General features: G+C 72.4%; 27 protein-coding genes and 2 pseudogenes. 17 read left to right on the top strand and 12 right to left on the bottom strand.

Going from position 1 to position 49,781, the window contains the following annotated elements:
- Positions 1 to 140 precede the first annotated feature (140 nt).
- A complete protein-coding gene (locus ACFCZF_RS14035; protein WP_376671882.1) occupies positions 141 to 1,601 on the bottom strand; it encodes an NDP-hexose 2,3-dehydratase family protein in 1,461 nt (486 codons plus the stop codon).
- Positions 1,602 to 2,421: 820 nt separating this feature from the next.
- On the opposite strand from ACFCZF_RS14035, the gene ACFCZF_RS14040 reads away from it, so the two are divergent.
- Positions 2,422 to 4,389: a BTAD domain-containing putative transcriptional regulator gene (locus ACFCZF_RS14040; RefSeq protein WP_376671852.1), complete on the top strand. Its 1,968-nt coding sequence runs from the start codon at positions 2,422 to 2,424 to the stop codon at positions 4,387 to 4,389.
- A gap of 40 nt (positions 4,390 to 4,429) precedes the next feature.
- Here ACFCZF_RS14040 and ACFCZF_RS14045 read toward each other — a convergent pair whose 3' ends face one another.
- The 3 genes from ACFCZF_RS14045 to glgX all read right to left on the bottom strand — a co-directional run bounded on the left by ACFCZF_RS14045 (position 4,430) and on the right by glgX (position 10,528).
- The gene (locus ACFCZF_RS14045; protein WP_376671853.1) at positions 4,430 to 6,310 is read right to left on the bottom strand and encodes an ABC transporter ATP-binding protein; all 1,881 of its coding nucleotides are present in this window, start codon (positions 6,308 to 6,310) and stop codon (positions 4,430 to 4,432) included.
- Positions 6,307 to 8,139, bottom strand: a complete 1,833-nt coding sequence (locus ACFCZF_RS14050) for an ABC transporter ATP-binding protein (protein WP_376671854.1) — start codon at positions 8,137 to 8,139, stop codon at positions 6,307 to 6,309. The genes ACFCZF_RS14045 and ACFCZF_RS14050 overlap by 4 nt, the downstream gene beginning before the upstream one ends.
- 121 nt (positions 8,140 to 8,260) lie before the next feature.
- Positions 8,261 to 10,528, bottom strand: coding sequence for a glycogen debranching protein GlgX (gene glgX / locus ACFCZF_RS14055; RefSeq protein WP_376671855.1), 2,268 nt, complete (start codon positions 10,526 to 10,528; stop codon positions 8,261 to 8,263).
- 170 nt (positions 10,529 to 10,698) lie between these two features.
- On the opposite strand from glgX, the gene ACFCZF_RS14060 reads away from it, so the two are divergent.
- The 5 genes from ACFCZF_RS14060 (at position 10,699) to ACFCZF_RS14080 (ending at position 15,711) form a co-directional block, all read left to right on the top strand.
- Positions 10,699 to 11,940, top strand: a complete 1,242-nt coding sequence (locus ACFCZF_RS14060) for an Ig-like domain-containing protein (protein WP_376671856.1) — start codon at positions 10,699 to 10,701, stop codon at positions 11,938 to 11,940.
- Between the two features lie 152 nt (positions 11,941 to 12,092).
- A complete protein-coding gene (locus ACFCZF_RS14065) occupies positions 12,093 to 13,358 on the top strand; it encodes an Ig-like domain-containing protein (protein WP_376671857.1) in 1,266 nt (421 codons plus the stop codon).
- 98 nt (positions 13,359 to 13,456) lie between these two features.
- Complete coding sequence (locus ACFCZF_RS14070; protein ID WP_376671858.1) at positions 13,457 to 14,224, top strand: enoyl-CoA hydratase/isomerase family protein; 768 nt, start codon at positions 13,457 to 13,459, stop codon at positions 14,222 to 14,224.
- A gap of 274 nt (positions 14,225 to 14,498) precedes the next feature.
- Positions 14,499 to 15,002, top strand: coding sequence for an ATP-binding protein (locus ACFCZF_RS14075; protein WP_376671859.1), 504 nt, complete (start codon positions 14,499 to 14,501; stop codon positions 15,000 to 15,002).
- A gap of 97 nt (positions 15,003 to 15,099) precedes the next feature.
- On the top strand, positions 15,100 to 15,711 hold the full coding sequence (locus ACFCZF_RS14080; RefSeq protein ID WP_376671860.1) for an ADP-ribosyltransferase: 612 nt from the start codon (positions 15,100 to 15,102) through the stop codon (positions 15,709 to 15,711).
- Between the two features lie 43 nt (positions 15,712 to 15,754).
- Here the strand turns inward: ACFCZF_RS14080 and ACFCZF_RS14085 are convergent, their stop codons facing one another.
- Positions 15,755 to 16,393, bottom strand: a complete 639-nt coding sequence (locus ACFCZF_RS14085; RefSeq protein ID WP_376671861.1) for a GNAT family N-acetyltransferase — start codon at positions 16,391 to 16,393, stop codon at positions 15,755 to 15,757.
- 48 nt (positions 16,394 to 16,441) lie between these two features.
- On the opposite strand from ACFCZF_RS14085, the gene ACFCZF_RS14090 reads away from it, so the two are divergent.
- The 3 genes and pseudogenes from ACFCZF_RS14090 to ACFCZF_RS14100 form a co-directional block, all read left to right on the top strand.
- Positions 16,442 to 17,356: a MerR family transcriptional regulator gene (locus ACFCZF_RS14090; protein WP_376671862.1), complete on the top strand. Its 915-nt coding sequence runs from the start codon at positions 16,442 to 16,444 to the stop codon at positions 17,354 to 17,356.
- Between the two features lie 55 nt (positions 17,357 to 17,411).
- Complete coding sequence (locus ACFCZF_RS14095; RefSeq protein WP_376671883.1) at positions 17,412 to 17,624, top strand: EF-hand domain-containing protein; 213 nt, start codon at positions 17,412 to 17,414, stop codon at positions 17,622 to 17,624.
- A gap of 122 nt (positions 17,625 to 17,746) precedes the next feature.
- Positions 17,747 to 18,433, top strand: a pseudogene (locus ACFCZF_RS14100) (NADPH-dependent F420 reductase); the annotation flags it as partial.
- Positions 18,434 to 18,455: 22 nt separating this feature from the next.
- Here ACFCZF_RS14100 and ACFCZF_RS14105 read toward each other — a convergent pair.
- Positions 18,456 to 19,013: a glycoside hydrolase family 25 protein gene (locus ACFCZF_RS14105; RefSeq protein ID WP_376671863.1), complete on the bottom strand. Its 558-nt coding sequence runs from the start codon at positions 19,011 to 19,013 to the stop codon at positions 18,456 to 18,458.
- A gap of 260 nt (positions 19,014 to 19,273) precedes the next feature.
- On the opposite strand from ACFCZF_RS14105, the gene ACFCZF_RS14110 reads away from it, so the two are divergent.
- Genes ACFCZF_RS14110 through ACFCZF_RS14120 form a run of 3 tightly spaced genes read left to right on the top strand, consistent with a single transcriptional unit; the run spans position 19,274 to position 22,956 of the window.
- Positions 19,274 to 19,888 (top strand): NADPH-dependent FMN reductase, encoded by a 615-nt coding sequence (locus ACFCZF_RS14110; protein ID WP_376671864.1) that lies wholly within the window; start codon positions 19,274 to 19,276, stop codon positions 19,886 to 19,888.
- 52 nt (positions 19,889 to 19,940) lie between these two features.
- Entirely contained in the window at positions 19,941 to 20,846 is a 906-nt protein-coding gene (locus ACFCZF_RS14115) for a thioesterase II family protein (protein WP_376671865.1), read from the top strand.
- Positions 20,773 to 22,956, top strand: coding sequence for a BTAD domain-containing putative transcriptional regulator (locus tag ACFCZF_RS14120; protein ID WP_376671866.1), 2,184 nt, complete (start codon positions 20,773 to 20,775; stop codon positions 22,954 to 22,956). The genes ACFCZF_RS14115 and ACFCZF_RS14120 overlap by 74 nt, the downstream gene beginning before the upstream one ends.
- A 398-nt stretch (positions 22,957 to 23,354) precedes the next feature.
- Here ACFCZF_RS14120 and ACFCZF_RS14125 read toward each other — a convergent pair whose 3' ends face one another.
- Complete coding sequence (locus ACFCZF_RS14125) at positions 23,355 to 25,568, bottom strand: BTAD domain-containing putative transcriptional regulator (RefSeq protein WP_376671867.1); 2,214 nt, start codon at positions 25,566 to 25,568, stop codon at positions 23,355 to 23,357.
- Between the two features lie 159 nt (positions 25,569 to 25,727).
- Positions 25,728 to 27,332 carry an aspartate aminotransferase family protein gene (locus ACFCZF_RS14130; protein WP_376671868.1) on the bottom strand — a complete coding sequence of 535 codons (1,605 nt, stop codon included), beginning with the start codon at positions 27,330 to 27,332 and terminating at the stop codon, positions 25,728 to 25,730.
- A 253-nt stretch (positions 27,333 to 27,585) separates the two neighbouring features.
- Here ACFCZF_RS14130 and ACFCZF_RS14135 point away from each other — a divergent pair, with 253 nt between their 5' ends.
- Both ACFCZF_RS14135 and ACFCZF_RS14140 read left to right on the top strand, forming a co-directional pair.
- Positions 27,586 to 28,134, top strand: coding sequence for a flavin reductase family protein (locus ACFCZF_RS14135; RefSeq protein ID WP_376671869.1), 549 nt, complete (start codon positions 27,586 to 27,588; stop codon positions 28,132 to 28,134).
- Between the two features lie 186 nt (positions 28,135 to 28,320).
- On the top strand, positions 28,321 to 29,211 hold the full coding sequence (locus ACFCZF_RS14140; RefSeq protein WP_376671870.1) for an NAD(P)-dependent oxidoreductase: 891 nt from the start codon (positions 28,321 to 28,323) through the stop codon (positions 29,209 to 29,211).
- 195 nt (positions 29,212 to 29,406) lie between these two features.
- Here the strand turns inward: ACFCZF_RS14140 and ACFCZF_RS14145 are convergent, their stop codons facing one another.
- A complete protein-coding gene (locus tag ACFCZF_RS14145; RefSeq protein ID WP_376671871.1) occupies positions 29,407 to 30,582 on the bottom strand; it encodes an acyl-CoA dehydrogenase family protein in 1,176 nt (391 codons plus the stop codon).
- 225 nt (positions 30,583 to 30,807) lie between these two features.
- Here ACFCZF_RS14145 and ACFCZF_RS14150 point away from each other — a divergent pair, with 225 nt between their 5' ends.
- On the top strand, positions 30,808 to 31,386 hold the full coding sequence (locus ACFCZF_RS14150; RefSeq protein WP_376671872.1) for a hypothetical protein: 579 nt from the start codon (positions 30,808 to 30,810) through the stop codon (positions 31,384 to 31,386).
- An 84-nt stretch (positions 31,387 to 31,470) separates the two neighbouring features.
- On the opposite strand, the gene ACFCZF_RS14155 is transcribed toward ACFCZF_RS14150, so the two are convergent.
- From ACFCZF_RS14155 to ACFCZF_RS14165, 3 genes are all read right to left on the bottom strand, one after another.
- On the bottom strand, positions 31,471 to 31,899 hold the full coding sequence (locus tag ACFCZF_RS14155) for a YybH family protein (RefSeq protein WP_376671873.1): 429 nt from the start codon (positions 31,897 to 31,899) through the stop codon (positions 31,471 to 31,473).
- A gap of 93 nt (positions 31,900 to 31,992) precedes the next feature.
- On the bottom strand, positions 31,993 to 33,435 hold the full coding sequence (locus tag ACFCZF_RS14160) for a flavin monoamine oxidase family protein (RefSeq protein ID WP_376671874.1): 1,443 nt from the start codon (positions 33,433 to 33,435) through the stop codon (positions 31,993 to 31,995).
- A 101-nt stretch (positions 33,436 to 33,536) separates the two neighbouring features.
- Entirely contained in the window at positions 33,537 to 33,911 is a 375-nt protein-coding gene (locus tag ACFCZF_RS14165) for a YybH family protein (protein ID WP_376671875.1), read from the bottom strand.
- Positions 33,912 to 34,201: 290 nt separating this feature from the next.
- On the opposite strand from ACFCZF_RS14165, the gene ACFCZF_RS14170 reads away from it, so the two are divergent.
- Both ACFCZF_RS14170 and ACFCZF_RS14175 read left to right on the top strand, forming a co-directional pair.
- A complete protein-coding gene (locus ACFCZF_RS14170) occupies positions 34,202 to 47,974 on the top strand; it encodes an SDR family NAD(P)-dependent oxidoreductase (protein ID WP_376671876.1) in 13,773 nt (4,590 codons plus the stop codon).
- Positions 47,975 to 48,089: 115 nt separating this feature from the next.
- Positions 48,090 to 49,781 (top strand): annotated as a pseudogene (locus ACFCZF_RS14175) (type I polyketide synthase); the annotation flags it as partial.

Genomic DNA, 49,781 nt, shown 5'->3' on the forward strand with positions numbered 1-49,781 from the left:
TTTGGGTTCGGTCTGACCCCTGGTGGTCCTCCGACCCCCTGGGGTCCCCCCAGCCCTCGGGGGGCAAGGGGGGGGGGGGGTGGCCAATGGGGGGCCGGGGGACCCCCCACCACTCGTCTGAAGCCGGCCGCCCCACGGGCTCATCCGGGCCGCGGGGCCAGCAGGCTGTGCAGACAGGTGACCAGGCTGCGGGCCTGGACGTTGAGGTAGTGGCTGTGTCGGAGCAGGGTGCTGAGCTGGTGCAGCGTCACCCAGCGGTACTCCGGTTCCTCCAGGAGGCCGGCCTCGCCGTCGGCCTCGACGACGAGGTAGCGGTTGAGGGCGTGGTGGAAACGACCGCCCTCTTCGGACAACAGGCTGGTGAACCTGATCCGTTCCGGCCGGGCCGACAGCACATGGTCCAGGAAGCGGGGCCGGGCCGGGCCGGGCAGCACCTCGTAGCTCTCCGGGACGCACTGGACGGTGGGGGAGAGCTCGACTCCGTCCACGTAACCGGGCTCGACGCCGGCTCGCATCAGGACGTGGAGCGCGCCGTCGATCTCCTTCACCAGGACGGCGATCAGACCGGTCCCGTGCGGCTCGATCATGGGCTGGGACCAACCGGCGACCTCGCGCGTGCCGGCCGAGACCTCCACCCCGATCACCGAGAAGAAACGGCCGCTGGCGTGGGAGATCCGCTCCGGCGAACTGTCCCACCCGCTCATTTCTCCCAGTGGCACTGGGCGGGTGGTGAGGGCGCCCTGGGCGCGGTGCTCGGTGATCCAGCTCAGGAGCTCGGTCATGCTGTGCGCAGTGCCCGAATCCCCGGCGCACGAGCGGACGAGGGCGTCCCGGAAGCCGTCGCTGGTGTTCAGGGCACCTTCGAGAGTGCCGCCGGCCAGAGGGAGGCAGGACAGCGCCGTGCGGGTGTCCATGTTGACGATGTCCTCGACCGCCAGCAGACGGTGGATCTGACCGAGCGTCATCCAGCGGAAGCCCTCCTCGACGACGATCTCGTCGGTGACTTCGAGGACGGTGTTCCGGTTGCGCTTGCGGAAGAACCAGGCGCCTTGTTCCGACTGGAGCACATCGGCAATGACCTTGTGCCGGGCCCTCTCCTGGAAGTATTTCAGATAGGGGACCGCGCGCCCTTTGTGCAGCCGCAGGTAGTTGCTGCGCGTGGCCTGCACAGTGGGGGAGAGCTGCAGATGGTTCCTGTTCCCCGGTTCGACCTTGGCCTGCATGAGGAAGTGCAGCACCCCGCCGAACTCCTTGGCCAGCAGACCGAGAACACCGACCTCGGGTTGATGGATGATCGGCTGCTGCCAGTGGGGCACCGGACCGGAGGGAAAGCGGACGTCCAGTCCGTCGACGGAGAAGAAGCCGCCGCTGCGATGCCGCAGCGCTCCCGTGCGCGGGTCCCGTCCCCAGTCCCGCAGGCCGTCGAGCTCCACACGGTCGACGCGGAGACCGGATCGCTCGCGGGCGGCGGCGAACCACGAGGTGAACGAGTCCGGCTGATGGACCCTGCTTTCCTCGGTGAGGGCAGACCTCAGGAGCCGGTCCGTAAGTCGCCGGGAATCGGGTGGTGACGGGGGTGACGGGGCAAATCGATTCACCAGAGTTCCTTTGCGCCGGAAGGACAAAACCGTGCCGGGTACTCAGCGGTCTTCCGCGTCAGCGGTGTCGAGAAGGGCGGACGCGCCGGTGACCTCGTGCGTTCCGGTGGAGGCGGGCCGTCGACCGCGCGCACGGCCCCAGTACAGTGCGGGCAGGCAGCAACGACCTCGAATTTTCCTGAATCGCACGCGCTGGAGCGGCCCTGAGGCCCGCTAGGCGGAATGCATGCGTCCAGATGGAGTCTGGAGACGGGTTCGACCATTCCTCGAGGACGAGCTCGGATGGTACGTGCATGACGACCCCCATGCGATGGTGTCCCGTCGGGCGCAGTCGCCGTCATACGACAGCGGAGCGTGAAGCGATGGGACGGCACAGTTGGTCCGCCCGGGGTGACCGCCCGGAGAGTGCACTTTCCGCCACGTCGAACCGCTCACCCTCACCAGCCGGCTCCGCGGCGGCGTCGGGCGCCGCCCGGCCGAGACGTGCGCCCGCGAAGTCACATCCGCCCGCACGTCGCCCGACACCGCCTGTGTCCGTGCCCGGCTACGAGCTCCGGTCGCGCTGAACATCAGCGGAAGATTTCCGTGAGTGGTTGATTCAAAATCGTAGCTCTACGCCTTGCACGATTATCCAGGGGCGGCGACCGTCTCCAACGTGTGACCCCCTGACCAGGGGCCGCGGAACATGGCGTGAAATGTACATCGGACGAGGATGAGTGAACCTTGTCCTGTCGAAGTGGAAGGGTTAATCTAGACTAAAGGGAGAGGCAAACTCTTGCAAAGGCGCTACGTCATTGACGGGGGACATGAAATGGACTTCCGTATGCTTGGGCCATTAGAAATACTCGATGGTCAGCACAATGTTGTACCCACCGCACCCAAGCCGCGTCAGGTAATTGCCCTTCTGCTGATGCGGAGAAATACCCTGGTACAGACGTCGGAACTCATTGATGAGCTGTGGGAGAGCGCCCCTCCCACGAGTGCGATGACGACACTCCAGACGTACATCTACAAGCTCCGCAAAATCCTGACGGCGCGTAATTCGGAGGAAATCCTCTTCACTCGGCCCGGGGGATACACGCTGGCCATCCCCGACGTCTGTACCGACCTCCACCGATTCGAAGTGGAAGCCGAAGAAGGCAAGTTGTTGCTGCGGAACGGGGACCCTGCGGGAGCGGCCGAGGTGCTCCAGCGGTCCCTGGCGCTCTGGCGGGGCTCCGCGCTGGTCGATGTCGTGCCCGGTGGCCTGCTGTCCTCCTACGTGACGCGGCTGGAAGAGCTCCGGGAACGCACCCTCGACCTGCGGATCGAGGCCGATCTCCAGCTGGGGCGCCATCAGGAACTGATCAGCGAGCTGAAGTCGCTCGTGCTCAGCCGCCCCCTGCACGAGAACGTGCACGCCTCGCTGATGATCGCGCTCCACCGCTCCGGCCGGCGACACGAGGCGCTGGAGGTCTACCAGGTGCTGCGGCGCAGCATGATCGACAACCTCGGTCTCGAGCCGGGGCAGGAGCTCCGGACCCTCCACCAGGCACTGCTGTCGGAGGCCACCGTCGGGGCACCGTACGAGCAACGCCGACGGCCCGTCCTGATCGAGCCCCACCGGAGCGCCGCCGCACGTTCCGTGACCGAGGAGACGGCCGCGACCGCGGGGACCGCCGCGGCCCCGGTGCCCCGCCCCGCCGCCCCGCACGCCCCCGTCCCCGCACAACTCCCCGCCGACCTCACCGACTTCACCGGACGCGAGTCGTTCGTCCAGCAGGCCCTCACCGTCATGGCCCGGAACGAGCAGAGCGCCCACCCCCGCACCGCGACCGCCGTCGCGGTCATCAGCGGTATGCCCGGAGTGGGGAAGACCGCGCTCGCGGTCCACATGTCCCACACCGTCCGACCGCTCTTCGAGGACGGACAGCTCTACGCGGATCTGTGCGCTTCCATGGGTACGGGCCGGGACCCCGCGGAAGTGCTCCATGGATTCCTGCGCGTTCTGGGGATCGCGGAATCCGAGATCCCCACCGACCTGGAGGAACGATCGAAGCTGTTCCGATCCACCACGGTCGGCCGGCGGCTGCTGATACTGCTGGACGACGCGTCGTCGCTGGCCGACGTGCGCCCGCTGCTCCCCGGCGATCCGCACTGCGCCGTCGTCATCACCAGCCGCAGGCGCTTGCACGGTCTGGGCGGTGCCTGGAACATCAACCTCGACGCCATGGACAGCACGGAGGGCAGCGAATTGCTCTCCCGCATCATAGGAACCGCCCGGGTCGAGCGGGAGATTCACGCCGCCCGTCAACTGGTCGCGACCGTCGGTGGTCTCCCCCTGGCAGTGCGATGCCTCGGGGGCCGCCTCAGCGGCAGCCCGGGACTCACCCTGTCGAGCCTGGTCCAGCAACTGGCCTGTTCCGAGAAGCTGCTGGACGAGCTGCGCCTGGGAGAACTCGACGTACGGTCCCGGTACGACTTCAGCTATGAGGGGCTCGGCCGTGTGGAGCGGAGCGTCTTCCGGCTGCTGAGCATCCTCCCGCGGGAGCAGTTCACCGCGGAGTCAGTCGTCGAACTCCTCGGCAGCGACAGCCGTACCGTGGAGCGCCTGCTCCAGAGCTTCGTCGACAGTCACCTGATCGACATCGTGCGGTGGGAGAATGACTCGGCCCACTACGCGTTGCCCGGACTGACCCGGGTGTATGCCCGTGAGCGGCTGCTGGACACCCTCTCGCGTGACGAACTGTGGCACGAGAGGGGAGGAGCGCCGGTGGGGGAACCGGTGGGTGTCACGCCTCCGGGAAGGTGAGAGCCTCGCCGCGAGCTTCGCGGTTCCGCAAGCCCCGTCCTCACGCCAGACTGTCCCGCCAGGCCCGGTGCAGATCCGCGAACCGGCCCGTGCCGGCGATCAGTTCGGCCGGCGTGCCGTCCTCCACGATCCCGCCGTGCTCCATCACCAGCACCCGGTCGGCGATCTCCACGGTCGAGAGCCGGTGCGCGATCACGACCGCCGTACGGCCCTTCAGGACCGTCGCCATCGCCCGCTGCACCGCCCGCTCACCGGGGATGTCCAGCGAGCTGGTCGCCTCGTCCAGGATCAGCACCGCCGGGTCGGCGAGCAACGCGCGCGCGAACGCCACGAGCTGCCGTTGCCCGGCGGAGATGCGGCCGCCCCGCTTGCGGACGTCGGTGTCGTAGCCGTCGGGCAGCGCGGCGATGAAGTCGTGGGCGCCGATCGCCTTCGCGGCCCCCTCGATCTCCTCCCGGGTCGCCTCCGGACGGCCGATGGCGATGTTCTCGGCGACCGTGCCGGAGAACAGGAACGCCTCCTGCGTCACCATCACCACCCCGCGCCGCAGTTCGGGTACGGCGAGATCGCGCAGGTCGGTGCCGTCCAGCAGGACCCGGCCGTCGGAGGGGTCGTAGAACCGGGCGAGCAGCTTGGCCAGCGTCGACTTGCCCGCGCCGGTCGAGCCCACGACGGCGACCGTCTGCCCGGCCGGGATCGTCAGGTCGAAGCGGGGCAGCACCTCGCCGCCGGTGCGGTAGCCGAAGCGGACCCCGTCGAAGACGACCTCGCGGCCGGGGTGCTCCGACTCCAGGGGCGGCAGCTCCTTCGGCGCGGTCGGCTCGGGCACGGACGGCGTCTGGGCCAGCAGTCCGGCGATCTTCTCCAGCGAGGCCGCCGCCGACTGGTAGGAGTTCAGGAACATGCCGAGCCGGTCGATCGGGTCGTACAGCCGCCGCAGGTACAGCACCGCCGCCGCCAGCACACCGAGGGCCAGCGTGCCGTCCGCGACACGGTAGGCGCCCCACAGCACGATCCCCGCGACGGCCGTGTTGGCGACCAGCCGCGAACCGACGACATAGCGGGCCATCTCCAGCAGCGCGTTGCCGTTGGTCCGCTCGTGGCGCCGGTTCAGTTCGGCGAAGTCGGCGTCGTTGGCGTCCTCGCGGCGGAAGGCGCGCACCGGCCGGATGCCGTTCATCGTCTCCACGAACTTCACGATCACCGCCGCGATCGCCGTGGACCGCTCCCGGTACACCCGCCCCGCGCGCCGCTGGTACACCCGCACCAGCCCGTACAGCGGCACGAACGACGCCACCGCGACCGCGCCCAGGCCGAGGTCCAGCCAGAGCAGCAGCGCCGCGATGTAGACGAAGGAGAGGACGACCGTCACCAGCTCCTGCAGACCCTCGTCGAGCAGTTCGCGCAGCGACTCCACGTCCGTGGTCGAGCGGGAGATGAGCCGGCCCGAGGTGTAGCGCTCGTGGAAGTCGACGCTCAGCGCCTGCGCGTGCCGGAAGATCCGGCCCCGCAGGTCCAGCAGCACGTCCTGGCTGACGCGGGCCGCGGCGGCGACGAACGCGTACTGCAGCGCGCCCGCGGCCAGCGAGCAGAGCAGATAGCCGGCGCCCACCGCGAGCAGCGGACCGTGGTCGTCGTCCCGGAGCGCCGGCACGGCACGGTCGATGGCGTACGCCACCAGCAGCGGGCCCGCCTGCACCGCCGCCTGCTGGAGCAGCAGAAGGAAGGTGGTGAGGGCGACGCGGGCCTTCATGGGCGCCAGCAGGGAACGCAGCAGGACGGCGGTCGCGCCCGGCGGACTGGGCAGGACGTCCCGGTCGAACAGGTCGTCGGCCGCGCGGGTCCCCGCCTCGGCCGGGCCCCTGCCGTCCCCGTCCTCCGGTTGCTCCCTGTCCGGCGCGGTGGCCGTGGGCGCGGTCATCGGCGGTCCCCTTTCCGGGATCCGTCGGGATCCTCGTGCCCGTCGAGCCCGGACATCAGATGGGCGTACTCGGCGCTCGTGCGCAGCAGCTCCTGGTGGGTGCCGACGGCGGAGATACGGCCGCCGGAGAGCAGCGCCACGCGGTCGGCGAGCAGCACCGTGGACGGGCGGTGCGCCACGATCAGGGCGGTGGTGTCCGCGAGGACCTGCCGCAGTGCGGCCTCCACGGCGGCCTCCGTGTGCACGTCCAGCGCGGACAGCGGGTCGTCCAGGACGAGGAACCTCGGTGTGCCGACCACCGCCCGGGCGAGCGCGAGGCGCTGCCGCTGGCCGCCGGACAGGCTGAGGCCCTGCTCGCCGACCTGGGTGCCGGTGCCCTGGGGCAGGGCGTGCGCGAAGTCGGCCTGCGCGACGGCGAGCGCCCGCCCCAGCTCCTCGTCACCGGCGGCGTCACTGGCTCCCATCAGCACGTTCTCGCCGACGGTCGCCGAGAACAGCGTGGGCTCCTCGAAGGCCACGGCGACCATGGAGCGCAGCTCCTCGCGGGGCAGGGCGGCGATGTCCTCGCCGTCCAGGGTGATCCGTCCGGAGGTCACCTCGTGCAGGCGGGGGACGAGCGCGGTCAGCGTCGTCTTGCCACTGCCGGTGGCCCCGACCAGGGCCATGGACTCGCCGGGGCGGATGTGCAGGTCCACGTCGTCGAGGAGGGGTGGGGAGTCGTGGGGTGCGTCGGGGTAACGGAACCGGACGTTCTCGAACCGCAGACCTCCGCCTGCCGCCGCTGCGGGCAGTCGTGCCGCGGGCCCGTGCGAACCCCCTGCTTCCTCAACCTCCGCGTCCATCACCTCGAAGTACCGGTCCGTAGCCGTCGCCGCCTCCTGACTCATCGCCAGCAGGAAGCCGATCGACTCGACGGGCCACCGCAGGGCCAGCGCCGTGGACAGGAACGCCACCAGCGTCCCCGCCGACAGCGACCCGTCCGCCACCTGCACCGTGCCCACCACCAGCGCGGCCCCGATCGCCACCTCCGGCAGCGTCACGATGACCGCCCAGATGGCCGCCAGCAGCCGCGCCTTGCGCAGCTCGGTCCCCCGCAGCGTGTGCGACAGCTCGTGGAAGGCCCGTGCCTGGCTGCGGTGCCGGCCGAACCCCTTGATGATCCGGATGCCGAGGACGCTCTCCTCGACGACGGTCGTCAGGTCCCCGACCTGGTCCTGCGCGCGCCGCGCCACCGCGGAGTACTTCTTCTCGAAGACCGCACAGGTGATCATCACGGGGATGGCGGGCCCGAGGATCACCAGCCCCAGCGTCCAGTCCTGCACCAGCATGATGCCCACGCCGACAAGGATCGTCACGCCGTTGACCAGCAGGAACGTCAGCGGGAAGGCGAGGAACATGCGCAGCAGCATCAAATCCGTCGTCCCGCGCGACAGCAGCTGCCCCGAGGCCCACCGGTCGTGGAAGGCCACCGGCAGCCGTTGCAGATGCCGGTACAGATCCGCCCGCATCCCCGCCTCGACCCCCGCCAGCGGCCGGGCCACCAGCCACCGCCGCAGCCCGAACAGCAGCGCCTCCGCCAGCCCGAGGAGGAGCAGGTACAGCGCCCCGAGCCACACGCCCGCCGGGTCCCGGTCGGCGACCGGTCCGTCCACCATCCACTTCAGGACGAGCGGGATCACCAGCCCCACACAGGAGGCGACGATCGCCACGCCCGCGGCGGTCGCCAACCGCGCCCGCACGGGCCGGACATAGGGCCACAGCCGCAGCAGGGCGCGCACGGTGGACCGGTCCTCGGTGGGGGCCTCGGCGGAGTCGGGTGTAGTGGGCATCAGCAGCGAGCCTACGGTTCACCATTGACACTGCCCACCGGGTTTTCGAGCTCACGGGGGGTCGTACGGGGGCATCGTGCGGCATCCCCGGCTGAACCGGCCCGCCGCCGTAGTCCGGGGCTCACCCCACCTTCAGCAGCAGCACCGCCGGAGCCGGCACCGTGATCTCCGCCCCCGCCGGATGCGTCCCGCCCGGTGCGTCCGCCTGGTGTTCCCGGCTGGTGTCGACGACCACCTCGTACCGCTCCGCCCACGGCGGCCCCGGCAGCGCGAAGGAGACCGGCCGGTCGCCCGCGTGCAGGACGGCCAGGAAGCTGTCGTCGACGATCGGGGCGCCGCGCTCGTCGCGGCCCGGGATGTCCCGTCCGGAGAGGTACATGCCGAGCGTGGCGGCGGGGGCATACCAGTCCCGTTCCGTCATCTCCGTGCCCCGGGCGGTGAACCAGGCCAGGTCGCGCAGGCCGTCCGCGGAGTGCGCCCGGCCGGAGAAGAACGCCCGGCGGCGCAGTACCGGGTGCTGGTGGCGCAGCGCGATCAGCCGGGAGGTCAGCTCGAACAGGGGGCGCCACTGAGGGTCGTCCAGCAGGCTCCAGTCGACCCAGCTGATCTCGTTGTCCTGGCAGTAGGCGTTGTTGCCGCCGCGCTGGGTGCGGCCCAGCTCGTCGCCCGCGACCAGCATCGGCACGCCGGTCGACAGCAGGAGGGTGGTCAGCAGGTTGCGGAGCTGGCGGCGCCTGAGCGCCCGTACGTCCTCGTCGTCGGTCTCTCCCTCCGCGCCGCAGTTCCAGGACCGGTTGTCGTCGGTGCCGTCGCGGTTGCCCTCGCCGTTGGCCTCGTTGTGCTTGCGCTCGTAACTCACCACGTCCCGGAGCGTGAAGCCGTCGTGGGCGGTGACGAAGTTGACCGAGGCGTACGGCCGCCGCCCGCCCCACGCGTACAGGTCGCTGGAGCCCGACAGGCGGTAGCCCATCTCCCGGACGTCCGGGAGGGCGTGCCGCCAGAAGTCCCGTACGGCGTTGCGGTAGCGGTCGTTCCACTCGGTCCACAGGGGCGGGAACGCGCCCACCTGGTAGCCGCCCGAGCCGACGTCCCACGGCTCGGCGATCAGCTTCACCCGCCGCAGCACCGGGTCCTGCGCGATCACCGCGAGGAACGGGGAGAGCATGTCGACGTCGTGCATCGAGCGGGCCAGCGCCGCCGCCAGGTCGAAGCGGAAGCCGTCCACGCCCATCTCCGTCACCCAGTAGCGCAGCGAGTCGGTGATCAGGCGCAGGACGTGCGGCTGGACGACGTGCAGGGTGTTGCCGCAGCCGGTGTAGTCGGCGTACCGGCGGGCGTCGGCCTGGAGGCGGTAGTAGCCGCGGTTGTCGATGCCCTTCAGGGAGAGCATCGGGCCCAGCTCGCCCGCCTCCGCCGTGTGGTTGTAGACCACGTCGAGGATGACCTCGATGCCCGCCTCGTGCAGCGCGCGCACCATCCGCTTGAACTCGCCGACCTGCTCACCGATGGTGCCGGAGGCCGCGTAGGCCGCGTGGGGGGCGAAGTAGCCGATCGAGTTGTAGCCCCAGTAGTTCTTCAGGCCGCGGTCGAGGAGGTGGCTCTCGTGCGCGAACTGGTGCACCGGCAGCAGCTCCACCGCCGTCACGCCCAGCCGCGTCAGGTGCTCGATCGCCGCCGGATGCGCCAGACCGGCGTACGTGCCGCGCAGCTCCTCGGGGATGCCGGGGTGCAGCTTGGTGAAGCCGCGCACGTGCAACTCGTAGATGACCGAGTCCGCCCACGGCGTCTTCGGCCGCCGGTCGTACGTCCATTCGTCGTCGGGGCCGCCGTCGTGGACGACGACGCCCTTCGGGACGTACGGCGCCGAGTCGCGGCCGTCGCGCACGGTGTCCGCCACATGCTGCTCGGGCCAGTCGCGGACGTGCCCGTACACCTCGGGCGGCAGGGAGAAGTCGCCGTCCACCGCGCGCGCGTACGGGTCGAGCAGCAGCTTCGCCGGATTCCAGCGGGCGCCGGTCCACGGGTCCCAGCGGCCGTGCACCCGGAAGCCGTAGCGCTGCCCGGGCCCCACGCCCGGCACGAAGCCGTGCCAGATCTCGTGCGTCAGCTCGGTCAGCCGCACCCGGCGCTCCCTGGCACCGGGGCCCGGCCCGTCGAACAGGCACAGCTCCACCGCCTCCGCCCCACCCGCCCACAGCGCGAAATTCGTCCCCGCCACCTGGTCCGGCCCGGTCCGGAACCGGGCGCCCAGCGGCACCGGTGTGCCCGGCCAGGCCGGCACGGCGGGCGGCGACGCGGCACGCCGCGCGCCGTTCACCACGCCGGCCGGGTGCCCGTCCTCGGCGGCCGGCTTCCCGGCCACCGCCTCCTGCTCGGCTGCGCTGGACACCTGTCAGCCTCCTGCGGCTCGTGGAACGACTGCCAGAGACGGGAAGACGGGAAAAGGGCGCGCGGTGTCCCGACCGCTGCTCCCCGTCGCGTCGTCCTTCCCCACTGTTCTGCCCACCGCATGGCTCGCACTCACGTTTCCCCAGCGCGGACCGGTCGTTACGGGTGGATGTGAGGCACGTACATGGGCGCGCACGGCGCGCGGCGACCGCTCTGGCCGCCGTACTGACATGGGCAGGACTGCTGGCCGGGGCCGCCGGATGCACCTCGGACGGCGGTGGCGTCGGCGGCGGCATCGGCGGGGTGTTCGGCAAACCCCCCGCAGCCGAGGACGTCATCCGCATCACCCCGGACGACGGCAGCAAGGCCGTCCGGCCCCAGGAGAAGAAGCTGTCGGTGCGGGTGCCCGACGGCCGGCTGGAGTCGGTGAAGGTCGTCAAGTCGCAGGACGCGCAGGAGACCCCGGTCTCCGGCCGGATCTCCGACGACGGCCTGCGCTGGGAACCCGACGACGACCGGCTGGCGCTCGCCGCGAAGTACACGGTCGACGCCGTCGCCCTGGACGGCCAGGGGCGCCGCTCGGCCCGGCACACCACCTTCACCACCTACGTCCCCGAGGAGCGCTTCATCGGGTACGTCGCTCCCGAGAACCGCTCGGTCGTCGGCACCGGCATGATCGTTTCGCTGGAGTTCAACCGGGAGATCACCGACCGCGCCGCCGTCGAACGCGCCGTCTCGGTGACCGCGAAGCCCGCCACCGAGATCCGCCCCCACTGGTTCGGCAAGGACCGCCTCGACTTCCGCCCCGAGCACTACTGGAAGCCCGGCACCAAGGTCACCGTGGACCTGCACCTGCGGGACGTCGAAGGCGCGCCCGGGGTGTACGGACTCCAGCACAAGACGTTCTCCTTCACCGTCGGCCGCAGCCAGGTCTCCCTCGTCGACGCGGCCAAACGGACCATGCAGGTGCGCCGGGACGGCACGCTGCTGACCACCGTGCCGATCACGGCGGGGGCGCCGAAGACCCCCACCTACAACGGCAAGATGGTGATCACCGAGATGCTCGACGTCACCCGCATGAACAGCCGCACGGTCGGCTTCGGCGGCGAGTACGACATCCCCGACGTCCCGCACGCCATCCGTTTGACCAGCTCCGGCACCTTCCTGCACGGCAACTACTGGGCACCGGAGGACACCTTCGGCCGGGCCAACGTCAGTCACGGCTGCGTGGGTCTGCGCGACGTCAAGGGCGGCGGTTCCGACACCCCGGCGGGCTGGTTCTTCGACCGCAGTCTGATCGGCGACGTCGTCGAGGTGGTCCACAGCAAGGACAAGAAGGTCGCTCCCGACAACGGGCTCGGTGGCTGGAACATGAACTGGAAGAAGTGGAAAGCGGGCAGTGCGGTGAAGTGACGCCGGGGTGCTTCCGGCGCCCGGCCGCCAACTCGGTACGGAACGGTGACAATTCCTCTGTCCCCTACGCCCCTGGCCTGCGGTTACGATGCGCCGGTGCGCGCGGGCGCACCGGGGCGCGGGCCGGACCAGGCCCGGCGAGGGGAGACAAGTTGAACGTGCGTCCGATATCGGGGGCGTCGCCGGTGGGCAGCCGGGGGCGGGGCGGCAAGGGACGCGGCAGGACGCTGCCGGCGCTGGCACTGGGCGTGCTGCTCACGCTGACCGCGTGCGGTGGGGGAGGGTCAGGGTCGGGAGCCGGCACCGGGGGCGACGGCGGCAAGAACGCCAAGGACTCCACCGCGGCACAGAGCAAGCAGTCCGAGGCCGTCGTCAGCATCGCCCCGAAGAACGGGGCCAAGGCCGTCGACACCAGCGGCGAACTCAAGGTCGCCGCCACGAAGGGCAAGCTCACGGAGGTCCTGGTCAAGGACGCCGAGGGCGCGAAGGTCGACGGGAAGATATCCGGGGACGGCGCCACCTGGACGCCGTCCACCCACCTGGCCGGCGCCACCACGTACACCGTGCACGCGGTCGCCAAGGACTCCGAGGGCCGCACGGCCGCCGAGGACTCCCGCTTCACCACCCTGACGCCGAAGAACACCTTCATCGGCACCTTCACGCCGGAGGACGGCTCGAAGGTCGGCGTCGGCATGCCGTTCTCGCTCCGCTTCACCCGGGGCATCACCAACCCCGAGGACGTCGAGAAGGCCATCCGCGTCAAGACCGAGCCGGCCGTCGAGGTCGAGGGCCACTGGTTCGGCAACGACCGCCTCGACTTCCGCCCGGAGAAGTACTGGAAGGCCGGCACCAAGGTCACCGTCGACCTCAACCTCGACGGCGTCGAGGGCCGCGACGGGGTCTACGGCGAGCAGGCCAAGACCGTCTCCTTCACCGTCGGCCGCAGCCAGGTCTCCGTCGTCGACGCCAAGAAGCTCACGATGAAGGTGGTGCGGGACGGCAAGACCGTCAAGACCATCCCCATCACCACCGGCGCTCCCGGCTACGAGACCTGGAACGGCCAGATGGTCATCACCGAGCGGCTCCCGGTGACCCGGATGAACGGCGAGACGGTCGGCTACGGCGGCGAGTACGACATCAAGGACGTCCCGCACGCCATGCGCCTGTCCACGTCCGGCACCTTCATCCACGGCAACTACTGGGGCGGCGACGCCTTCGGCAACCGCAACTCCAGCCACGGCTGCATAGGTCTGCGCGACGTGCGCGGCGGCTGGGACGAGAAGGCGCCGGGCGCCTGGTTCTTCGAGAACTCGCTCATCGGCGACGTGGTCGTGGTGAAGAACTCCAACGACGCGACCATCGCCCCGGACAACGGCCTGAACGGCTGGAACATGTCCTGGGAGAAGTGGAAGGCCTGAGCCCTCCGGTGAGAGTCCGGCTACGGCCCCGGTGTCCGTCCTCGATGTGAGGTACGGCACCGGGGCCGATGCCGTTAATAGTCGTTAACCTGCTGGGCATGACCGTACATCTGGAAGTCGCCGAAGGCATTGGCACGCTGCGCCTGGACCGCCCGCCCATGAACGCGCTGGACATCGCCACCCAGGACCGGCTCAAGGAACTCGCCGAGGAGGCCACGCGCCGCGACGACGTGCGCGCCGTGGTCATCTACGGCGGCGAGAAGGTGTTCGCGGCGGGCGCGGACATCAAGGAGATGCAGGTGATGGACCACGCGGCGATGATCGTGCGCGCCCGCGCCCTGCAGGACTCCTTCACGGCGGTGGCCCGCATCCCCAAGCCCGTGGTCGCGGCGGTCACCGGATACGCCCTCGGCGGCGGCTGCGAACTCGCGCTCTGCGCCGACTTCCGCATCGCCGGGGAGAACGCCAAGCTCGGCCAGCCCGAGATCCTGCTCGGCCTGATCCCCGGCGCGGGCGGCACTCAGCGGCTGTCCCGGCTGGTCGGCCCCTCCAAGGCCAAGGACCTCATTTTCACCGGCCGCCAGGTGAAGGCCGACGAGGCGCTCGCGATCGGCCTCGTGGACCGCGTGGTGCCGGCCGCCGAGGTGTACGAGCAGGCGCACGCCTGGGCGGCGCGGCTCGCGAAGGGCCCCGCCATCGCGCTGCGCGCGGCGAAGGAGGCGATCGACACGGGTCTGGAGACGGACATCGAGACCGGCCTCGCCGTCGAACGGAACTGGTTCGCGGGTCTGTTCGCCACCGAGGACCGCGAACGCGGGATGCGCAGCTTCGTAGAGGAGGGCCCCGGGAAGGCGAAGTTCCTCTGAAGGCGGTCGGGAGCGCGCGCAGTTGACGCGGTGTCTGATTCCGGGTCCCTCGATGGGGCGGTTTATGGCAGCCTTAACGCACCATTAAGCGCGTCTTGTCGAGGGAGTCCGCCGCTTGTCTCCGGCCGAGTCGTCCGCGCAGGTCAGTGGGGCTGTTTCCGGCTCCGAACTGCCCGCGGCATATGCCGATCGACCCCTGTCGAGCCAGGGCTCCGCACGGGCGTATTCCCCGGGAACGGCCACGGAGCCTCCCGGGGACGGCCATGATGGGGGCATGGCGGGGCTGGAGGGTACGGAACAGCCGCGGGGAGCCGGACGGGCGACCGCGGCGCGCTGGTCGCCGGCGGTCGAGGACGAACGCGCGCTCAAGGTGCTGGAGTTGTTCGGAAACCCGACGGAGCGCGAGGTTCCGTTACCGTCCCGCCCCGAGTCCGCCGCCACCGCCCGCCGGCTGGCCCAGGTCGTGGCCCTGCGCCAGTGGAAACTCGGCCCAAAGGTCACGGAGGACACCGTCCTGCTCGTCTCCGAGCTGGTGGGCAACGCCGTACGCCACACCGGTGCCCGTATCTTCGGCCTCCACATGCGCCGCCGCCCCGGCTGGATCCGCGTCGAGGTCCGCGACCCCTCCCGGGGACTGCCGTGTCTGATGCCGGTGCAGGAGACGGACATCAGCGGGCGCGGCCTCTTCCTCGTCGACAAGCTGTCCGACCGGTGGGGCGTCGATCTGCTGCCACGCGGCAAGACGACCTGGTTCGAGATGCGGGTCGTGGACCGCTGAGTCCCCATCTGCCCCTGAAAGCAACCCTGTTCGGCGGACACGCCACCTACGGGTGAAGATCCGCGGCCCGGCGCCGCGGAGCCGGGATCGTACCCGCATGATCACCACTCGTCTGCGGCGCCGGGCCGCTGCCGCCGTCCTGTCCCTCTCCGCCGTCCTCGTCACCTCGGCCGCCACCGTCCCCGGAGCGGCGGCCCCGACGACGGCTCCGGCCAAGGCCGCCCCCGCCTGCCCCCAGTTCGACGACAAGGTCAAGGCAGCCGCCGACCCTGACGTCGACGTCGACCGCATCACGCCCGAGCCGGTCTGGCGCACCACGTGCGGCACCCTCTACCGCAGCGACAGCCGGGGCCCCCAGGTCGTCTTCGAAGAGGGCTTCCACGCCAAGGACGTCAAGACCGGCCAGTACGACATCGAGAAGTACGTACTGGTCAACCAGCCCTCGCCGTACGTCTCGACGACCTACGACCACGACCTCTACAAGACCTGGTACAAGTCCGGATACAACTACTACATCGACGCCCCCGGCGGCATCGACGTCAACAAGACCATCGGCGACACCCACAAGTGGGCCGACCAGGTCGAGGTCGCCTTCCCCGGCGGCATCCAGCGGCAGTACGTCATCGGCGTCTGCCCGGTCGACCGGCAGACCAAGACCGAGATCATGAGCGAGTGCGAGAGCAACCCGCACTACAAGCCCTGGCACTGACGGCCCCGGCCCGGGGCAGGCCCTGACTCACGGCCCGAGGAACTCAGGGCCGGAGGAACAGCGACTCCGACCCCACCGCCCGGTAACCCGCCGCCTGGAACGCCCGCAGACTGCGGGCGTTCCCCGCCGACACCTGGGCCCACACCGGCTCGCCCCCGGCCAGCTGCCGCGCCGCCGTCACCAGGCGCCGCCCCAGCCCCCGGTGCCGTACCCCCTCCGCCACCTCCTCCGCGGCCTCCAGCCGCCCGGCGACCCCGCGGCCCAGCACGAGCACGCCGCCGTCCGCCGCCCACACCCGCACGTCATCGCGCCGCCGACGGGCCGAGACCACCCGGGGATGCCCGGGGTCGGCGACCTCCGTGAGCGCGAGCTCCGGCCGGCCCTGGAGCGGAGCACCGGTCAGCAGCACGTCGATCGTGTCGGTGGTCCGTCCCGTGCGCTCCATGAAGGCGGTCAGGAACCGCGTGTTCATCGTGGCGGCGAGGGGGTCGCAGCCGAGCCCGTCCAGCGTCTTGCGCACCCACCGCGGGTCCTCGTCCGTGAAGACGACCGAGTGCGCCGTGAACGCGATCACCCCCGCGTCCCGGGGACCGTGCTGCGGGACGACGGTCGTATCGCCGTCCGGCGCCGGGAAGACGCCCCGCGCCGCCGCGTCCAGAATGTCCCGCAGGCTCTCCGCCACACCGCGCTCCTTGAGTCTCCACCCACTGGAAGGCCCAGACTCACACACATGATCGACGACGGCACCGGACTCATGACCATCGGCGAACTGGCGCGGACCACCGGACTCACGGTGCGCACCATCCGCTACTGGTCCGACGAGGGCGCCCTGCCCCCGGTGACCCGCTCCGCGGGCGGCTACCGGCTCTACGACGCCGCCTCCGTCGCCCGCCTGGAGCTGATCCGCACCCTGCGCGAACTCGGCCTCGGCCTGGACGCCGTACGCCGCGTCCTGGCCGGCGAGACGACGGTCGCGCAGGTCGCGGCGGCGCACGTGAGCGCCCTGGACGCACAGATCCGGGCGCTCAGGGTGACCCGTGCGGTGCTGTCGACCGTGGCACGACGCGGCTCGACCGCAGAGGAGACGACCCTGATGAACAAACTGGCGCGACTGTCCGCCGCCGAACGACGGCGCATCATCGAGGACTTCATGACGGAGGTCTTCGCGGGCGTCGACACCGCCGATCCCGACATCCGCACCCGCCTGCGCTTCGCCGCGGCCGACCTGCCGGACGATCCCACCCCCGAGCAGGTGGACGCCTGGGTGGAGCTGGCCGAGCTGATCCAGGACCCGGAGTTCCGGGCGACGATGCGCCGGATGATCGAGTTCAACGCGGCCGACCGGGGACCGGACGTACCCGCCGGCTCCTCCATGTGGTTCGTGAGCCGCCTGGTGCAGGTCGCGGGCGACGCGCTGAAGGAGGGCGTCGCGCCGGACTCGCCGCGGGCCGCCGACATCCTGCGCGCGCTGATCGGCGACGCCGACCCGGCCGTCGTACGGGAGCGCCTCACGGCGGTGACGAACGTCCGCCTCGTCCGCTATCGGGAGCTCTCCGCGATCGTGAACGGCGTGGAGCCCCCGTCCGCCTACGAGGAGCAGTTCGGGTGGGTGGTCGCCGCACTGGGTGCCCGCACGGGCAGCTAATCTGACCTGCGTCAGAAGGTCGGAATGACCCATGCACGAGATGAGGGGCGGATCGGTGGCGGACATCGAGGAAGCACGCAAGCAGTTCGAGCGGATCGACACGGACGGGGACGGGTTCATTACCGCCGCCGAGTTCAAGACCGCGCTGGCCCAGGGCGGCGACTGGAACGTCACCGAGTCGGTGGCCGAGGCGATCATCGCCGGCCGTGACCTCGACAGGGACAAGCTGCTGTCGTTCGACGAGTTCTGGGCGCACCTCAACAAGTGACGACGCCGTGAGAGGCGCCCGTCCCGTCACTCCCGGAGGGCGCCTCCACGTGGAATAGCCCGTCACGGCCGGAGGTTGGAGCTGATCAGGCGCGAGCCGCCGGCTCCGCACGACACGACCTCCGAAAGGCCGGGCGAGTCAGCATCATGAAGATCGGCATCATCGGCGCGGGCAACATCGGCGGCAACCTCACCCGGCGGCTGACCGCCCTCGGGCACGACGTCTCGGTCGCGAACTCCCGCGGCCCGCACACGCTCACCGCACTGGCCGAGGAGACCGGCGCCACCCCGGTGCCGGTCGAGGAGGCGGCGCGCGGCGCCGGGATCGTGGTCGTCACCGTCCCGCTGAAGGCGGTCCCCGACCTGCCGTCCGGCGTCCTCGACGGGGCGGCCGACGACGTGGCGGTCATCGACACGAACAACTACTACCCGCGGGAGCGCGACGGGCGGATCGCCGCCATCGAGGACGAGGGCCTCACCGAGAGCCGCTGGATCGAACGCCACCTCGGCCACCAGGTGGTCAAGGCCTTCAACGGCACCTACGCCCAGGACATCCTGGAGCGCCCGCGCCCGGCCGGCGCCCCGGACCGCATGGCCCTCCCGATCGCCGGCGACGACGAGGCGGCCAAGGCCAAGGTCAGGTCCCTGATCGACGAACTCGGCTTCGACACCGTCGACACCGGCGGCATCGACGACTCCTGGCGCCAGCAGCCCGACACCCCGGTCTACGGCCTGCGCGCGGGCGTCGAGGACGTCACCAAGGCACTGACGGAGGCCACGCCGGAGCGTCCGGCGGGGTTCAAGGGCTAGGGCAGGTCCCGCCGGACACGACCTAGGCGCCGTCGGCCCACTTCTTCAGTGCCGCCTTGCTCGCGAAGTCCGCCACGTTGGTGTCGACCGGGTCGTCGGTGTACTGGTGGAAGCGCCAGTCGGCCTGGATGCGGGGCTTGCCGGCCGACACGTAGTCGGCGATCCACAGGCCCTCGCCCGCGTACGAGGTGGTGTCCACGTTCAGCCAGTAGTTCCTGTTCGCATAGAGGATCACCCGGTTGTCCGGCCGCAGCGCCTTCACCTTCCGGATGAAGCTGTCCTTCTCCGCGTTGCTCGCATGGGTGCCCTCGCCGGTCGTCTCCCAGTCGACGGCGAGGATGTCACCGGCCCGGTCGGGGGCCTTGGAGACGAAGTACTCGGCCTGGGCGGTGAGGTTGCCCGGCCACAGGAAGTGGTAGAAGCCGACGACGAGTCCGGCGTCGCGGGCTCGCTTCGTCTGGGCCGCGAGTTTCGGGTTGACGTACGAACGGCCTTCCGTCGCCTTCACGAAGACGAAGGAGAGGCCGTCCGTGTCGTAGGTGGAGGACTGGTACGCGCTGACATCGATGCCGCGCAGCATGGAGCCTCCCTGAGGGGCTGTGGGGGGACGGGAGTTGGTTATTCCCCACGATGGCACGGGTGATCCCCGCCGGAAGCGGAAACGGCGACTTCCGGCCTCAGGTTCCTGGCGACCGGTCTCCGCACCGGCCCGAAGCCCGACCGTAAGAAGACCCGAAGCCCTTCCGAAGGTCTGTGCCGCACAGTGGACGAGTGCTAGGGCAAGGGGCTCTGGGCAAGGGCTCGGACCAGCGGCGCGCACAGGGCGTGAGAGGGACACGGATGGACGAACAAGACGACCGGCTGCGGCTGGTGATCCTCGTCGGCGCGGCCAGGGACGACCGGTTCGGCCTCGCCGCGGCCGAGTGGCTCGGGGCTCGCGCCCGTTCGCGCCAGGACTTCGAGGTCGACGTCATAGATCTCGCCACGGCCTGGCTGCCGGACCTCATGGCCGCCGATCCCAGCGCTCCGCTGCCCTCCGCGGTCCGCGACCTCTCCCCGTGGCTGGCCGCCGCGGACGCCTTCGCCGTCGTGACGCAGGAGTACCGCTTCGGCTATCCGGCGTCGCTGAAGAACGCGATCGACTGGTACGACACGGAATGGCGGGCCAAGCCCGTCGGCTTCGTGTGCTACGGCGGCGCGTCCGGCGGGCTGTGCGCCGTCGGCCAGCTCCGCCAGGTGTTCGCCGAGTCCCACGCGGTGACGCTGCCGGAAACCGTCAGCTTCCACCACTACCAGGAGCGGTGGGGCGGCCATGGACAGTTCCTCGACACCGAGGACTGTCGGCGCGACGCCGTCGCCATGCTCGACCGGCTCGTCTGGTGGGCGCGCGCGCTGAGCCGGGCCCGTCGCAGCGAGCCGTACGACCATCCGAACCTCGCGTGTGCCGACGACTGACGTGAGGACACGGTGAGGACATCGTGAGGACGACGTGAGGAGTGACACGGACATGGACATCACCTGGTTCCGGCGGTTCGGCGAGCCGGTGCCGACGGCTCCCCGGCTGATCTGTCTCCCGCACGCGGGCGGTTCGGCAAGCAGCTACGCACCGCTGTCGCGGAAGCTGTCCGGGGCGCTGGACGTCCTGGCGGTGCAGTACCCGGCCCGGCAGGACCGGCGGGCCGAACCCGCGGCGGACGGCATCCTCGACCTCGCCGCCCGGATAGCGGACCGGCTCGCCGCCGTGGCCGACGACCGGCCCTACGCGCTCTTCGGCCACAGCATGGGCGCACTCGTCGCCTACGAGACCGCGCGGATCCTGCAGAGCAGTGGCACGCCGCTGCCCGCCCGCCTCTTCCTTTCCGGACGCGGTGCGCCCGGCCCGACTCCCGACCGAAACGACCGGCTCCAGGACGACGCGGAGATACTCGCCGCGGTCCGGAACCTGGGGGGCACCGACGCCGCCGTTCTGGACGATCCGGAACTGGTCGACATGGTGCTGCCCGCGCTGCGGGCGGACTACGGGGCCCTGGCCTCGTACCGCTGGCAGGACGGTCCCGTGCTCAACATCCCCCTCACCGTGCTCGTCGGTGACGCCGACCCGGTCGCACCGGTCGAGTCGACCGCGGGCTGGGCCGGGCAGACGGACCGGGACAACGAAGTCCTGGTCCTGTCCGGGGGGCACTTTTATCTGAGCGAGCGGCTGGACGAGGTGAGCACGGTCGTGCTCAGCCGCTTGACCGCAGTTACAGGGGGTAGCAGTGGAATTCCGGGTTCTGGGCCCATTGGAGGCATGGCAAGGGGAACGTCAACCGGCCCTGGGGGGCCACAAGCAGCGGGCCGTGCTGGGTCTGTTGCTCCTGCGGGCGAACCGGGTGGTGGCGACCAGCGAACTGCTGGGCGCGCTCTGGCCTGACGAGACACGGCCCGCCACCGCCCGCAAGATCGTGCAGAACGCGGTGTGGGCGCTGCGCGCCCTGTTCACCGAGGCCGTCGAGGACGGCCGCGGTTCCCATCCCGAACTCGTCACGCAGGCGCCCGGTTACCTGCTGCGGATCGATCCGGAAAGCGTCGACCTGCACCGTTTCAACCGCCGGGTGGCCGAGGGACGCGTAGCGCTGGCCACCGGCCGGCCGGGCGACGCCGCCCGGCTGCTCGGTGCGGCGCTGGAGGAATGGCACGGCCCGGCGCTCGCCGACCTCGCCGAGGCCGGGACCGACTGGCCGGAGCTGACCGCGCTGGCCCAGCTGCGGCTGGACGTCATGGAGGACCGCTTCGAGGCGGAGCTGCGCAGCGGCCATCACCACTCCGTCCTCTCCCAGCTCGTCTCCCTCGCCGAGGAGGAGCCGCTGCGGGAGCGCCTGTGCGGCCAGCTGATTCTGGCTCTGTACCGCTGCGGGCGGCAGGCGGAGGCGCTCGACGTCTTCAGCCGGGTGCGTCGCGCGCTGGTCGAGGAGCACGGCCTCGAACCGTCCCGCGAACTCCAGTCGCTCCAGCAGGACATCCTCGCCCATGCCCCGTCGCTGGCCGCGCCCCCGGTGTCCGAGGCCGAGGGCCCGGCGGCCCCCCCGTGGACTGGGCCGCCGGAGACGGTACCCGCGGTTTCGTACGCCGGTCCGGCGGCGCCCACGGACGGTCCGGCGAGGATCCCGCCGCCGGAGCCGGCGCGGGCGGCTCACCGGGTGCCGGCGGCGGTGCCCGCCGGGCCGCCGCTCGGCAGCCGTGCCCTGCGTTCCGAACACCGGCCGGTGGTCGTCCTGCTCCTCAGCGCCGGCAGCCCGGACGTTCCGGGTGCCTTCGCGGCCGACGACGGGACGCGTTCGTCCCAGGTGTTGTACGACGCCGTGACCGCCATCACCGAGTGCGTCGAGGAACTCGGCGGCGAAGTCGCCGGGTCGCTGGGCCGGATCTCGATGGCGGTGTTCGGCCTGCGCACGACGCGGGCGGACGCCTCGCGTGCCGCGGTGCGTGCCGCGGTGGCGCTGTGCGCCCGGCTGAGCCAGGTGCCCGGCCCGACCTGGCACGCCGTCGTGTCGGCCGGCGAGGCCCTGGTACGCCGTGACCCGGATGACGCCTCCAGCCCCGTCATGGTCGTGGGGCGCCTCGTCGACGAGGCGCGGGCCCTGCTGGCCCACGTGCCGCCCGGTGACATCCACCTGAGTGCCGAGGCGGCGGCCGACACCGCCGACCTGGTCCGGCTCACGCCGACCGGGCGCGCGGACGTGCGCGCGGTGGCCGGGCTCCGGTCGGCACGCGGCGTGGACGTGCTGCCCGACCCGTCCGGCGGCTTCGAGGCCGAACTGGGCATCCTGCGCAGCCTGCTGGAGCGGGCCCGGCGCCAGGACGCTCCGCACCTGGTGACCATCCTGGGCGACCCTGGTGTGGGCAAGACCCGGTTCCTGGCCGACTTCGTCCGGGACATCCAGGGCGAGGCGGTACGGGTGGTGCGGGTACGCGGCGGTGACGCGGCCGGGTGGACGGTGTGCGACGTGCTCCGCGCGTGCTGCGGGCTCGCTGTCTCCGACACTATGGACAGCCGGCTCGACGAGGTCGTACGGCGGGTCGCGGGGCGCGGCGAGACCGCGGAACGGCTCTTGAGGCGGCTCGGTCCGGGCCACGAGCACACGGGTTCCGACCCGCATGGTGCGGGCGGCGCCGGCCAGGCGTCGGGCGCCAAGGCGCTCGAAGCCTGGTGCGATCTCCTGGTGCTGCTCGCCCGGGAACAGCCGCTGGTGCTGTGCGTGGACGACCTGCATGCTGCCGATCAGGAGGTCCTGGGCCTGGTCGAACGCCTCGCTTCGCTGCCGCAGGACGTGCCGCTGTTCATCCTGGCGAGCGCGCGGCCCGGCGGACTGCGCGACCGGCGGCCCTTCTGGGGCAGCGGTCTGCGGCACAGCGGGACGCTCACTCTGGAGCGGCTGCCCGGCACGGGTCCCGAACACCCGCTGGGCCCGGGCCGGGCACGCGAGCCGGCCGCTCGCGAGGTGACCGGCGGGCGTTGGGGCGACATGCCGCGGGCCCGCTGAGACGGGCCCGCTGAGACGGGGCACCGGCGCGCAGGCGTTCCCGGTACGCCGGTCGGGGCCGGGTGCGTCGGCCGGCCGAGGACGAGCGCGTGCCTGTACGCCGGTCGGGGCCGGCTGCGTCGGCCGGCCGAGGACGAGCGCGTGCCGGTACGCCGGTCGGGGCCGGCTGCGTCGGCCGGCCGAGGACGAGCGCGTGCCGGTACGCCGGTCGGGCCCGGGTGCGTCGGCCGGCCGAGGGCGAGCGCGTGCCGGTACGCCGGTCGGGGCCGGTACCGGGGCGCGGGTGCGCGCGGGGAGCACCGGACAGGGACTTCCCGCGGGCCCGTGGTTCCCGCCGGGCACCTGTGCCCCGGTCCCGGGCCGGCGGGCGGCCTGGGCCGGTGCACCGTGGCAGGCGGTCAGGCCGCGCTGCTGTCCGGCATGAAGACCGAGCGCAGCAGGCGGTCAAGAGGGTCGTCGGCCTGTGAGGCCAGCCGCAGGGTCATCGCGTGCTGCACGCCGCGCGGCCAGACGGGGCGGCGGCTGAGCAGCTCGTTGCGGGCACCGACCACGGCGAGGAGCGGAGCGTCCGGACACTCGGCGCACAGCTGCTCCACCGTGTCGAGCAGCGTGTCGTCGGCCTGGTGCAGGCTGTCCCAGACCAGTACCAGAGGCATCCTGCGGGCCGCCTCGGCCATGAAACGGCGCCAGGCACGCAGCACCAGCCACGGCTCCGCGCCACCCCGGACCGGGGCGACCAGCGGCCGCAGGAGCGGAAGCAGCTCCGCCGCGCAGTCGGGGTCGGTCACTTCACGAACCGCCGTGGTCAGCTTGAGCCGGGCGGGCCCGGGGCCGTCCTGGCAGGTGATGCCGCAGTAGTCGGCGAGCATCCCGGCCGGGACGGACAGCACGTCGTCGGCTTTCGGGACGTTGCCGGTCAGCACGCGCACCGGGTCCGGCCCGGAGCCCACGACGCGGCGGTGGAACTCCTTCAGCAGCCGGATGCGGCCGGCGTCGGAGTGATCGAGGACGGTGATCAGATGCGGGGCGGAGTGCTGCCGGACCCGGCCCAGGAACCCGGTCATCAAGCCCAGTTCCGGCTCACGGTCCAGGCACGGGCCGTCACCGTCCGCCGCCGGTTCCGCCGCGCGCACCTGCCACGCCGGGTCGCTGGCCGACCGACGGTGGTAGCCGATGGCGTCCTCGGTCCGGCGGCGCGTCTCGTCGCACACGTGGACCTCGCCGGGCGGGGTGCGATCCAGCATCGCCTGGCACATGTCGATCAGGCCGCCGGCGATCCATGGTCGGCCGTTGCCCGCCGCGGAGGGCCATTGGCACACGTACGCCGTTCCCGTCGTCACGGCCGCGCACACCGACAGACCCCTGATGACCGGGGTCGGCGAGGCGGGGAGGTTGAGGCAGTCGCGGATCGCGATGCCGGCCCGTACGGCCCGTTCCGCGCAGTCGCCGCTGTCCGGGCCGTCCTCGAACACTCCGAGCAGCACGGACCCGACCGACGTCGTCGCGCAGCCGCCCGACTTCTCGATCTCCTCGCGGGCCAGCTCGCACACGGTGTCCAGCACGCGGTCGATGTCCCCGCCCTGCAGGTCGTCGAACTCCGCGCCCAGCCCGAAGCGGAGCATGAGCACGCCGGCGGGGCCGTAGGCGCCGTGGCCGTGACCGGAACGGGGGACGCCGCTGTCCGGCCCCGGGCGATGGCCGGGGCCGCCGGGTATTCGCGGGCCGTGCGGCACGAGAGCGGCGTCTTCGCGCCCGGGTGCGGCTCCGGCGCCGGACGCGGAACCCGGCGCGGAGCCGGGTGTGGCCCGGTGCGGCGGTGCGGGGGTGGCCCGGTGCGGCGGTGCGGGTGGGTCGAGCCGGCTGTCCTGGGCGAGGATGTCCTGCTGGAGCTGCTGGATCTCGCGGCCCGGCTCCAGACCGAGGCCCTCGACCAGGGCGCTGCGGATGCGGGCGTAGGCGTCCAGCGCGTCGGCCTGGCGGCCGCACCGGTACAGGGCGAGCATCAGCTGGTGGGAGGCACGCTCTCGTAGCGGCTCCGCCTGGACGAACGCGTCCAGGTCGCTCAGTACGGACAGGTGCTCACCGCACAGGAGTTCGCCTTCGAAGCGGTCTTCCATGACGTCGAGCCGCTGCTGCTCCAGAGCGGTCAGCTCCGGCCACGCCGTGCCCTCCTCGACGAGGTCGGAGAGGGCGGGGCCGTGCCACAGGGCCAGCGCGTCGCGCAGTGCCTCGCGGGCACGTGCCGCGTCGCCGCTCAGCAGCGCCGTCCGGCCCTGCCGCGCCAGCCGCTCGAAGCGCATGAGATCGACCCGCTCGGGTGGCACCCGCACCATGTATCCGGGCGCCTGGGTGAGCAGTTCGGGCGCTTCCTGCTCGCCCGGCGACGCGGCCAGGGTGCGCCTCAGCCGCCAGATCGCGTTTTGAAGGATCTTGCGGGCCGTGCCCGGCACCCGGCCCGTGGGCCACACCGCGGACAGCAGGCGCCGGGTGGGAACGACCTCGTTGGCGTGCAGTAGCAGATAGGCCAGGGCGGCCCGTTGTCTGGTGCCGCCGAGCGGCACCAGGCCTGTCTCGCTCTCCATTTCCAGCGGTCCCAGAAGCCGGAACTCCATGATGTCTCCCCCCGTTTCCCGGCCCCGTCGCCCCCGACCCCAGTCGGCGGATTCGCGAGCCGGTCTCTGTCTCAAAGGACGGTATCGCCGGTGCCGTTCTGACGGACGCGAATATGTCGGTGGCCGAGCCGCGGGCCGGAGCCGCTCCGGCACGGCGGATCAGGGTGCCGCGGCTCCCGCCAGACGCTCGCCGTCCCCGTCGCGCAGGAGCCGGCAGACATCCCGCAATCCGGTTCCGAGGCGGTCGATGTGCTCGTCCGGCAACTCGACCGACGGCTCGAAGCGCAGGGTGTTGACCGCACTGGCGGTCGGGAACGTACGTACCCGGTGCTCCCGCAGCAGACGGCCGGCCAGGAAGTAGCCGAACAGGCCGCTGTCCGCGAGCGCACGCACCGACGCCGACGCGGATCCCGACTGGTCGTGGAACTCCAGGCCGAGCAGCAGCCCCCGTCCGCGGACTTCCTTGACCTGCTCGGGGAAGTCGGCGTGGACCGACTCCAGCATCGCGCGCAGTGCCGCACCGCGCTCGGTGGCCCGCCGGTACCTGGCGCCGTCGTCCGCCTCCAGCAGTTCCAGCACCTTCAGGGCGATCCCGCAGGAGAAGCTGTCCTTGGCGAAGGTCGAGCTGTGCACGATCTCGAAGTCCCGCCGGTAGCGGGTCTGCCGCACCAGCATCACCGACGCTTTGGCGATCCCGCCGCCGAGCGTCTTGGCCAGGACGTAGTAGTCACCCCTCAGGCCCAGCTGTGAAGAGGCCAGCAGGGTGCCGGTACGGCCCATGCCGCTCTGGATCTCGTCGACGACGACCGGGCAGTCGATCTCCTCGCAGAAGCGCTGGATCGCCTCGGCGAAGGCGGGGTCCAGGACGTGGATGCCGCCCTCGCCCTGAATCGGCTCGACGAGGAAGGCGCAGAACACGGGGAACTCGCGTTCCACGACGTCGACCCGACCGTCCGACACGGTCGGTACACGCACCACACCGCGGTCGCGCGCGTAGATCTCCTTCAGCGTCTCGGGCCGGTCCCGCGGCACGAACCGTGCCTGTGCGGCCAGGGCCCGGAACGGAGCGCGGTAGCCCTCGTTGTGGGTGAGCTGCACGCTCATGCCGAGCTTGCCGTGGAAGCCGCCCTCCAGCGCCAGGAACAGCGGCGGCCGGTCCAGCCGGGCCGCGTTGTCCTGGTCGAGCTGTTCCACCAGGGCCTCCAGGGCGGCGACCGGGTCCGCGTCGGCCGCGATGCCGTGGCGCGTACGCACACCGTCCGGGACGGCGGCGGTACCCGCGGCCACGGCGGACCGGGCCGCCTCGGTGGCCTGCTCCAGTTCCTCGCGGAGCGAGGCGATCCGCATGACGCGGTCCAGTTCCGCGTGTTTCACGGCCGCCTCCACGGCCTCCGCCCCGCTGTTGCCGAAGATCGCGAAGTACGGTTCCGTGGTGCGCAGTTCGCGGTGCACGATCCGGTTCAGCGCGGCCGCGAGGTCGTTGGCGTACGGGTGCCGGGAGAACTGCGCGTGCACCGGGGTCCCCGCGTCCAGCAGGTCGTGGGCACGGCGCACGATGTCCGGCTGACTGTGGCCGAGCAGCACGGAGCCGTAGCCGCCGGCGAAGTCGGCGACCGAAATCTCGCCACCGTCCTCGTCGCGCCGGTACAGCGTGTTGCCCTCGGCACGCACGTACTCGACGGCCAGCCCCGCCATGCCCAGCACTTCGCGCAGGTACGGTTCGGCGAGTTCCGGCGCGTCGGCTTCCGAGTTCTTGGTGTCCATGCGCTCAGATTGCGCCATTCCGGTCAGCGGCCGGTCACTGGCGGTTCTTCGCTCCCGCTCGGCGCGCCGGTGCCGGGCCCGCGCGCGGAGGGGCGGGAGCGGGCGATTACCGGTGGATGAGAAGTCGTCGGAAAAGCCGGAGGTACGTTGACGAATACGGGCCCCCGGTCGCCATTCCTCGGGCGATGCCGTGGCCTGTGCGTGCCTCACGAAACACCGCGACAAAGACCCGAAACGGATCGGAGAATACGGAATGAATTCCGCGCCCGCCGGCCTCGGCCCCGCCACCTGCCCGCCCGCGCACGACGAGGTGACCCCGTCGGTGCTGCGCGCCGTGGTGTCGCGTTTCGCGACCGGGGTCACGGTCATCACCGTGGGCGGACCGGAGCCGCACGCGATGACGGCGAACGCCTTCAGTTCGGTGTCCCTGGAGCCGCCGTCGGTGCTCTGCAGCGTGGGGCACGGCGCGGTGATGCACGGCGCCCTGAGCTCCGCCGGACGGTTCGCCGTCAACATACTCGGCGCTGACCAGGAGAAACTGGCCAGGCACTTCGCCAACAAGGACCGCACCCTGGGCGCCGCCCAGTTCGAGGGCATCCACTGGACGCCGGGCGACCGGACCGGTGCTCCGCTGCTGGGCGGCTCGCTCGCCTGGCTGGAGTGCGAGTTGACGGCCGCGCACGCCTTCGGCGACCACACGGTCTTCATCGGCACGGTGGTCGGCGCCGGCCGGTTCACCGAGGGCCGCGGACTGCTCTTCGTCGACGGCCGGTTCGGCAGGCCGGAAAGCGACGCCGCCTGACGGAAGCGGCACCGGACCGGAACGCCGTCCTGGCACCACGTTTCCGGGTAAAGTCCCGCCGGTCTTTCCGTGGTCCGCGGATGACCGGGCCGTGACCGCCCGATTCCGTGACCGTGAACGGTTCGTTCTCCGGCCCTGTTTACATGAGCCGTCAATAATCCCGACGTTCTTGGAACGGAGTCGTCCATGGCGGACAAGGACCCTTCATCGGTGACGGTCATCGGGCTCGGCCTGATGGGCCAGGCACTGGCCGCCGAGTTCCTGAAGGGAGGACACCGGACCACGGTGTGGAACCGGTCGGCCGACAAGGCGGCGGACCTCGTGTCCCGAGGGGCGGTGCTCGCGAAAACCCCGGCCGACGCCGTGACGGCCGCCGACCTGGTCGTCGTCTGCGTGTCGGACAACGACGCGCTGCACGCCGTACTGGACCCGGTGACCGACCTGCTGCGGGGCCGCGTCGTGGCCAACCTGACGTCCGGCTCGTCGGACCAGGCACGGGCCAACGCGACGTGGGCCGAGGAGCTGGGCTTCGGCTACCTGGCCGGCGCCATCATGACGGTGCCGGCCATGGTCGGCGCGCCGGACTCGGTGTTCTTCTACGCCGGGCCCCAGGAGGCCTACGAAAAGCACAGCGCCGTACTGCGGCTCCTCGGCGGCGGCACCACCCATCTCGGCGAGGACCACGCCCTGGCCCCGCTGTACGACGTCTCGCTGCTCGGCATGATGTGGGGGACGCTCAACAGCTTCCTGCAGGGCGCCGCCCTCCTGTCCACTGCCGGCGTCAAGGCGGCGGAGTTCCTTCCCTGGGCGACCAAGTGGGTCGACGCCGTCAAGGTGTTCGCCACGGACTACGCCGGCCAGATCGATGCCGGGGACGGCGAGTACCCCGCCCGGGACGCGACGATGGAGGTCCACTTCGGGGCGCTCAAGCACCTGCTGCACGAGAGCGAGGCGCAGGGCGTCAACGCCGAACTGCCGCACTTCGTCCACGGGCTGATGGAGCGCACCATCGCGCGTGGCTTCGAACAGAACAGCTACGCCGCGATGACCGAGCTGTTCCGCACCCCGGAGAAGTAGGCGGCCGCACGCGAATACGCGTCACGGGCCCGGACCGCGGGAAGACGGTCCGGGCCCGTCGGGCTGCCCGGCGAAGCCGCCGCGTGCCAGGGCCACGCATGCCGGTGCCCGGGGTGCCGCCGGCACCCCGGGCCCGTGGGGGCCGCCGCACCGGCCCCGCTCGTGGCGGCTCGGGAGAGGGGCCCGAGCCGGGGATCAGAGGAAGTACGTGCCCGGCTCCAGGTCCATCAGCACCCGGCCCTGCACCTCCAGGTTGGCGCCGAGCTGAACCAGGGCGTGCAGGGAGAGGCCCTGGATGTCGCGGTGGAAGCGCTGCAGATCCACGTCGGTGCGGATGACCGAGCCGCCGCTCGCCGCGTACAGCAGCTCGACGGCCTCCTTGCACACCTGGCCCGCGTAGGCGGTCTGGCCGCGGATGACGGCCTTCTCCTGGTCGGTGGGCTGCTCGCCGGCGTCGGCCCGCTGTTGCAGCACCTGCTGCCAGTGCTCGGAGAGCGCCCGGGCGGACTCGATCTTGTTGGCGGCGAGGGCCACCTGCTGCTGGGTGACCGGGTGCTGCCGCTGGTCGGTCCAGTCCGTGTAGGTGATGCCCCGCCCCGGCACCCGCTCCAGGAACAGCTCGTACGCGCCCTGGGCGATGCCGGTGAGGGTGGCGGCGACGGTGGAGAGGATGTAGCCGAGCAGACCGTAGTTGCGTCCCGTCGCCCCGGTGTTGGAGCGATCGCCGGTGGCGCTGACCATCGCCTCCTCCAGCGGCACCGTGCGGTGGGCCGGCACGAACAGGTCCGTGGCCGTCACGGTGCAGCTGCCGGTTCCCGCGCCGGACGAGACGTGCCAGTCGTCGGCCATGGTGAGTTCCGCGGCCGGCACCAGCGCGACCAGCTCCTGGTGCGAGCCGTCCGGCAGTTCCACCTCGGCGGCCAGCAGGTCCCAGTCGGCGCCGCGGACACCGGAGTTGAAGCGCCAGGTGCCGTCCAGGCGGTAGCCGCCGTCCACCGGCTTCAGGGTGCCGGTCGGGGCGAAGACGATCGACACCCGGGTGGAGCCGCCGGCGAAGACCTCCTCCTGGGTCCGGTCGGGGTAGAGGCTGACGCACCAGGCACTGGTCAGCCACACCATGGTGAGCCAGCCGGTGGACGGGCAGCCGCGGGCGACCTCGGAGACGATCCGCGCCTGCTGGGCCACGTCCAGGTCGAGTCCCCCGAACCGCCGCGGAACCGCGGCCCGGAACACCCCGGCCTTCTCCAGAAGCTGGATGTTCTCCTCGAGGATCCAACGCCGCTGCTCGCTCTCCGGCCCGTTGCGGCGCAGGACCGGCACGGTGGTGCGTACCCCGTCGAGAACGGAGGCGAGTTCTTCTTCGGTGGTCATGGGTCTTCTCCTCGTCACACGGGATCGGGCTCTGCTGTTTCACGTTATGGGGTGTGATTCCCGTGCCGGGAAATTCCCGTCCTCTCTCCGGTAATCGCGCGGCAGCGCGGTGCGCGGGATTCGGTGTGGGGTATTACCCGGCGGTGACCGCATGATGACCGGAGAGTGGGCGAGCGGTTCCCGTCGGGTCTGGAAAGGCGGTCGGGGGCTGGCAGGATGAGTTATATGAACCATGCTTGGGACGAACTTGTTTCGGCCGCCGCGCAGGACGGCGCGGCCCTTCTGGAGAAATGCGCCGGGGACTGGTCCCGGCCTGCGGGCGAACTGACGTGGAGCAGCCTGGAGACGGTCGATCACCTGTCCCAGGCGGTCGTCGGATACGCCGCCCTGCTTGTCGCCCGGCCCACCGACCGGTACGTCGCGCTGCGGCTCGCGATGGACCCGTCCGCGCCCGCGGACCAGATCGCGGAGAGCGTCCGCGTCGGCGGCACCCTGCTCGCCCAGACCCTGCGCGTGACCGAGGCCGACGCCCGTGCCTTCCACCCCTGGGGCATGGGAGACCCCGCCGCGTTCGCCGCGGCCGGTGTGCTCGAACTGCTCGTCCACAGCCGCGACATCGCCCAGGGCTTCGGCATCGAGGCGAGTCTCGACGACGACCTGTGCGCACCGGTCGTGGAGCGGCTCTTCCCCGCGGCACCGACCGGTCACCGACCCTCGGACACACTCCTGTGGTGCGCAGGCCGCGCGGCGCTGCCCGGCCTGCCCCGCCGGACTGACTGGCGCTGGTACGGCGACGTGCGCTGATACGCCCGTCTCCGCCCGGCACGGCGGCGCCCCCCTGGAGCAGCTCGTCCAGGGGGGCGCCCGTACACCGTCGGGAGGCAGCGGCTACTCGGCCGCCACCAGACCGGTGGCGGCCACCGGGCGGTCGATCGCCATCAGCCAGCGGCCGTCGTCGCCGCGGCGCAGGACGTCCGTGCAGACGCCCTCCAGGTGCACGGGTTCACCGTCCTTGCCGGTGGTGTCGATGCTGTACTCGACGCCGATCAGGGCCACGTCGCCGGCGACATAGGCGTGCGTGACCTCCGCCTTGAGCGAGGGCTTGGCGGCCAGGAACTCCTTGAAGAACGCCAGCCGGGCCGCGCCGGTGAGCGGCTCACCGGAGAAGTTGGAAACGGAGTTCTCGCGGTACAGGCTGTCGAATATCGCGCCGTCGCCGGTGTTGAACGCCTGCAGGAAGACCTCGTTCTGGGTGTCGGTGTCGTCGGTGAGGTCCGGGTTCTTCGGGTCGAAGTCGGTGCTGAAGTCGTAGGCCATGGTGGACCGGCCCGCCTTTCTGTGAAGGTGACTGGAACGGGAAGGGACGTGAAGTTCGGTTCCTGACCGGTGTCGCCGGCCGGGCGGCTTCCGCTACTCCAGGCCGAGCGACTGCCGGGCAGCGCGCAGCCCCGACTCGACCGCGCCGTCGAGGAAGCCCGACCATCCGTTGGCCAGGTCGCCGCTGGCGAACGCGACCCGGCCGCTGGGCGCGAGGGCCTGCGGGTAGAGCGAGGTGAGCTGCCGGGGCTTGCGGAAGGCCCAGCCCCCGCGCGCGTACGGGTCCCTGCCCCAGTCGTGCGCGCGCAGACCGATGATGTCGAGCTCCGCACCCAACCGGCGCACGGCGTCGGTCACCTGGGCGCGGTCGGTCGGGTCCAGGTTCGGATCGGTGCTGAAGGCCACGTACACGAGGCCTTCGGAGGTCTCCTTGAAGGGCATCATCATCGGGATCGGTGCGGCGCCCTCGGCGCCCTGCCCGTAGAACCGGCCCGCGCCGGCCCGGGCGTGGATGTAGATCTTGAGTGCGGAGGGGACCGCGATGCCCTGGTCGGCGGCCGCGGTGTGGGCCGCGGGCAGCGCCGGCGAGAACCTGATCGTGGGCCAGACGTTGACCGGCACGGCCACGATCGCCCTGGCCGCGCGGTAGCGGGCGCCGGAGCGCAGTGTCACGTACACCCGGGAGCCGGTGTCCGTCACCGAGGCGACGGGGGAGTTGAGCCGCAGCACCGGCCTGGCCTCGGCCAGCATGGCGGCGAGCAGCCCGTCCGTGCCGGGCGCCATCCGCCAGCGCTGGGTGTTGTTCCACCCCTCGTTGCTCCAGCCCGCGAGCGACCACCAGTGCGCCAGCATGGTGAAGGCGCCCGATGTGCTGGAACCGCCGGAGTAGACCGACGTCTGGCCGTTGACCAGCAGTTCCTCCTCGGCCGTCAGACCGAGCTGGTTCAGCCGGTCGCGCAGGGAGAGCCGGTCCAGGCTCTGCAGCAGATCCTCCCGGTACAGCGGTTCGAAAGGACGCTCGAAGTACGTGCGGGACCCGTCGAACAGCTTGTCCAGTACGGCGCCGATCCGGCCGAAGGCGTCGTCCGGGGTGTACTCGCGCGGGCCGCCCGGGGTCGGCAGGAGCACCCGGTCCACCGGACGCTCCTCCTCCAGCCCGATGCCGTACCGCTTGAGTTCGGCGCCGATGTGCGGCTGGGTGGCCTCGACCCAGGTGCCGCCCATCTCCACCCGGTGACCCGCGAAGCTGTCGGTGTAGGTGCGCCCGCCGACGCGGTCGCGGGCCTCCAGGACCAGTACCCGTCTGCCCCGGGCACGCAGCTCGCGGGCAGCCGTGATCCCCGCGTAACCCGCCCCGATCACGATGTCGTCGTACGCGGCCTCCTCGCCCACGAGGGCGTCGTCGGCGAAGGCCGGACCGGCCGCGAGCGCGGGCGCGGTGACCAGCGCGGCGGCTCCCGCGGCCCTGAGCACGGCACGGCGCGAGGGACGTCGCGGTGCTGTCTCCGGGGCAGTGGTGTCGTGTATGCGTTTCATGTCTTCCATCAGCAGTGTTCGAGGAACATGACAGGGCGTGGGGGGCGGCACGGGAACCGTGGCGGGGCGGGGCGCCGGGGCGGGTGGGGGCGGCCGGCGGGCTACTTCTGCCCGTACGGGTCGTCGACCGCGTACCGCCAGATGCCGTCGGTGCCGAGTCGCAGGACGTCGACGCCGATGCCCTCCAGGCGCTCCGGCCGGCCGTCGTCGTCGATGGTCTCGATGACCCAGTCGACGATCAGCAGGGCGGTGTCGTCGGCGATGAAGGCGTCCCGGGTGGACGTGGTGATCTTCGGCTTGCGGGCCAGGAACGCCCGCTGGGCGTCCCGCCGGGCCTGCCCGGTCAGCGGCTGGCCGGGCTCCCAGACGGCCACCGCGTCGTCGGTGTAGAAGGCGTCCATGGCTTCGAAGTCGCCGGCGTTGAACGCCTCGACGTATTGCGCGTTGTGCTTTTTCAGGTTCTCCAGCTGAGACATGGGAAGAGTCGACCTGCCTTTTCGGTAGTCGGCGTTCCGGGCCTTGTGTGATCGGCGTCCGGGGATATCCGGTACGAAACTATGCGGTGGCGTTCCGCAGGTCGTCCATCGGCCGGTAATCCGCCGGTCATGCCAGGTTCCGCCGGCTTCGGGGAAAACGGAATTACTCGTTCGAGGTCGATTGCTGAGGGTCGGGAGAGAACCCCCTGCATACTCTCGAACCGAGTTGCGGCCCTGACTCGGGATTTTCGTAAGTCTTGGCAATTCAGGCGGAAAGGCAGTCGAGCGCGATGACGAATCAGCACCGGATCGAATTTCCTGCGACGCGTGGAGGCGAAGCGGAGGCGATCGCAGTCGTCGGACTGTCCTGTCGCCTGCCCGGAGCCGACGGGCCCGAGACGTTCTGGGAGCTGCTGCGCGCCGGTGCGAGCGCCGTCACGGACGTCCCGGAGGACCGCTGGCAGTCCGCGACCGGCGAGCCGGCACCCGAGGACACCGTCCCCGGCATGCGGCGCGGCGGTTTCCTCGACCGCGTCGACACCTTCGACGCCGCCTTCTTCGGCATCGCCCCCCGCGAGGCCGTCACCATGGACCCGCAGCAGCGGCTCGTCCTGGAACTCGCCTGGGAGGCCCTCGAACACGGCGGCATCGTGCCCGCGACGCTGCGCGGCAGCCGCACGGCGGTCTTCGTCGGCACCCTGCGCGACGACTACGCGGCCCTCCTGTACCAGCACGGTGCGCGTGCCGTCACCCAGCACACCATGGCCGGCGTCAACCGCGGTGTCATCGCCAACCGGGTCTCCTACCACCTCGGACTGCACGGCCCCAGCCTCACCGTGGACTCCGCGCAGTCGTCCTCGCTCGTCGCCGTCCACCTCGCCTGCGAGTCGCTGCGCGCCGGGGAGGCCGACGCGGCGCTCGTCGCGGGCGTCAACCTCAACATCCTCGCCGAGGGCGCGGTGACCGAGGAGCGGTTCGGCGGCCTGTCCCCGGACGGCACCGCCTACACCTTCGACGCCCGGGCCAACGGGTTCGTCCGCGGCGAGGGCGGCGCGGCCGTCGTCCTCAAGCCGCTGTCCCGTGCCCGCGACGACGGCGACCAGGTCCTCGCCGTCATCCGCGGCAGCGCGGTCAACAACGACGGTGCCACGCCCGGCCTGACCGTCCCCGGCCAGGCGTCCCAGGAGCGGGTGCTGCGCGACGCGTACGAGAGGGCCGGTGTCGACCCGGCCCAGGTGCAGTACGTCGAACTGCACGGCACGGGGACCCCGGTCGGTGACCCGATCGAGGCCGCCGCCCTCGGCGCGGTGCTCGGCGCCGACCGGACCGGCGGACAGCCGCTGCGCGTGGGCTCGGTGAAGACCAACGTCGGCCACCTGGAGGGCGCCGCGGGCATCACCGGCCTGGTCAAGACAGTGCTCGCGATCAGCCGCCGCCGCCTGGTGCCGAGCCTGAACTTCGAGACGCCCAACCCGGCCATCCCGCTCGCCGGCCTCGGACTCGAGGTGCAGCGCGAGGCGACGGACTGGCCGGAGCCCGACCAGCCCCTGATCGCGGGCGTGTCCTCCTTCGGCATGGGCGGGACCAACGCCCACGTGGTGCTGGAGGAAGGCCCGCGGCACCCGGCCGGGGCCGCGCTCGGGGCTGCCGGTGGCGAACGGCCGGCGGCGCGGGAGGGCTCCGGGGCCGGTCTGCTGCCCTGGGTGGTGTCCGCCCGCGAGGAGAACGCCCTTCGCGACCAGGCGGCCCGCCTGCGGGACGCCCTCGGCGGTGACCCGGCGCCCGACCCGGTCGACGCGGGCTGGTCGCTCGCCACGACCCGCACCGTCTTCGCCCACCGCGCCGTCGTCCTCGCCGACGACCGCAGCGGCATGACCGCCGGACTCGACGCCCTGGCCACGGGCGGCAGCCGTGCGCACGTCGTCACCGGAACCGCCCGCCCCGGCCGCACGGCCCTGCTGTTCACCGGCCAGGGCGCGCAGCGCCCGGGCATGGGCCGCGAACTGCGGGCCGCCTTCCCGGAGTTCGCCGCGGCCTTCGACGAGGTGTGCGCCGCCTTGGACCCGCACCTCGACCGGCCGCTCACCGAGGTGATCGACACCGGTGAGGGCCTGGACGACACCGGGTACACCCAGCCCGCCCTGTTCGCCGTCGAGGTCGCCCTGCACCGGCTGATGACGTCCTGGGGCGTGCGCGCGGACCTGGTCGCCGGTCACTCGATCGGCGAGATCGCCGCCGCGCACGTCGCGGGCGTGCTCTCACTGCCCGACGCGGCCCGGCTGGTCGCCGCGCGCGGCCGGCTGATGCAGGCGCTGCCGGTGGGCGGGGCCATGGTCGCCGTCCAGGCCGCCGAGGACGAGGTGCTGCCCCTGATCGAGGATGCGGCGACCGTCGCGGTCGCGGCCGTCAACGGGCCCCGCTCGGTGGTGCTGTCCGGTGCCGAGAACGAGGTCACCCGGATCGCGGACCACCTCGCCGCCGAGGGTCGCCGCACCCGGCGGCTGGCCGTCTCGCACGCCTTCCACTCCCCGCTGATGGCGCCGATGCTGGAGGAGTTCCGCCGCGTCGCCGGGGAACTGACCTTCCACGAGCCCCGCATCCCCGCCGTGTCGACGGTGACCGGCGAGCCGGTCGCGGCCGGTCAGTGGACGTCCCCCGACTACTGGGTCGAGCAGGTGCGCCGCCCGGTGCGGTTCCTGGACGCCGTACGCACCCTGGAGGCCGAGGGCGCCACCACCCTGCTGGAGCTCGGCCCCGACGCCGTCTGCGCGACCATGGCCGCCGACTGCGTGCGCGACACCGGCACCACGGCGCCGGTCGCCCTGCTGCGCGCGGGGCGCCCCGAGCCGCGCACCGCGCTCGCCGCCCTCGCCGCCGCGTTCGTCCGTGGCACGGACGTCGACTGGGCGGCCGTCCACGCGCGGGCCGACGGGCGTCGCGTCCCGCTGCCCACCTATCCCTTCCAGCGGGAGCGCTACTGGATCGACGGCACGGCCCGCACGGCGACGCTCGCCGAGCCCACCCCCCAGGCCGCCCGCCCTCCGGTACGACGGACCGCGCCCGGCGCCGACACCACCGCCGTGGTCCTCGACCGGGTCGCGGCCGTCCTCGAGTACCCCGAAGGACGCCGGGTCGAGACGCACAGCACGTTCAAGGCCCTGGGTTTCGACTCGCTGATGTCGGTCGAGCTGCGCAACGAGCTGTCCGCCGCCACCGGTCTGAAGCTCTCCGGCGGCCTGCTGTTCGACCATCCGACCCCCGCCGCCCTGACCGAGCACCTGAACACCCTGCTGGGCGGAACCGAAGCGGAGGACGACGACCTCACGTCCGACGCTTCCCACGAGCCGATCGCGATCGTGGGCATGGCGTGCCGCTACCCCGGCGGGGTCTCCTCGCCCGAGGACCTGTGGCGGCTGGTGGCCGACGGTACGGACGCGGTCTCCGGCTTCCCCGACAACCGCGGCTGGGACCTGGACGCCCTGTACGACCCCGACACCGCGGCGAGCGGCCACAGCGCCGTCCGCGAGGGCGGATTCCTGCACGACGCCGCCCTCTTCGACAACGAGTTCTTCGGCATCTCGCCGCGCGAGGCGCTGGCCATGGACCCGCAGCAGCGCCTGCTGCTGGAGACCGCCTGGGAAGCCGTCGAACGGGCCGGCCTCGACGCGGCGGCCCTCAAGGGCACGCGCACCGGCGTCTTCGTCGGTGCCACCGCGCTGGAGTACGGGCCCCGCATGCACGAGGCACCCGACACCGTCGAGGGCCACGTGCTGACCGGCACCACGCCGAGCGTGCTGTCCGGCCGCATCGCCTACCACCTGGGCCTGATCGGCCCGGCGGTCACGGTGGACACGGCCTGCTCGTCCTCCCTGGTCGCCCTGGACCTGGCCGTCCGCTCGCTGCGCTCCGGTGAGACCACCCTCGCCCTGGCCGGCGGCGCGACGGTGATGTCGTCGCCCGGAATGTTCGTGGAGTTCTCGCGGCAGCGGGGGCTGGCGCCCGACGGCCGGTCGAAGTCGTTCGCGGCGGGTGCGGACGGTACGGGCTGGTCGGAGGGTGTGGGTCTGCTGTTGGTGGAGCGGTTGTCGGATGCGCGGCGCAACGGTCATCGGGTGTTGGCGGTGGTGCGGGGCAGTGCGGTGAATCAGGACGGGGCGAGTAATGGTCTGACGGCGCCGCATGGTCCGTCGCAGGAGCGGGTGGTGCGTCGGGCGTTGGCGGACGCGGGTCTGTCGGCGGCGGATGTGGATGTGGTGGAGGCGCACGGTACGGGGACGCGGCTGGGTGATCCGATCGAGGCGCAGGCGTTGCTGGCGACGTATGGGCAAGGCCGTGAGGTGCCGTTGTTCCTGGGGTCGTTGAAGTCGAATATCGGTCATGCGCAGGCGGCTGCGGGTGTCGGTGGTGTGATCAAGATGGTGGAGGCGATGCGGCATGGGGTGATGCCGCGGACGCTGCATGTGGACGAGCCGACGCCGATGGTCGACTGGGTCGGTGGTGCGGTGGAGTTGCTGACGGAGGAGCGGGAGTGGCCGGCGGCCGGCCGGCCGCGCCGGGCGGGTGTGTCGTCCTTCGGTATCAGTGGCACCAACGCCCACGTCGTCATCGAGGAACCCGAACCGGTGTCCGAACCCGGACCGGAGCCCCGGCCCGGTCCCGAACTCCCCGCCTTCACGGGCCCCTGGCTCCTCTCCGCCCACAGCCCCGAGGCCCTGGCCGCCCAGGCCGCACGGCTGCGCGGGTTCGCGGCCGGCGGGGACGCGCTGCCCGCCGACATCGGCTGGTCCCTGGCCGCCACGCGGACCGCGTTGCCCGCGCGGGCCGTCGTGACCGGTACGACGCCCGAAGCCCTGCTCGGCGGGCTCGACGCCCTCGCCGCCGGGGAGCAGTCGCCCGAGGTGCGCACCGGCAGCGCCGCCGGGGCGGGCCGGACGGCGTTCCTGTTCACCGGCCAGGGTGCCCAGCACCTGGGCATGGGCCGGGAGTTGTACGAGGCCTCCCCGGTGTTCGCCGCCGCCCTCGACGACGTCTGCGCCGCTCTCGACCCGCACCTCGAACACCCCCTGCGGGAGGTGATGTTCGCCGCCGAAGGCAGCCCCAAGGCCGGACTGCTGCACCGGACCGCCTACACCCAGCCCGCGCTGTTCGCGGTGGAAACGGCCCTGTTCCGACTCGCCGAACACCACGGCATGGCACCCGACCTGATGGCGGGCCACTCGATCGGCGAGATCACCGCAGCGCACGCGGCCGACGTGCTGAGTCTGCCCGACGCGGCCCGGCTGGTCGCCGCGCGCGGCCGGCTGATGCAGTCCGCGCGGGCGGGTGGCGCGATGGTCGCGATCGAGGCCGAGGAGGCCGAACTCGCCGCGGACCTGGAGGCGCTGAGCGGCCGGCTCGCACTGGCAGCCGTCAACGGTCCGTCCTCCGTCGTGGTCTCCGGTGACCAGGACGCCGCCGAGGAGCTCGCCGAGCGCTGGCGCGCCCGCGGACGCCGGACCAGGGCCCTCCAGGTGAGCCATGCCTTCCACTCGCCGCACATGGACGACGTCCTCGACGAGTTCCGCGCGGTCGCCGAGAACCTCACCCTCCGCGCACCGCGGATCCCGGTCGTCTCGACCGTGACGGGCGAACTCGCGACCCACGAGCAGCTCACCGCGCCCGGCTACTGGGCGGACCAGATCCGCCGGCCGGTCCGCTTCCTGGACGCGATCCGCGCTCTCGCCCGGCAGGGTGCCACCGTCTTCGTCGAGGCCGGCCCCGACGCGGTTCTGACCTCCCTCACCCGCGCGGCGCTCGGCGACACCGCGGCGGCCGTCCCCCTCATGCGGGCGGGCCACCCTGAGCCGGACACCCTCACCGCCGGACTGACGTCCGCCTGGATCCACGGCGCCCGCCTGGACGGCGGCACCCTTCACCCGGGCGGACGGCGCGTCGACCTGCCGACGTACGCCTTCCAGCGCGCCCCCTACTGGCTCGCGCCGCAGGCCCCCACCGACGCGCGCGGCCTCGGCCTCGACCCGGCCGGACACCCGCTGCTGCACACGGCGGTCGATCTCGCCGGACGGGACGACCTGCTGCTCACCGGGCGCTTCTCCAGCGACAGCCACCCCTGGCTGGCCGACCACGCCATCGGCGGCACCGTACTCCTGCCCGCCACCGCGTTCCTGGAACTGGCCCTGGCCGCGGGCGTCCGCGCCGGTGCCGACCGGGTCGACGAACTGACCCTGGAGGCCCCGCTGCTCCTGCCCGAGCACGCCGCAGTCCGCGTCCAGGTCGCCGTCACCGCCGCCGAGCCGTCCGGAACACGCGGCTTCACCATCCACGCCCGCCCCGACGACGGCACCGCCGACGCCGAGCCGTGGACCCGCCACGCCTCCGGCGTCCTCGCCACGGCCGCCGGCGCCGCCGAGACCGCCGTACCGGGCGCATGGCCCCCCGCCGAGGCGGTCGCCGAGCCGCTGGACGGGGTGTACGACCGACTGGCCGCCCTCGGGTACGAGTACGGACCGGTGTTCCAGGGACTGACCGCGCTGTGGCGCTCCGGCGACGAGCTGTACGCCGAGGTCGCCCTGCCCGCCGACCAGCACGCGGCGGCCGAACGCTTCGGCCTGCACCCCGCGCTGGCCGACGCACTGCTGCACCCGCTGGTGCTGGACGCCGCGGACGCCGGCGGGACGGCCGACGGCATCAGGCTGCCGTTCTCCTGGACCGGTACCCGCCTGCACGCGACCGGTGCCACCTCGCTGCGCGTCCGCATCGCCCCGGCCGGGACCGACACCTACACCCTGACCGCCGTCGACCCGGCCGGCGCGCTCGTGCTGTCCCTGGAGGCCCTCGCCCTGCGGCCCGTCACGGCCGACCGGCTCTCCGCGCCCGCCGCCCGCCGTACGGACGATCTGTACGACATGGAGTGGGTACCGGTCGGGGAAGCCGGGCCCACCGCGCCCGGGGCGCCGGACATCGTGGAGGTGACCGGACCCGAACTGCCGCAGGCGGACGTCCTCCTGGTGCGCGTCGAACACCTTGCCGCGGACACGCCGAGTACGCCGGACGGGCGCGGCGAACTGCCCGACGCCGCGCACCGCACGGCCACCGCCTTCCTGGAGCTGCTCCAGAGGTTCCTGGGCGACTCCCGCCTGGACGGCGCACGGCTCCTCGTCGTCAGCCGGGGCGCGGTCGCCGCCACCTCGGGCGAGGACGTGACGGCCCTGGACGCCGCGCCCCTGTGGGGACTGGCGCGCACCGCGCAGTCCGAGCACCCGGACCGGATCGTGCTGCTCGACACCGACACGGTGCTGGCCCACGAGGACCCGCGGCCGGCCGCGGCACTCGCTCTCGGCGAACCCCAACTGGTCCTACGGGACGGAGAGTTCCGCGCGCCACGGCTGGTCCGCGCCACGAGTGGCGGTCCGGCCCCGGCGTGGGGCGACGGGGCGGTGCTGATCACCGGCGGCACCGGCGGCCTCGGTGCCCTCTTCGCCCGGCATCTGGTGACCGTGCACGGGGTGCGGGAGCTGGTGCTGGTGAGTCGGCGGGGTGACCGGGCGCCCGGTGCTCGGGAGCTGGCCGCCGAGCTGGCGGAGCTGGGTGCCGAGTCGGTGATGGTGGAGGCGTGCGACGTCGCCGACCGGGGACAGCTCGCGGAGCTGGTGGGCCGGGTCGGTGCGCGCCTGTCGGGTGTGGTGCACACGGCGGGCGTGCTGGACGACGCGACGGTCGAGGGACTGACCGGTGAGCGGCTGGAGGGGGTGCTGCGTCCCAAGGCGGACGCCGCCTGGCACCTGCACGAACTCACCCGTGACCTCGGCCTGAGCGCCTTCGTCCTGTTCTCCTCGGTCTCCGGCCTGCTCGGTACGGCGGGACAGGCCAACTACGCCGCCGCCAACGCCTTCCTGGACGCTCTGGCCGCCCACCGCCGTGCCCTCGGCCTGCCCGCGCTCTCGCTGGCCTGGGGCCTGTGGGACGCCACGCACGGCATGGGCGGCACCCTCGGCGAGTCGGACCTGGCCCGCTGGACCCGGGCGGGCATCCGGCCGCTGACCCCGGACCGGGGCCTCGCGCTCTTCGACGCCGCGGCCGGCGACCACGCCCTGCGCGTTCCGGCCGCCGTCGACCCGGCCCTGCTGAGCGAGGCCGGAGCCGAGCCCGCGGCACTGCTGCGCGGCCTCGTCCGCACCAGGGCCCGGCGCGCCGCCACCACCACCGCCGCCGCGTCGAACGGCGGCGACTGGGCCGCACGGACGGCCGCGCTCCCCGAGGAGGAGCGCCGCGAAGCCGTACTCGACCTGGTGCGGGGCACGGTCGCGGGCGTCCTCGGCCACACCGACCCGCGGCGTCTGGACCCCAAGCGCGCCTTCAAGGAGATCGGCTTCGACTCGCTCGCCGGGGTGGAACTGCGCAACCGCCTGAACGCCGCCACCGGGCTGCGGCTGCCCGCCACGGTCGTCTTCGACCACCCCTCGCCCCAGGGCGTCGTGGACCTGGTGCTGTCCCGCCTGGCCCCCGCCACCGCCCCTGCCACCGCCACCGCCTTGGCTCCCGCCGCCGCCGTGGCCGGCGCCGGCGAGCCGGCGAGCCGGGCCGCCGCCGACGAGCCGATCGCGATCGTCGGCATGGCGTGCCGCTACCCCGGCGGGGTCTCCTCGCCCGAGGACCTGTGGCGGCTGGTGGCCGACGGTACGGACGCGGTCTCCGACTTCCCCGACAACCGCGGCTGGGACCTGGACGCCCTGTACGACCCGGACCCGGAACGCACCGGCACCTCCTACGTCCGGCACGGCGGATTCCTGCACGAGGCCGACCGGTTCGACCGCGAGTTCTTCGGGATCTCGCCGCGCGAGGCGACCGCGATGGACCCCCAGCACCGCCTGCTGCTGGAGACCGCGTGGGAGAGCTTCGAGAGCGCCGGGATCGACCCGACCGGGCTGCGTGGCTCGGGCACGGGGGTGTTCGTGGGCGCCATGTACGACGACTACGTCTCGCGGCTGGCCGCGAGCCCCGAGGAGTACGAGGGCTTCCTGCTCGCCGGCAACCTCTCCAGCGTGGTGTCCGGCCGGCTGTCGTACACCTACGGCTTCGAGGGCCCGGCGGTCACGGTCGACACGGCCTGCTCGTCCTCCCTGGTCGCGCTGCACCTGGCGGCGAACGCCCTGCGCAACGGCGAGTGCGACCTCGCCCTCGCCGGCGGGGTCACGGTCATGGCCGGACCGCACGTCTTCATCGAGTTCTCGCGGCAGCGGGGGCTGGCGCCCGACGGCCGGTCGAAGTCGTTCGCGGCGGGTGCGGACGGTACGGGCTGGTCGGAGGGTGTGGGTCTGCTGTTGGTGGAGCGGTTGTCGGATGCGCGGCGCAACGGTCATCGGGTGTTGGCGGTGGTGCGGGGCAGTGCGGTGAATCAGGACGGGGCGAGTAATGGTCTGACGGCGCCGCATGGTCCGTCGCAGGAGCGGGTGGTGCGTCGGGCGTTGGCGGACGCGGGTCTGTCGGCGGCGGATGTGGATGTGGTGGAGGCGCACGGTACGGGGACGCGGCTGGGTGATCCGATCGAGGCGCAGGCGTTGCTGGCGACGTACGGGCAAGGCCGTGAGGTGCCGTTGTTCCTGGGGTCGTTGAAGTCGAACATCGGGCATGCGCAGGCGGCTGCGGGTGTCGGTGGTGTGATCAAGATGGTGGAGGCGATGCGGCATGGGGTGATGCCGCGGACGCTGCATGTGGACGAGCCGACGCCGATGGTCGACTGGGCCGGTGGTGCGGTGGAGTTGCTGACGGAGGAGCGGGAGTGGCCGGCGGCCGGCCGGCCGCGCCGGGCGGGTGTGTCGTCCTTCGGTATCAGTGGCACCAACGCCCACGTCGTCATCGAGGAACCCGAACCGGTGTCCGAACCCGATCCGGAGCCCCGGCCCGGTCCCGAACTCCCCGCCTTCACGGGCCCCTGGCTCCTCTCCGCCCGCACCGAACCCGCCCTCGCGGCCCAGGCCGAACGGCTGCTCGCCCATCTGACCGCGCACCCCGAGACGGACCTCGCGGACGTCGGCCACTCCCTGGCCGCCACGCGGGCACTGCACGACCGGCGGGCGGTCGTCGTGGCCGGTGACCGTGCCGAACTGCTCGACGGGCTCGGCGCACTGGCCCGCGGCGAGAGCGGCGCCACGGTGCTGCGGGCCGCCCCCGGACAGCCCGGGAAGACGGCGTTCCTGCTGACCGGGCAGGGCTCGCAGCGACTCGGCATGGGCCGGGAGCTGTACGAGACCTCACCGGTGTTCGCCGCCGCCCTCGACGACGTCTGCGCCCACCTGGACCGCGAACTGGTCCGGCCGCTGAAGTCGGTGCTGTTCGCCCCCGAGGACTCCGCCGATTCGGCACTGCTCGACCAGACTGCGTTCACCCAGGCGGCGTTGTTCGCCGTGGAGACCGCCCTCTTCCGGCTCGCCGAGCACCACGGCCTCACCCCGGACTACCTGCTCGGACACTCCGTGGGCGAGGTCACCGCCGCTCATCTCTCGGGTGTCCTGGACCTGCCGGAGGCCGCCGTCCTGGTCGCCGAGCGCGGCCGGCTGATGCAGGCCGCCCGGGAGGGCGGCACCATGGCGGCGATCGAGGCGGCGGAGGACGAGGTGCGTGCGGCGCTCGAACCGTACGGCGGCCGGGTGGCCGTCGCCGGGGTCAACTCGCCGCGTGCCACGGTGGTCTCCGGTGACGCCGACACCGTCGACGAGGTCGCGGACCTCTTCCGGCGGCAGGGCGCCCGGACCAGGCGACTGCCGGTCAGCCACGCCTTCCACTCGCCGCACATGGACGAGATCCTCGACGAGTTCCGCGCCGTCGCCGCGGAACTCACCTACCGAGCGCCCCGCATCCCGATCGTCTCCAACCTCACCGGCGAGCTCGCCACGCCCGAAGAGCTGGCCTCGCCCGACTACTGGGCGCGGCACATCCGCGGCACGGTGCGCTTCCTGGACGGCGTACGACTGCTGGAGGACCGAGGTGTCACGGAGTGGCTGGAGCTGGGTCCGGACGGGATCCTGACCGCCCTGGTACAGCAGTCGCTGACCAGCGAGGCCGGCACCGTCACAGCCGCACTGCGCCGCGGCCGTCCCGAACCGCGGACGTTCGCCTCGGCGCTCGGCCTGCTCGCCGCCCGCGGGGCCGGGCCGCGCTGGGAGACGGTGTTCCCCGGAGCCCGGCCGACCACGCTGCCGACCTACGCCTTCCAGCGGCAGCGCTACTGGCTGGACGCCCCCGCGACCGTGGGCGACGCGGCCGGGTTCGGCCTGTCCGCCGCGGAGCATCCGCTGCTCGGCGCCGGCCTGCTCCTCGCCGACCGCGACGAGCACGTCCTCACCGGGCGGCTGTCACTGCACACCCACCCCTGGCTGGCCGACCACGCCGTGGCCGGCACCGTGCTGGTACCCGGCACCGGCCTGCTGGAGATCGCCCTGGCCGCCGGCGAACGCACCGGCGCCCCCGCGGTCGGTGAACTCACCCTCGCCGCACCACTGGCCGTGCCCGGCCGAGGCGCCCGTCAGCTTCAGGTGGCCGTGGGCGCCCCCGACGGCACCGGGGCACGTACCCTGCGGATCCACTCCCGTCCCGAAGACGGCCCGGCCGAGGACGAGTGGACGCTCCACGCCCACGGCACACTGCACGCGGAAGACGGGACACCGCAGACCGAGGCGGCCCTGACGGCCTGGCCACCGCCCGGCGCCACCGAGACCGACCTGGACGGCGCCTACGACCGACTGGCCGGCCAGGGGTACGCCTACGGCCCCGCCTTCCGCAATCTGCGCAGGCTGTGGACCTCGGGCGACGAGCTGTACGCGGAGGTTGCCCTGGACTCCGGTCAGCGGCCGCTCGCCGGACGGTTCGCGGTCCACCCGGCCCTCCTGGACGCCGCGCTGCACACGCTGCTGCCCGGCGTCGCCCAGGAGACCGGCGACCCGCTGCTGCCCTTCTCGTGGTCCGGCGTCTCCGTACGCGCCACCGGCGCCGCGGCCCTGCGGGTGCGGCTCACCCGCGCCGGCACCGACGGCGAGTCCCCGGTCGTCGCGCTGACCGTCGCCGACGAACAGGGCGCGACACTCGCGTCCGTCCGGGAGCTGACCCTGCGTCCGCTGCGGGCCGGCGCCCTGGACGGCGGAACGCGGCCGGACGGGCTGCTCCGGATCGACTGGACGCCGCTGACCGGCGCCGGGACGGACGGTGCGGCCGACGGCTGGGCGGTGCTCGGCGCCCAGGGAGCGGACGCCCTCGGCCTGCGGGCCTCAGTCACCTCGTACGCCGACGCCGCGGCCCTGACCCGTGCACTGGACGCGGGGACACCCGCGCCGACCGCGCTGATCGTGCCGTACCTCGCCGAACCGCGCCCCGGCGCCGCCGTGGCCGAGGACGCGCGCGCCGCAGCCCGGGCCGCCCTGGCGGACGTCCAGGCCTGGCTGTCCGACGACCGGCTCGCCGGCACCCGCCTCGTCGCCGTCACCCGCCGTGCCGTCGCCACCGCGCCGGACGAGGACGTGACCGACCTGGCGCACGCCCCGGTGTGGGGTCTGCTGCGCTCGGCCCAGTCCGAGCACCCGGGACGCGTCCAGCTCGTCGACACCGACGACCTCGGCCGGCTCGGCGCCGCGCTGACCGGCGCGGTGGCGAGCGGCGAACCGCAGTGCGCGGTGCGCGGCGGCGAACTCCTCGTGCCCCGGCTGGCCCGGACCGCGCCGACCGCCGACGAGCCGACCCCGGCGTGGGGCGACGGCGCGGTCCTGATCACCGGCGCCACCGGCACACTGGGCACCGTCCTGGCCCGGCATCTGGTGACCGTGCACGGGGTGCGGGAGCTGGTGCTGGTGAGCCGGCGGGGTGACCGGGCGCCCGGTGCTCGGGAGCTGGCCGCCGAGCTGGCGGAGCTGGGTGCCGAGTCGGTGATGGTGGAGGCGTGCGACGTCGCCGACCGGGGACAGCTCGCGGAGCTGGTGGACCGGGTCGGTGCGCGCCTGTCGGGTGTGGTGCACACGGCGGGCGTGCTGGACGACGCGACGGTCGAGGGACTGACCGGTGAGCGGCTGGACGGGGTGCTGCGCCCCAAGACGGACGCCGCCTGGCACCTGCACGAACTCACCCGTGACCTCGGCCTGAGCGCCTTCGTCCTCTACTCCTCCGTCGCCGGCCTGCTCGGTACGGCGGGACAGGCCAACTACGCCGCCGGGAACACGTTCCTGGACGCTCTCGCCGCCCACCGCCGTGCCCACGGCCTGCCCGCGCTCTCGCTGGCCTGGGGCCTGTGGGACCAGTCCAGCACCATCACCGGGCACCTCGCCGACACCGACCTGCGCCGGCTCGCCCGCTCCGGGCTGCTGCCGCTGGCCACCGACGACGCGATGGCCCTGTTCGACGCCGCACCCGCGGCCGGGGACAGCGTCCTCGCCGTCACCCGGCTCGACCTCCGCGCGCTGCGGGGACGCGGCGGTGAACAGGTCCCGGTGGTGCTGCACGGCCTTGTCCGGCCCCCGGCGAGGAAGCCCCGGGCGGCCTTGGGCACCGCCGGGCCGGACAGCGGGCCGACGCTGGCCGAACGGCTCGCGCCACTGTCCGCCGCCGAACGGGACCGGCTCCTCACCGACCTGGTACGGGCCAAGGCGGCCGCCGTGCTCGGCCACACCGACGCGGCGGCGATCGACGCCGACCGGCCGGTCCAGGAGCTGGGCTTCGACTCGCTGACCGCCGTGGAACTGCGCAACCAGCTCGGCACCGAGACCGGGCTGCGGCTGCCCACCACCCTGGTCTTCGACCAGCCCACGCCCAAGGCCATAGCCGCCTACCTCGCCGGGCAGCTCGTCGTCGAGGAGGCCACGCCCGACGAGGCCGTGCTCACCGAGCTGTCCCGGCTGCGGACCGTCATCGCGTCCGCCGCCGCGGACCCGGACGCCCACGGCCGGATCAGCGCTCGGCTGCGCGAACTCCTCGTCGCCGCCGACGCGGCGGCCGGCACCGGAGTCTTCGAGGAATCCGAGGACGACGACCTGGGCTCGGCGACGGACGAGGAACTCTTCGCCCTCGTGGACGAGCTGGACTGAACTGACCAGGTCCGTGGATCAGCACCCCAACCGAACCGAACTCACCAGCGAAAACAGGAGTTGACACACCATGGCGGGCGAGGAAAAGCTCCGCGACTATCTCAAGAAGGCCGTCGCCGATGCCCGTGAGGCACGCCGACAGCTGCGGGAGATGGAGGAAAGGCGTCACGAGCCCATCGCGATCGTCGGCATGGCCTGCCGCTATCCGGGAGGGGTCCGCTCGCCCGAGGACCTGTGGCGCCTGGTGATGGACGGTACGGACGCGGTCACCGGCTTCCCCGAGGACCGCGGCTGGGACCTGGACGCCCTGTACCACCCCGACCCCGACCACACCGGCACCTCGTACGGCCGTGAGGGGGGATTCCTGCACGAGGCCGACCGGTTCGACCCGGAGTTCTTCGGCATGTCGCACCGGGAGGCCGCCGCGATCGACCCGCAGCAGCGCCTGCTGCTGGAGACCGCGTGGGAGAGCTTCGAGAGCGCCGCGATCGACCCCGCCTCCCTGCGGGGCTCCCGCACCGGTGTGTTCACCGGGCTGATGTACAGCGACTACGGCTCGCGCCCCCACCTGCCGCCCGAGGATTTCGAGGGCTATCTGTTCAGTGGCAGCGCGGGCAGCATCGCGGCCGGCCGGCTGTCGTACACCTACGGCTTCGAGGGCCCGGCCGTCGCCGTGGACACGGCCTGCTCGTCCTCCCTGGTCGCGCTGCACCTGGCGGCGAACGCCCTGCGCAACGGCGAGTGCGACCTCGCTCTCGCCGGCGGGGCGACCGTGATGTCCACACCGGTCGCGTTCGTGGAGTTCTCCCGGTTGCGGGGGCTGGCGCCCGACGGCCGGTCGAAGTCGTTCGCGGCGGGTGCGGACGGTGTCGGCTGGTCGGAGGGTGTGGGTCTGCTGTTGGTGGAGCGGTTGTCGGATGCGCGGCGTCATGGTCATCGGGTGTTGGCGGTGGTGCGGGGCAGTGCGGTGAATCAGGACGGGGCGAGTAATGGTCTGACGGCGCCGCATGGTCCGTCGCAGGAGCGGGTGGTGCGTCGGGCGTTGGCGGACGCGGGTCTGTCGGCGGCGGATGTGGATGTGGTGGAGGCGCACGGTACGGGGACGCGGCTGGGTGATCCGATCGAGGCGCAGGCGTTGCTGGCGACGTATGGGCAAGGCCGTGAGGTGCCGTTGTTCCTGGGGTCGTTGAAGTCGAATATCGGGCATGCGCAGGCGGCTGCGGGTGTCGGTGGTGTGATCAAGATGGTGGAGGCGATGCGGCATGGGGTGATGCCGCGGACGCTGCATGTGGACGAGCCGACGCCGATGGTCGACTGGTCCGGTGGTGCGGTGGAGTTGCTGACGGAGGAGCGGGCGTGGCCGGCGGCCGGCCGGCCGCGGCGGGCGGGTGTGTCGTCCTTCGGCTTCGGCGGCACCAACGCCCACGTCATCGTGGAGGAGGCCCCGGCCGCGAGTCCCGCGGAGCCCGCGGACGAGACGGCTCCCGTGCCCGTCCCCGTGCTGCCCTGGGTGCTGTCCGGCCGTACACCCCGGGCCGTGGCGGCCCAGGCGGAGCGGCTGCTCGTCCACGTCGAACAGGACCCCGCCCTCGACCCGCTGGACGTCGCCTACACACTCGCCACCGGTCGCGCCGCGCTCGACCACCGTGCCGTGGCGGTCGGAACCGGCCGCGAGGCACTCCTCAAGAACCTGCGTGACCCGGAGACCCGTGCGGCGGGGGCTGGTGTGGGTGGTGTGGGGTTGGTGTTTTCGGGTCAGGGTGCGCAGCGGGCGGGGATGGGCCGTGAGTTGGCGGCGGTGTTTCCG

It is taken from the genome of Streptomyces sp. NPDC056296 (assembly GCF_042268605.1).
In the GTDB taxonomy this organism is placed as follows: Bacteria; Actinomycetota; Actinomycetes; order Streptomycetales; family Streptomycetaceae; genus Streptomyces.

Coding starts and splice junctions, on each gene's coding strand:
- ACFCZF_RS14040 (WP_376671852.1), top strand. CDS start 2,422: ATGCTTGGGCCATTAGAAATACTCGATGGTCAGCACAATGTTGTACCC.
- ACFCZF_RS14045 (WP_376671853.1), bottom strand. CDS start 6,310: ATGACCGCGCCCACGGCCACCGCGCCGGACAGGGAGCAACCGGAGGAC.
- ACFCZF_RS14050 (WP_376671854.1), bottom strand. CDS start 8,139: ATGCCCACTACACCCGACTCCGCCGAGGCCCCCACCGAGGACCGGTCC.
- ACFCZF_RS14070 (WP_376671858.1), top strand. CDS start 13,457: ATGACCGTACATCTGGAAGTCGCCGAAGGCATTGGCACGCTGCGCCTG.
- ACFCZF_RS14075 (WP_376671859.1), top strand. CDS start 14,499: ATGGCGGGGCTGGAGGGTACGGAACAGCCGCGGGGAGCCGGACGGGCG.
- ACFCZF_RS14080 (WP_376671860.1), top strand. CDS start 15,100: ATGATCACCACTCGTCTGCGGCGCCGGGCCGCTGCCGCCGTCCTGTCC.
- ACFCZF_RS14090 (WP_376671862.1), top strand. CDS start 16,442: ATGATCGACGACGGCACCGGACTCATGACCATCGGCGAACTGGCGCGG.
- ACFCZF_RS14105 (WP_376671863.1), bottom strand. CDS start 19,013: ATGCTGCGCGGCATCGATGTCAGCGCGTACCAGTCCTCCACCTACGAC.
- ACFCZF_RS14110 (WP_376671864.1), top strand. CDS start 19,274: ATGGACGAACAAGACGACCGGCTGCGGCTGGTGATCCTCGTCGGCGCG.
- ACFCZF_RS14115 (WP_376671865.1), top strand. CDS start 19,941: ATGGACATCACCTGGTTCCGGCGGTTCGGCGAGCCGGTGCCGACGGCT.
- ACFCZF_RS14125 (WP_376671867.1), bottom strand. CDS start 25,568: ATGGAGTTCCGGCTTCTGGGACCGCTGGAAATGGAGAGCGAGACAGGC.
- ACFCZF_RS14130 (WP_376671868.1), bottom strand. CDS start 27,332: ATGGACACCAAGAACTCGGAAGCCGACGCGCCGGAACTCGCCGAACCG.
- ACFCZF_RS14135 (WP_376671869.1), top strand. CDS start 27,586: ATGAATTCCGCGCCCGCCGGCCTCGGCCCCGCCACCTGCCCGCCCGCG.
- ACFCZF_RS14140 (WP_376671870.1), top strand. CDS start 28,321: ATGGCGGACAAGGACCCTTCATCGGTGACGGTCATCGGGCTCGGCCTG.
- ACFCZF_RS14145 (WP_376671871.1), bottom strand. CDS start 30,582: ATGACCACCGAAGAAGAACTCGCCTCCGTTCTCGACGGGGTACGCACC.
- ACFCZF_RS14150 (WP_376671872.1), top strand. CDS start 30,808: ATGAACCATGCTTGGGACGAACTTGTTTCGGCCGCCGCGCAGGACGGC.
- ACFCZF_RS14155 (WP_376671873.1), bottom strand. CDS start 31,899: ATGGCCTACGACTTCAGCACCGACTTCGACCCGAAGAACCCGGACCTC.
- ACFCZF_RS14160 (WP_376671874.1), bottom strand. CDS start 33,435: ATGAAACGCATACACGACACCACTGCCCCGGAGACAGCACCGCGACGT.
- ACFCZF_RS14165 (WP_376671875.1), bottom strand. CDS start 33,911: ATGTCTCAGCTGGAGAACCTGAAAAAGCACAACGCGCAATACGTCGAG.
- ACFCZF_RS14170 (WP_376671876.1), top strand. CDS start 34,202: ATGACGAATCAGCACCGGATCGAATTTCCTGCGACGCGTGGAGGCGAA.